Here is a 57,671-nt window from a genome sequence, read left to right on the forward strand (position 1 = left end):
TCGATTTTGTCTACAGGTGTGAAAGTTAATTCAGCACCCACAACCAACTCAATGTTTTCAATTTCTTTCGATATTTTAGTGAGTTTTTCAACAACATCTAGGTTTGAGAAATCGATGTGATCTGTGATAGCTATACGGTCAAAACCATTGACGCGATACCTCTCAGCAATCTCAGAAGGTAAGAGGTCTCCATCGCTATAGACCGAGTGAATATGAAAATCTGAAATCATACTAAGTATTTAATAACTGGGATATTCATAAAACCATATCCCTCCCCCTAAAAAATTGTGGAGACAATATTTCAAAACCTTTTATAATTTACATTTTTTAGTTTTGTTTGTTTTTATGTTATCTGGTGTTTTGGTTTTGTTTGTTTTAGGTTGTATCCATTTGTTTTTTCTATTTTTATCTCCATTCTTAATTAAGGAGCTTGTAATGGATATTGGTGAGGGTTTTGTTTTTGATTTGTCTGGGGAACATCCAGAATTACCTTTTGCTGAAGTGATTAGTGTATTTGAGGCTTTGGATCTTGATTTTGAGGTTTTTGGGTGTTTTAATAGGGTTTTGGTTGTTGGTGTTGAGGGTTTGGATGTTGAGTATTTGTCTGGTAGGCTTTCTATGTCTCATAGGGTTTGTAGTTTAGTTGGTTTTGAGAGGGATTATAGTGGTTTGATTGAGGTTTCTAGTAGTTTAAGGCCTGAGGGATCTTTTTGTGTTAGGGCTGTGAATCGTGGTGGTTCATGTGGTGGCCGGGATGTTGAGAGAGAGGTTGGTGGTGTTATAGATGGTGTTGTTGACCTTGATGACCCGGATGTTGTTTACAGGGTTTTTATTGTGGATGGGGGTTATGTTCTTGGTAGAGAGTTAAGCGATATTGATCGTGGTAAGTTTGATCGCTGGAAGCCTACTGTACGTCCTCACTTTAGTCCTGTTGGTATAAATCCCCGTTTTGCACGTTTAATTGTTAATCTGAGTCGTGTTGGCAGGGATGAAGTTTTGTTGGATCCTTTTGCGGGAACTGGTAGTTTTTTGATTGAAGGTGGTTTTGTACGGGCTTTTCCGGTTGGAGTAGATATTGATAGAGATATGTTGTTGGGATGTCGACGTAATTTGGATTTTGTTGGTTTAGATTCTGACTTAATTCAGGCGGATGCATTGAATCTTCCTTTCAGGGAGAGATCGGTTGATGCTGTCGTTGCAGACCCTCCATATGGACGTTCTTCACGTGTTGATGCAGGATCACTTGATGAATTGATAAATAAATCTGTAGAAGAGATGTTTAGGGTATTGAAGAAAAAGGGTTATTTAGTTTTGGTTTTGCCTGAAGGGACTGATTTAATAGGATGGGCAGATGAAATTGAGAGTTATAGAGTTAGAGTTCATAGATCGCTTACAAGAGTCATAAGGATATTTAGGAGGAGTTAATTATGAATGAAGAAGACGTAGTTGTAATAACTGTTGAAGGTTCAGATCATCCAGGGATTGTTGCCAATATCACTCAAGCACTAGCTGATGTTAATGCAAACATTCTTGATATTTCTCAAACCGTTGTACGAGAAGTATTCACAATGCTGCTTTTCGCTGACCTAAAGAACTCAGATATTGATTTTAATGAACTTAAAGATAAATTAAACAAGGTTGGAGAAGAACAAGGGGTTCGTATCACTGTTCAGTCTGAAGAGATTTTCCGACAGATGCATAGGGTGTGATTTAGGTTGATCAGTTCTGAAGAGATATTTGAAACCATCGACATGGTTGCAATCGAGAACCTTGATATAAGAACTGTGACCCTAGGGATAAACATAGGTAACTGCAGTTCTAGCAACCCAAAAAAACTAGCTGAAAATGTAAAACAAAAAATAATTGAAGAAGGCAGAGAACTTTCCAACTCAGCCGACAGAATTGAAAGTCGTTATGGCATACCAATCGTAAACCGACGTATATCTGTTTCACCGGTAGGAGAGATGATAGGGCCCGCAATAAACAGTGACCCAGAGGTGGGTGTTAAAGTTGCTTTAGCCATGGATGATGCCGCCAGAGAGATAGGCGTTGATTTCATAGGTGGATATTCAGCCCTCGTAGATAAAGGTATGACCAACGCCTCCAAATGTTTGTTGGATACCATTCCACAAGCACTAGCTCAAACTGAGAGAGTTTGTTCATCTGTAGAGGTAGCGAGCACAAGATCCGGAATAAACATGGATGCGGTTAAAAAATCCGGAATGATCGTTAAAGAAACCAGTCAAAAAACAAGTAGTGAGGGAGGTATAGGTTCTGCAAAACTCGGTTTTTTTGCAAACGCACCCCCAGACAACCCATTTATGCCTGGAGCGATGCATGGAGCTGGAAACCAAGAATCATCAATAAGCGTTGCTATATCCGGTCCAGGAGTAGTCCGCTCTGTTGTAGAAACAACAGATGGAGATTTCAGTGAACTCTCTGAAGCAATTAAAAAAACATCATTCAAAATGACAAGAGCTGGAGAACTAATTGGGAAAAAAGTCGCGGAAAAACTAGATGTAGATTTCAACATAGTTGACCTATCACTAGCTCCAACACCAGCGGAAGGAGACTCAGTAGCAGAAATATTGGAGCGAATGGGTATAGAAGGATGTGGAGCCCCAGGGAGCACAGCAGCACTAGCATTACTAACAGATGCAGTGAAAAAAGGCGGTATGATGGCAACCGCCAACGTAGGTGGATTAAGCGGAAGCTTCATACCGGTAACCGAAGACGCCGGCATGGCAAGAGCCGTAAAACAAGGCTCAATGAACATCGAGAAACTGGAGGCTATGTCAAGCGTATGCAGCGTAGGCCTAGACATGGTTCCAATACCCGGAGACACATCAATAGAAACAATCAGCGCGATAATCGCTGATGAATGTGCAATAGGAATGATGAACAACAAAACCACTGGAATCAGATTAATTCCAGTTCCAGGAAAGAAAGCAGGTGAAACAGTTAGTTTCGGGGGTCTTTTAGGAGAGTCAACGATAATGTCTGTATCAAACTACAAATCGATGGGGTTTGTAGAGCGTGGCGGCCGTATACCAGCACCTATCCATAGCCTCAAAAACTAATTAAAACCAATAAAATAGATAAATATGCCTTTAGACGTAATTTTTTTAGGAACAGCCGGGGCAACACCCACAGTTGAACGAAACCCCCCCGCAATAATGATCAAAAGAGAAGACGAAATGATGTTGTTCGACTGTGGAGAAGGAACCCAGAGACAGATGATGAAAGCACGTACAGGAATGTTTCTAGACAGAATATACATAACACATTTCCATGCAGACCACTTCCTCGGAATACCAGGAATTATACAGACACTCGCATTCCAAGGAAGAGAAAAACCAGTTGAGATAATAGGGCCAGAAGGAACACAGAGATTAATAAAAGCAATGTCAGCCTTAGGAGCAAACACACCAAACTTCGAAATCAAAGTAAAGGAAGTTGCTCCAGGCGAAACAATAGAACACAAAGAATACAAAATCAATGTAGTTAAAGCCGACCATGGCCGGAAAATACAAGCACTTGCATACATACTACAAGAAAAAGAAAGACCCGGAAAATTCAATAGAGAAAAGGCAATCGAACTCGGTGTAGAGCCAGGCCCCGATTTCGGCAAACTACAGAAAGGCCAGTCAATACAGATCGGAGACAAAAAAATAACACCCGAAATGATTTTAGGCCCCCCAAGAAAAGGAAGAAAAATCGTATACACCGGAGACACCAGACCAAACCAACAAATCAAAGAAGCAAGCAAAGAAGCAGATTTATTAATACATGACGGAACATTCACATCAAAAGATCAAGAAAGAGCAATTGAAACAAAACACACCACAGCAAAAGAAGCAGCAGAAACAGCAAGCAAAACAAACGCAAAAATGCTAGCACTCACACACCTAAGCTCAAGATACTCAAAAAACTACCTACCACTACTAAAAGAAGCCAAAAAAAGATTTAAAAACACAATAGTTCCAAGAGACCTGACTCAAATAAGAATACCATTCCCAGAGAAAGACAGAGAAATAAAAATAAAAGGCCTATAAACAGGGTAATCCGAATAAAGCCAATGCACAAAAAACCTTCTTCAATGATTATAACGTCTATTTACTAAACCAGATGCTGGTTTTTAATAAAAAAATTGAAAGAACCAACATATCTATGAAACAATTATTTGTTGAACAAACTCTAAACGAATTTACAGTTATACTACCGTAATATAATTTTTTGATTTAACGTAGGTAATTGGTGATGTGATAGTTATGAATAATTATTATGTGACGCTTGAGGCTGCTTGGTCTGTGAAAGATGTAGAATCTGTTGAGGATGCGATGAGTGTTGCCATTAGTGAAGCGGGAAATAAGTTGAATAAATCCGGTTTAGGATATGTAGAGATCGATATAGGCTCAACTCTATGTCCTGCATGTGGACAGCCATTTGAAAGCGTATACATAGCGGCTGACACAGCTCTAGTTGGACTCATTTTTGGTATGAAGGTTTTCAATGCTGAAAACCAAGAACACGCTATTAGAATAGCTAAAAGTAGTATTGGAAATGTCTTGACAGAAACACCGTTAGACGAGATAGAGATTGAAGAGCTTGATGAAGAGGAGGTTGAAGACGAAGGACGGGAGGCTTGAAACTCCTTGATTTTATCTGTTGGCCACACAGCAATAGACCATATATTCAGGGTCCCACGTTTCCCGAAACCAGACTCTTCAATATACATAGAAGACTACAAACGACTATACGGAGGAGGAGCCGCAAACGTAGCCGCAAACATAGCTAGTCTCGGAATGGAGTCATCACTACTAAGCCTCGTAGGACAAGACTTCCAGGAATATGGATACGAAAAACATCTAGAAAAAATCGGAGTCAACACAGAACACATGAAGATATTGGAAGGGAAAACAAGCAACGCATTTGTATATACAGACGAAAAAGACAGTCAGATAACATATTTCTATTGGGGTGCATCAAAAAAATTCCCAGAACAAAACGTCCCAGAAAACATAGATAAATATGACATAATTCATCTAGCCCCATCTGACCCAACATACAATAAAAAAATCGCAGAAAAAGCAAAATACCTTTCATTCGACCCAGGACAAGACCTACCAGTATACACAAAAAAAGACCTAAAAACAATACTAAAAAATACAGACATACTTTTCAGCAACATACACGAAATCAAGAAAATAAAAACAAAAACAGACTTAACATTCAATGAAATAAAAAAACAGGTCGAAACAGTTGTAGTTACAAACGAAGACGAAGGCAGCACAATCTACAATGAAAAAACAATCAAAATACCACCAGTACCAGTAAAGGCAGTAGACCCAACAGGAGCAGGAGACGCATACAGAGCAGGATTCCTAACAGCAATACAAAAAGGCTATGACCTTGAAACAACCGGTAAAATAGCTTCCACAGTTGCATCATTCACTGTAGAAAAAATAGGTTGCCAAACAAACCTACCAACATGGAAACAAACAATCAAGAGATACAATAAAACATTCAATAAAAAACCAAAGAAAAAATGAAAGCAATATCACTGTTCTCAGGCGGAAAAGACTCTGTAATCTCACTATACAAAGCACAACAAAAACACCATATACAATGCCTCGTTTCAGTACACCCCGAACACAACGAATCATATATGTACCACTACCAAAAACCAGAAATAACCGAACTACAAGCCAAAGCACTAGAAAAACCATTAAAATGGATCGAAACCAAAGCAATAAAAGAAAAAGAAATAGACGACCTAAAAAAAGGCCTAAAGAAACTAAAAAAAGAAATAAACTTCGAAGCAGTAATAACCGGCGCAATAGAAAGCAACTACCAAAAAACCCGAATAGAAAAAGTATGCAACCAACTAGACCTAAAACCAATAACACCACTCTGGCAAACAAACCAAAAACAACTACTAAAATACATAACCAAAAACGATTTTGAAGTAATAATAACAAAAGTCTCAGCCGGAGGCCTAACCAAAAAACACCTAAACAAAAAAATAAACCAACAACTAATCAAAGAACTCACAGAAATCCAAAAAAAATGGAGAATAAACCTAGCAGGAGAAGGAGGAGAATACGAAACACTAGTACTAGACGCACCAAACTACAAACAAAAAATCCAGTTATTAGAAACAGAAAAAAAATTCAACCAAAAACAACAAAAAGGCCAACTCGAAATAAAAAAAGCAAAACTAATACCAAAATAAACCAAAAACCCTAAACCTTTTTTTCATAAAACAAAACCATGGCACAAAACATAGTTAGCCCAAACCACCTCCAATTAATAAATTTATAGATAATTTAGCAACTGCAAAGAACCAAACTCGACCAAAAAACTAGTTTTGAAACTCACCGAACCAATTGAACAAAACCCACTCAGCATTCCAAAAAACCTCCTCCACTTTAAATGATGAAGTTAGGTCAAAATAGATAAATACAATAAATACGTTAATTGATATTGTAAAGAAGTTTTAGATAATGTCCAAAAACTCCAGGACTAGAAGGAAACAAAAACCGTTTCCTTTTAAACTTAAGGTATGGTTTTTGGACAAAAATAAAATAAATTAATTTAGGTGAAGTATTATGGAAGGAAGTCCCTTAGATGGCGTTAATAAACCAGAAACCCAGGAAGTAGATGATATGACGGTTCTTGAAAAAAAACACACAATAGTTATCGACGCACCTAACGAAATAGAGAAAGATGAAAAATTTAAAGTAACAGTCAAGGTTGGTGAGTACATGGACCATCCCAACGAGCCAGAACACTTCTTTGAATGGATAGAGCTATACTCCGGCGAAACATTTCTATCAAGAATCCACCTAACACCCGAAAAAACACACCACAAACTTATCACCGAAATAAAGCTCAAAGAAACAACAAAATTAATAGGAAGAGCCCGATGCAACATACATGGAGTTTGGGAAGGCGAAAAACAAATCAACATCAAATAAAACACAACAGATATCACGAAACCTAAAACCACTACCACCCTCTTATTAAAAGACAAATAACCAACCAAATCAATGGGAGAAAGAGTTTAAAAATAAAGTTAGTTTCCAACCTAACTTAACTCTTGTGAGAGTTCGATAGAGCAGTAAGTCCTCCCCTCTTTAGGAAGAGGAGGATGTCACTAAAATAAAATAAAATAAATTGGAATACAATTTGAATTGTTTTAAACCATTTTTTGGATAGAATGACGGTGCCAAGATGCGTTAGGTGTAAGGGGGCTAAAAACCTTTGTGGAGATAAATGTAAGTATCTCTCCAACATTGGTTTGATTCAGGATCGGGAGATAGGTCAGGAAGTTCATGGGATGAGCCCGCCGGCTGTTTTTGTAGGCAGGCACAACTATCCTAAAGTCAATTTAGGGCCAATGGTTCCGATTGAAAATAGGGAGGTCTATGCCGATACTGAATCAATGTTTGGTGAAAACCTTGAAGATTTAATTGCGATGCGTTCAAGTCTTGTTAGATCTGGTTTTTCTTCCAACGTAGAGATAGGTAGTTGGAGCACTCGATTAATCGATTTAACTCAAGAAATAGCTATGTCAAACTCACCAGTAGACACTGAAGTTGAGTTTAGGAAACCACCCAAATTTGAAGTTAAACTTGACGCATACACACAGCCTTCAGGGCCATATGGGGAGATAAGTAAGGCTGAGATAACAGAAAACCCATCAATACCCCGTGATGTAGATTATATCGTCAGTGATAGTGACGCAAAGACAACTACTGCCTTAAAAGAGCTTTATAACCGAGGGGTTTCAGTAAGCCAGACCATACGACTTTTATCATCTGGATTATTGGGGCAAGAAAAAGATAGAAAACTGGTTCCAACACGATGGAGCATAACCGCCACAGACTCAAACCTATCCGAAATACTTTTAAACCGAATCAAACATTATCAACAAATCAACCAAGTATTAGCTGGATATTCAGAATACCTAGGAAACCGATGCGTAATAATACTAATACCAGCAAACTGGCAATTCGAACTTGTCGAATGCTACATGAAAGGCAGTTTATGGTCCGGAGGACAAACCACTTACATAAGCGAAATGGAAAAATACCAAGGAAGAAAAAAATACGCAGAAAAAACAGCAGGAGCATACTACGCAACAAAACTAGCTATAGCAGAAAAACTCGAAAACCTAGGCAGACAAGCAAAAGTAATAGCCATTAGAGAAATCGGAGACGAATACTTCATCCCACTCGGAGTCTGGGTTGTTAGAGAAACAATGAGAAACGCAACACAAAACCTAAAAAAATTCGATACCCTAGACCAAGCAATAAAATACTCAAAACAAAAACTAAAATTCTCCAAAAACTGGATAGAAACAAGCAAACTACTAAAAAACCACAAACAACAAAAAAGACTAACAGACTACCTAAACAAAAAACCCCAACCAAAATAAAAAAACAAAAAACAGGGAAAAAACCCAAAAAACCTACTTATCTCTCTGTTTCTGTTTCTGTTTCTGTTTTTTTGATATAGTTGTATTGTTCTCCGATTTCGAGCCATGCCCACCCCCATATTACGCATTCGAATGCTCTAACGTAGTCGTTTTGTTTTATGAAGTGGTTTGAGTCTTTTAAGTACGCTGTTATGTTTTCTATAAATCTTTCTCCTTCTTTTTGGGCAGGCTCCACCTTCTTGAGTCTTTTTTTAAGTTTTGATTGCCATTTATCTGTTTCATTTATTAGTTGTTGTTCTGTCATTTTAGGTTCTCTGCGATTATTGGGGCTACACTTACTTTTGATACGCTTTTCTCAATTGTGTCTGTGCAGATAATGTCGGTACATCCGGCTGAATATAGTTTTTGTATTGCGTTGCCTGCTAGAACTGGGTGTGTTGCACCAACATAAACTTCTTTTGCACCCTGTTTTTTTAGCATGCTTATAGCTTGAGACATTGTTCCTCCAGTAGCGATTATGTCATCGACAATTAAGACGCTGCGGCCGTCAACATCGATTTGTTTTGGAGTTATCTCTACTTCTTCACCAGATTTTCTTGTTTTAACCAGATGGTCATGTTCCCAACCTCGTATTTCTGCTACACTACGGGCCCTATCTTGCGCTCCTTCATCTGGAGCTATGACTATTGGGTTTTCAAGATCTAGTTCACGCGCCATATGATCGAAAGCCATTAGGTTTGTGAAATCACAATCGAAATATTCCTTGACCTTCATGTTATGGATGTCTATTGTTATAACTTCATTAGAATATTTACTGATGGGTTTAGCGATTGCTCGGGCACTGATAGGTTCTCCAACTTCGAAACGACGATCCTGCCTTGAATAACCCATGTATGGAATAACTGTTGTTATCTTTGACGAATCAACTGCGTCAAGTAACAATAGTAAGTTAACAAACTCAGAATCAGAAGTAATGCTCTGAACAACAACTACCTCATCATCCAGACTATCCAATATCTTTAGGTATTGTTCTCCATCGGGAAATGTTTTATAACTAACTTTAACTAAATCAACTTCCATCTCATCTGCTATTTTTGAACCTAGGTGTTGACTAGCTCTACCACAAACAACATTCATTTTTATCGGGCCAACCCAATTATCTGGATGACCCTGTCACCTCACCCTTAAAATAAAACAAATAATAAGTTATATTATTCGGAGGTTTCATCCCCACTCTAAAGAACTGGGTTTTCACCTCGAATTTTCCGTAGAAAACCAAACAATATATGTTTTAGGTTTTCTTCAATTTGTCTTCTATTTTTTTTGGGTATGGGTTAAATCTTTTATTCCTATGTCTTGAGGCGAAGAAGGTTAATAGAAGAATAGATATAAGTTTGTTTAAAAAGGGGTTAGGTTTTCTGTGAGGTATGTTTTTTGGAATCAAGTTTTAAAGTTGATGTAGATTGTCCAACCTGTGCAAGGGAGATTGAAGAGAAGTTATCTGGTTTAAAGGGGGTTATTGAGGTTGAGGTATATGCTGTATCGGGGAGGGTGTTGGTTGAGCATACTTCAGAAGTTACTGAAAATGAATTAAAGAGTTATATCCATGAATTGGGGTATGAAACCAGTTTTGAGGGCTCTTATCTTGAATATACTTCTATATGGGTTGGTAGTAGAGCAATTAAGACCTGGATAGGTGGTTTGTTTTTTATTACGGCGTTTTTAGTTAATTTTGTTTTCACTGGGCTTGAGTTTTATTTGATAAGTTTTTATGGACATGAATTGTTTATTTCAAGCATTTTGTATCTTGCTTCAGTTGTTTCTGCAGGAACTCCGATTGTTAAAAATGGATTTAGGTCTATCCGTAACTATGACTTAAATATAGACCTATTGATGACGATAGCTATTTTCGGAGCTATAGGGATTGGTTATTACGTTGAAGCTGCTGCCCTTGCTGTGTTGTATAGTGTAGCAGAACTGCTTGAAAACTATTCAATAAATAGGGCTAGATCTTCTATTAGAGATTTAATAGATCTTTCTCCAGAAGTAGCTATGTTGAAGACTAGTGATGGCTTGAAGGAAATTTCTGTAGATAAATTGAATGAAGAGGATGTTTTTGTTGTACAGCCTGGTGAAAGAATACCGATGGATGGTGTTGTGGTTGAGGGTAGTAGTCTCGTTAATCAAGCTCCAATAACAGGTGAGAGCCAACCCATCTCTAAGGAAAAGGGAGATGAAGTGTTTGCTGGAAGTATTAATGATACAGGTTATATTGAGGCCCGTGTGATTAGGAAGCATTCTGAATCAACTATACAAAGGATTATTCAGTTGGTTGAAGCTGCTGAGTCCGGTCAGACAAAGCGTGAAAAATTTGTAAATCGATTCGCAAGTTATTATACACCGATAGTGGTTTTAATAGCTTTTTTCACCATTTTGATACCTGTTTTATTAGGTTATTCTTTCGAAACCTGGTTTATTAGGGGTTTAACGTTTCTTGTCCTAGCTTGTCCATGTGCTTTCGTGATAAGTACACCTGTAAGTATAGTTTCTGGAATAACCAGTGCGGCAAGAAATGGTGTTTTGATTAAAGGTGGGAACATTCTTGAAACGATGGGTGAGGTTGATGTAGTTGCCTTTGATAAAACAGGGACCTTGACATCTGGTGAGTTCCAGATTGATGAGATAGTGCCGTTAAATGGATACAGTGAGAAAGATGTTGTAAGATATCTATACAGTTTAGAGCAAAACAGTGAACACCCTATAGCTAATGCTGTATCTCGATATGCAGATAAACATGAGATTAAGGGTGAGAGGGCTAGTGATTTTGAAAGTGATACTGGTTTAGGCATTAGTGGTGAGATTGATGGCCGTAGGTATTATGCAGGAAACTCTGACCTGTTTGAGAAAAAAGGGATCAATATTGAAAAAGAGGTTGGTGAGATAACCTCTCGTTTGCAAAGACTGGGTTATACGGTTATTTTAATTGGAGGTTTAGAGAAGTTTATTGGTGTTGTTGGAGTGAGGGATTCACCTCGTCCAGAGGCAGGTCAAGTAATAGATAGGTTGCGTAGTTTAGGTGTTGAGAAAGTGGTTATGATTACTGGTGATAATGAAAAAACTGCCAATAATGTTGGTAAGGAGGTTGGTGTTGACTCCGTATACGCTGGCTTGCTTCCTGAAGAAAAACTCCGGGTTATCCAGGATTTAAAAAAAGAACATGTGGTGGCGATGGTTGGTGATGGAATAAATGATGCCCCTGCCCTTGCAGAAGCCGACGTAGGTATAGCGATGGGAGCGGCTGGAACAGATGTGGCTATAGAAACAGCCGACATAGCTTTAATGGGTGACCAAATATCAAGAATTCCATATCTCTTGAAGTTATCTATAAAATCTAATAAAGTGATTAGGCAGAATATTTGGTCGAGCTTAACGGTTAAATTTTTATTGGCTTTAGGAGTTCCATTTGGATATGTAACTGTTATAATAGCAGTATTGGTAGGTGATATGGGAATGAGTTTAGGTGTAACAGGAAATGCATTAAGACTTTCTAGAACCAAGCCGTAAACAAAATCCAATCCTAAAAAAATATATTACGTAAAAAAATCTTTTGTATTTAAGCCTCCCTATCTCTGTTTGGGTTTTTCGATATCTAAATCATTTTTTTGGGCTCTAGATTTTTTTAAGTCTTTTTTTGTTGGTTGTAGGTAAATTATTTAGTTTGTAGGGCTTATTTTTGTTTTAATATGTGTCTTTTTGGTTGGGTGTTTTGTTTTGCATGATTATGAGAAGATTGATGTTGGCTCTGATTTGATTGAAGAGAATGATAAGGAGGCCTTGAAGGTTAATCAGGTTCTTAAGGATCATGATATAAGGTCCTTTGATTTGGTTGGTGCGATAGGTTCAGGTAAGACATCTATTGTTGAGGAATATGCTTGTAAATTAAATGGTGTTGGAGCGGTTGTTGGTGATGTTTCTGGGGAGGATGATTATCAAAGGTTAAGAGAGATCGGTATTCCTGTTGTTAATTTGAATACTGGTAGGGAATGTCATTTGGATGCACATTTAGTTAGGCACGCCCTTTCTGATTTGCCTTTAGATGAGATAGAGTATTTGTTTTTTGAAAATGTTGGTAATCTTGTTTGTCCAACTGACTTCAAGTTGGGAGCGGACCACCGGATTGTTGTTGTAAGTGTTACTGAGGGAGATGATGTTGTAAACAAACATCCAATGATTTTGAAAACCTCAGAACTATTAATAATTAATAAAGTTGATATAGCTGATGCCGTAGATGCTGATGTAGATAGGATGGTTCGTGATGCTGAAAGAATTAACAGTGACCTCGATGTCATTAGAGTGAGTATGAAACAAAAAACGGGTCTAGATAAGCTGGATAAAGTCATAATACAATGAATATCCAATAATCCATCTTGATGTGGTTTTGAGGAGGTTTTGAGTGGTTTATTTTGTTTGTTGAGGTTTTTATATGATTTCTAAAGCCATCGATGTTTATAGGGATTTTAAGAAGACATTTATTTCATGTGATAGGAAAGAGACAGGTTTTACTTTATTCAAGTTCTTTTTTCCCTTTTTTATTGGTGGTTTATATCTAACCATTATTTATCTTTTTTTTGATTATGAAACTCTTTATCCATTGGTTGCGGCACATTTATTTCCTCCCTTTGGAAAAGAATCGATTATACCGGCTGGAATAGCTTTTGGTGTCTCTCCATTAGCTATGGCTGGATTAATGGCTGCTTTAGAGGTTATTGTAGGTACTTTTATGATTTGGAACTATGACCTTTTAAAGGGCGTGCCATTTCTTGGTAGGTATGTAGGTAAGGTGGAGGGAAAGGGCCGTGAAAAACTTAGTCGTATTGGATGGGCAAATAGATTTGCTTTTGCAGCTATTGCCTTATTGGTGATGGTTCCATTTCAGGGGTCAGGAACGATTACAGCATCTATAACTGGCCGTATAATAGGTATGAAGGTTTTGGATGTATGGATGGCTATTGTGGTTGGTGCGATTTCAAGCAATCTTTTGATTGCTTTTTTTGCAGATACATTCATAGGTATATTAAGAGATAACCTGGTTCTTGGGGTTATAATACTATTGTTCTTGGGAATTGTTCTCTGGATAGTTAGAGACAAAAATAGAAATAAAAATAATGGATGAAATATTGTGTTGTGACATCATCCTCTCCCTGAAGAGGAGAGGTCTTAGCCCTGAGTTAAGATAAATATTTTTTTTGGTTTTGTTTTGGTTTATAGAGTTTTTAGATGTATTTGGTGGCGTTGATTATTGGCTCGATTTTTAGTTTGCGTATTAGGTTTGATTCTACGTATCCGAAGAAGGGGCATCCTTGGCATTCTTCTGTTATCTGTTTTCTCTTGTTGATTGTTTCTTTCCATTGGTTTTTTAATCCTTTTTTGTATTCGCCGATTACTTGGTTTTGGGCTCTACATTTTTTTATTTCGCCGTTTGCGGTTATATGGAGTATCATGTCGTTTTGACTGCATTCTTTGATTTCGTATGGGTTTTTTATCATTTTTAGGTATGTTTTTGAGTTTATTATTGGATATCCCTGTTCTTTCATTTCTATTAATTTGTTTATAGCGTTTTTATGTTTTTTGTTGTTTTTTATGCCTGTTTTGCTCCAGGTTTCGTTGTCGATTTCTTTATTTTTGTAGACAGGTTCGAATGAAATTATTATGTCTAGTTCGTCTGCTAGTTTTACTAGGTCGGTGAGTTCATCTAGGTTTTTTTGGGTTATAACGCAGTTTATTGAGGTCATTATGTTTTTTTTCTTGGCTTCTTTTATTCCCTTGATTATTTTCTGTGGTTTTACACCTCTGGTTTCTATGTTTGATTGGATACCGTCTAATGAAACGGATAGGTAGTCGAGGTGTTTTAGTTGGCTGGTTTTTTGTTTTAGTAATGTGCCGTTTGTAACCATTGAGGTCATTAATTGTTTTTTGTGTGCGTGCTCCAATATCTCGTCTATATCTTTTCTTAATAATGGTTCGGCAGCCCACATGTTGTATAGTGTTATTCCGAAATCACTGGCTTCATCCAGTAGGTTTTTTATTTGACTTGTATTCATTGTCTCTTCAGTATTGTCTTTTCTCCAGTAATCACAGTAATCACATTTAAGATTACATTTTTGGTTTACCTCATGTGAGAGTACTACCGGTCTTTGTTTGACCTTATATTGCCATATTGATTTTAAAAACAATTTTATTGGATTCATTTTATCTTAAATCATGCCTTAAGGCTCTATTCTTTTTAGGGAAGAGGGTTTTACCTTTATTTTTAGAAATGGTCGTGTGGGTATGGAGGTGTTTTTTTTCCAACTATTTTTTTTAATGAATCTTTATATTCCTGTTTTTCATAAACACATTTTTCTTTGTTGTTTTTGTATAATGGATGGTTTCTTATTTTTTTCCAAATTTTTTTTAGACTTTCTTCATTTATATCTCCAAATGATATTGGTGTGTGCATACAGGGCATGATTTTTCCTTCGGGAGACATGTAAAGCCATCTTTTACCAGCAAAACAACCGAAACAACTGGGTTCACGTAGTTTATAAAACCTAGTTATAAACCTCTCACCCCGATTTACGAGGTCTCGCTGCAAATTATCTATCCTTTTTTTATCAACATCTTTTAAGGTATCTCCATCGCTCCAATTACCTGTGTCTACTACTTCTTCTATCATCAATTCAAATACATCATTTGTTCTGCATAGTTCAATTAGTTCTTCTAGAGTTTTTTGGTCGGTGTTATCTGGAGTTGCGACATAAAGTAATGCAGAAAGAATATCTGTGTTTTTAGTGGCCTTTAAACCATCTAAGACTCCTTGGAAAGCGTTTTTATGTTGTCTAAATTCATTATGAACTTCTGGATATGGTGAATCTAAACTGAAATTGAGGTAGTCTAGTCCTGCCTGATCCAACTTATACACTAATTCTTGATCCATTTCTAAACCATTTGTGACAACCATAGTACTTGCTCTATCTCCAACATAATTTATTAGGTTGGTTAGGTCTTTCCGGAGAGTTGGTTCTCCTCCTTCAAAAAGAATTTGAGATACACCTAAGTTGATAGCTTGATCGATTGTTTGTTTGATTTTTTCGGTAGGCAGTTCTTCTGTTTGTTTGTTAACCATTTCACTGACCAAGCAGTGTTTACAGTTACATTGGCATTGGCCTGTAACCATGATTGTTAAGTTTTGAGGGCGGTGTATACCTAAATATCTTTTTATTTCAGTTTTAACCATTTTTTCAAACGCTTTGCTTGGTATGGGAGGAAATCCCGTGGATAAAAATAACCTATCGTCTATTATACGGGAGTTCATTCCCCATAGATATCTCTCTAGTTTTCTTTCTAATGGACCTAAAAAAGGAGACAATATACCTGATGTCACCAAGTTAAGTGAGCCATCTTTTTTTCTAACAATCTTTAGGTTAACGGCTTTAGTTTTATATGCCGTGAACTCCTTACTCATTTACCCAAATCTCCTTTCTACTATAATTCGTTGTAATTTAATGGGAGGTCGGAAACACTGTAGGGATCTATGTATTTTGACCTAAACTTCTCACTCTGCATTACACAGCTATTTTTTCCTTTAAATCCATCGAAACTTGTCATCCTTTTCCATATTTCTTTAAGGCTGTCATTTTTTATGTTTCCAAACTTAATCGGGACGTAGGTACAGGGGGTTACATCACCGTTATGGATTAGATTTAGCCATCTTTTACCAGCCATACAGCCAAAGAAATCGGTTGATTCAAAATAACCGTTGTAAAAAACCCTAGGTCCAATTGGTTTGTTGTTAGCTTCTTCTCTTAAACTTAGCAATATATCTCGGTGTCTTGGACCAACCAATATCTCTGTATTGTCTTTATATCCCCAGGTTGGGTGACTGTCCCATAAAGTTAATTCATCCACTCCTATATCGCTAGCGAGGTCATAGATTTCCATAACTTTACCTGATTCAACTAATTTTGGTTTAACATGAACATGCATCGAAACATACAGACCTGCCTCTAAAGCGTTTTTCATCCCATTAACCGCGGCTTCGAAAGCCCCATCCATCCCTCTGGCTTCATCATGTTCTTCAGGCACAGGACTCTTAATCCCCGTCATAACCGCGTGTACATCAGCTTCATATAGTTTCTCTGCTTTCTCCCGATCTAAAAGAGGGCCTGGAGTGAAAACGCTTACGATGCTTTTTTCTTTATCCACATAATCTATTAATTCAAATAGATCCGGCCTTAACAATGGGTCGCCTTCTGCAAAACCAAGTGAAACTGCACCTAAATCCTGAGAATCCTGTATGAATTTTTTAACGTACTCTGTATCAAGCTGGCTTCCATCTCCAAGTATATTACATTCTTCACATTTGAGAGAACATTCAGATATATTCATACTCACAGCTTGGGGAACATATTTATTCAACAATAAGGCGTTTACTTCATTTTTAACCGCTCTCTTAAACGGCTCACTTGGTATTGGAGGCAACCAACTACTAACAACAACTGAATCCTCATTTACATCAATCGGTTTTTCATCAGTTAAAAGTCGATTAACCCTCTTAACAACAGGATTGACAAAACTTGATAGGGGGCCCTGACTTACCAACTCAACTTTGTCTTTTGATGTATCAAGAAACAACTCTAATCCTTTACGATCTAAAATCGAGATTTCAGACATTACAGATATGTGGTCCGTCTACAAAATTAACTTGATGGATATATACAGGGGTTTTTTGTTTTGTTATGTAAATACAAATAGATATAAGTTGGAGAAGCAATTAACCTATGTTAGCTTTTTTGGGTATTAGCCCCGATTGTCGGTTTTAATCGATAGAAATTTATTGAATTAAGGTCATGCCTTAATGATTTAAAACTTGGTGATTATATGTCAAAAGATAAATCTAAACGTGTGAGATGTGTTTCCTGTGGTATAACGATTACAAGTCCAGCGTACACCTCTTTCCCATGTCCAGAGTGTGGGGACGAGGAGATTGCTAGATGTAAGATGTGTAGAAAGCAAAGTAATAACTATGAATGCCCTGACTGTGGTTTCTTGGGACCGTGATAAAGATGGGTGATGTTGCTGCTAAGATAAAAGTAATGCCTAAAAGCCCTGAAATCGATTTAAATGAATTGGAAGAATCGATTAAAAAAGTGATTACGATGGGTGAAGTAAAGAAGGTTGAGCGAGAAAACGTAGCTTTTGGATTAAAAGCACTTATGGTTACAGTTGTAGTTCCAGACGAAGAAGGTGGAACGGAAGTTATTGAGGAGAAATTAAGTGAAATCGGTGACATCGAAAGTGTCAGAGTAGAAGGCGTAAACCGCCTTATGTAAAAAAAATAAAACTCCTTTCACTTCCCTATTTTTTAACATCTTCGATATTTTATAATTATTTACAGGGTGTATATGATTGAAATCGCTTGAAAAGCGTATTAAGTATGTCTGGATAACGTATTGGTTTATAGGAGCCCTGATATTAGGTTCGATTGGTAGGGCTGTTGACAGTTATTTTATAGAATCAGATTTTTTTGCTGGAATAATTGTCTTTTTAACTATCTTTGTTTTCGGATTAATATATAGTATCTATAGATATGATGTATGGGTCTATGAAGTTCGTGGGGACTCTCTTTATCTAAAGAGAGGGGTTTTCACTCGTGTGCAAACAATTGTTCCTTATGCCAGAATACAGCATGTTGATACTCAGAGGAGTGTTTTAGAACGATTACTAAACCTATCAACTCTAGTAGTTTATACAGCTGGGAGCCGAGGCTCAGATGTTAACATACCTGGTTTAGACCCAATCCACGCTGAAGACCTTCAGAAACAACTTAAAGAAAAAACAACTGAGTTCGAGTTAGGTGAGGAAGACGCAGTATAAACTTTTTTCTAAAAAAAATCACTTACATCTAAAAAAGGGGTTGGTATGAATAAAACTTGATCGTTACTCAATAATCTATAGGTCTCTTGAAAGCCTATGGGGAATTGCGGCCTTTTTATTCATCGCCTTAATAATTGAAGGATTACCAGTACTTGAAGAAGTACCTATATTCCTCGGTCTTATTGTCATAGCTTTCCTTGGTTTGGTCGCATGGAACTATGCCTACTGGAAAAGGTTTGATTTTGATATAGAAGACGATATGCTTGAGATACGTTCAGGCGTATTCAGTAGAAGGAAGAGAGAAGTTCCGTTAAAAAGAGTTCAGAACGTCGATGTAAGAGAAAATGTAATACAGCAAGCATTAGGAATAGCTGAACTAAGATTTGAAACGGCCGGTGGTGGAACTACAGAAGCAGTCCTAAGATATGTCTCAACAGATGATGTTAATAAACTTAGACAGAACTACCAATCGTTTAAAGAAGGCCGTGAAGTAACAGTTGAATCGGAAAAAGAAGACAAACTTTTATATGAGATTGATGCATTAGAGATGGGGATTCTTTGTTTAACCGCCTACAGCCTTGCAACATCTATAGCGATCTTTGCATTCATTACTTTCATCGTATTTACATTCGATGTGGGATTGGATTTAGGTATGGGGATAGTGGGAGACAGTTTGGTTTTAGCAATCAGTTTATTAATCTTAATTTCGATCTTAGGTGGTTGGTTGTTTAATGCAGGCCGGAAATTTATCGGGTACTTCAATTTCAAGTTGTATCGTTCAGGAGACACATTGAAATATAGAAGAGGAATGCTCCGGCAATACAGTGGGACAATACCACTGGATAAACTACAAAACATAACGATTAGAGAGAATGTTCTTCAAAGGATGATTGGATATGGAGCTTTAGACATAGATACTGCAGGATATGCAGTTCAACAAAGAAGTGAGTCAGGTGCTGAAGTAGCTATACCCATAACAAAAATCCATAATATACCAGAAATAATAAAACAGGTCGAAGGTGTAGAGCTCCAAGAACTAAACAACATTGCTGAACGTGCGATGCAGAGATATGGAATCCGATACTCAATCATAGCGATATTAATATCAATACCGATCTACCTATTTACAGAACTACAGCCAATAACACTTTTATTAATTATAGTTGTTTTATTTTTATCTGCATTGGCTGGAGCATACCTAAAATGGATTCACAAAGGATATCAAACTCTTGACAACTACTTAATGACACGGAACGGTTTCTGGAGAAGACAAACAAAAATAGTGCCATACTACAGAATACAAAACGTAATCATTCAAAGCGGTTTCTTACAAAGAAGATGGAAACTAGCTTCAGTTATAATCGATACCGCAGGCACATATATCTCAATAGGCGGTGAGATAATCGCCACAGACCTTGACAAAAACGACGCCAAAAACCTCGGAGAAAAAGTATTCCAAAAACTACAGAAATCACTAAAACAATATAGAAAACAGAAAATAGAGGAGAAAAAACAACGTAAATCTAGAAACCAAAAACCAGAAACAAAAAAGAAAGAAACAAATGAAGAATAAAAAACACCAGAGAAAATAAAATAAAAAACATACTGCTTTAACTATACTGCTTGATATACAAAGGATTTAGTTTTTATGTCTAAATTAGATGTTGTTATAGATCGGTTAGAACATAGATATGGAGTTCCAGAATCTAAAAAAAGAAATGATCCATTATTCTCCTTAATACAGGTTATTTTATCACAAAACACAAACGATAAAAACCGAGACAGAGCGTTCAAAAAACTAAAAAAACGATTCAAATCCCCAGAAGCAATAATGAAATCAGATAGAGAAACGATAGCAGAAACAATTTCTGTTGCCGGATTACACAACACAAAAGCAGAAAGAATACAGAAGGCACTAAAAAAAATATATGAAGAAAAAGGAGAACTGAATCTAGATTTCCTAAATCAATTATCGTTAGAAGAATCTAAAAACTGGTTGATGAATCTACCAGGAATAGGTCCAAAATCTGCCGCAGTAATCCTTAATTTTGATTTCAATAAAAACACCTTTCCAGTCGATACCCACGTACATAGAGTAACCAAAAGACTCGGATTAATACCAGAAAATACAAACAGAACAAAAGCCCACCACATCCTTGAAAAAAAAGTACCACCAGAAAAGATGTACGAGTTCCATATAAACCTAATCAAACACGGTAGGAAAGTATGTAAAGCAAGAAAACCAAGATGTGAAAAATGCAGTTTAACCGATATATGTCGATATAAAAAAAGACAAAATAACCAATAAACATAGTTCAGGTGTTTGGTGAGGGAAAATATTAATTACCTATCAAGAAAATTAGGGTACTGTCCCGCCTTAGCTCAGTTTGGTAGAGCGGTCGGCTGTAGAAACCTGCAGACACCGACTGGTCCTCCGTTCAAATCGGAGAGGCGGGACTTAAAAAACTTACAGTTGTTTGAGGCGAACGCCCACGACTTTAGTGTGGGATGAAGCCTACAACTGTGAACTTCCCTCACTTATCATTTACTTATTTCTTCTTCTATGGGTGTTTCTATATGTCCTGAGAGCTCTCTTTGTGGGAATGGTATTGTTATATCTTCTTCATCAAATCTTTCTTTTACAGCTTTGACGTAATCTGATTTAATTTTAGCAAAGGTTCTACGGCTTGGTTCAGATACCCAAACATTACATTGTAGCTCTACATAAGAATCGGCGAGATCTGTCAACCGTACTATTGGTTCAGGGTCATCCATGATTCCATTGTTCTTCTCAGCTTCATCTAGAATTATTTTTGTAGCTTTGTTTATATCGTCATCATAAGCTATTCCAAAAGGACATTTTATTCTTAATTTATCTTTTGCTACAGGGTTAGTTAGTTCTGTATCTGTTAAAAATGAGTTAGGAACTGTAACCAGTTCATTATCAAAAGTACGTAATCGAGTGACCCTCATACTTATATCCTCGACTATCCCTGAATTATCCCCCCAAATTATCCAGTCACCTATTTTGAATGGTTTCTCAATAAAAATGAATATACCAGCTACAAAGTTCTTAATAACGTCTTGAAGCGCAAACCCTATAGCCAATGTAGCGGCTGCAGCTATTGTTGCAAGGGCTAGAAGTATATTTCCAAGTCCGGCAAATCCAAAAGCAAGCGCCAGAGCTATAAACAAAACCCCTAAACTAAGAATCTTATTTATAGGCTTTCTTGCATGCTCTTCAAGACCCCTCGACTTCATAACCCTCGAAACCATAGGTATAACCGCTATTTTACCTATCAAATAAACCACTAAAAACGATACAACAAAATAAATCACTTGAGTCACTAAACCTGCATAACCTCCAAAAAAAGGTTCAAGTATTGGCAAAGGATCGACCATAAGTAAAAACCCAATAAAGGTATTCTAATTGGTTTTATTTATAATTTAACTAGAATTTTTAATAGCGAAAAGGTTTTTAACCCTCGTTTAGATATAGTTCAATGGAAGAAAATTTCTTTAATAGAATGTAGGTTTAGTGTTCCTTTAAGTTTCTAAGGGAGGGAAGATAGGTTTGAGTAAATATAGTAATAAAGAAGGAGATTTTTTTAGTGAAAAAGAGAAGCCATATTTCTATCCATTGATTCTAGCGGTTCCAGCGATTTTTTTATTAATAACATACCTTGTTATACCTATTTCAGCCCATACAATGGTTTTCTTATTTGTACCAGCAATGGCGTTAGCATTTTTTGCATTAATTGGGTTGTTGGTTGTCTATATGAAAGGACGGAGGTCCAGCATGGAGGTGGAAACCTAAATGTCTAGCGATAAAAAATCTGATTCGTTTTTAGATCAATTTGGCTTCAAACACCTAAGCATAGTTTTGGTGGTTGCTGCAGTTATAGGGGGGCTTGCTGCGGCACCTGGAGCCTGGGATTTCACAAGTCAGAATCAATTCTGTGATGATTGTCATAAAGAAATGGATTTTCCAAACGAACTTGCTTTGTCAACACCTAATTATGGAGATGCCGTTAGAGGTCCACCGGTAAACGCAACCGCTGAACAACACGTTGAGATATTTGAAAGAATAAACATAGAGGAGGGAACGGATTGTGTACAATGCCATGTTGGAGATGATTTCCAATCTGTAATTGATGAAAAGGTTATTGGTGGGATGTACGAGGCATTCCAGTTCTATTTAATGGGAGTTGATGAGTTCCCAGAAGATGTAGAGATTCCAGATGAATACTGTACACAATGCCATACCTCAATTGGTGAAGATCCTGAAAATCACCCACCTTTCGATATAACTGGGTACAACTGTGGAGACTGTCACCAATCCCATGATGATACACATTACGTCAATGTAGATGAAGATACTGAATGCTCGTCATGCCATCTCAATTGGTAAATAGATTTCAAAAAACCTATAGAATTCAAGGCTCTAATCGATATTCCCCCCAAGATTTGGGGGATGTCTATTTTTATTTTTTTTCTGGCTCTAGATGTATGTAGGCATCTTTCACTCCTTTGATTTGTTGAAGTTCTTTTTCTATTTTTTCTTCTATTTCATGTGCTTCTATGAGTGATAGGGAGGATGGTACTTCTAGTTCACAGTATACGTGTATTTCAGGGCCTACATAATGTGCTTCGCAATATAGTTGTTTTGTTATTTCTTTTTGGTTTAATGCTTTCTCTATTTGTTTCATTGTGTTTTGGGAGGGGGCGCCACCTACTATGTAATTTATGTTTTCGCTAGCCATCTCATATCCTGTTTTAAAGATCCATATTGATACTATTAAACCGAAGATTATGTCGAGGTATGGATATCCAGATGCGGCTCCAATAACTCCTATTAATGCTGAGGTTGATGCGAATACGTCGGCCATGCTGTCTTTGCTTATATCTATAAGGATATTGCTGTCTATTTCGTTTCCTTTTTTCTTTAAGTAGTGGTATAGACCATATTTTGTTAAGATGGATATTGTTAGTGCTATAATGAAATATGGTGTGTATTGGTATGTCGGTCCTGTAATTAGGCCTTGGATTCCTTGATATACTATGATTATGCCGACGAATATGATTGAAAATGCTATTAATAGGGATAGGAAGGGTTTTATTCTTTCATGTCCGTGGGGATGTTTTTTGTCTGCTGGTTTTAATGCGTAGTACATCCCGATTAACAATATAAAGGAGTATCCCATGTCTCCTAGGGAGTTGAATGAATCTGACCTTACTGAGAGGCTTTCGAAAATTATGCTTGGAACAAATTTTATTATGAATAGAAATAGGTTAGCGAAAATGAGTAAAAAAATCAATCCTAATATCTTTTTTTCTCTACTGGTTCTTTTAAATCGGTTATTGATCGATTTCCCAAGCCATTTCATCTGGTTTATCTCCTATAGGATATAAAAAAAGCCATGTTATTTAGTTTGTCAGTTTTTTGTTTATCTAAGCTTAGATTTTTTCTTCTATAGAGGTTTTTATAAAATATGGTGTTTAGGGTTATTCTGTTTTTATTTGTTTTTGCGTTGGGTATGTTTTGATGCGTTTTTAGTTTTTATGGAGGTTTGAGGCAGATTGCCAATTTCTTTAGGTGCGGGATACAACATAAAAATAATGTTGTTTGAGGTATGAATCATTTTGTATGGTTGGTAACGATAAGGATAGGATGGTTTTGTGGCCTTCTAACATTGATGTTGATAAGAGTAGGGGTAGTGGGAGGATTATTGCTAGAGAGGATGCTGTTTCTAATCCTAAGTTGTCTAGGATGGAGAAGGCGGCTAGTGAACTGGATTTAGATCCTGTTGTTGAGGAAGATAAGGCTTATCCTGGTTTTTGGTGGGAGAGTGAGGGTCGGTTGGTTGTGGATAAGGTTAAGGGGAAGACTGAGGTTGCTAGGGAGATTGCTGGGAAGATGAGGTAAAGTATTATTTTATCCTTTTTTTAGGTCTTAAGACCTTTTTAGGGAGAGGGGGATGTTATCCGCCGGATACTGGTGGTAGTAATGCGATTGTGTCTGTGTTTTTGATTTCTTTGTCTAGTATTTCTTGGTTTTCGATTGTTTTTTCGTTTATTAGTATGTTTACGTTTTTCTTTAGTTTTTGGTTGTTGTAGATTTCTTGTTTGATTTCTGGGTGTTGTTTTTCTATTTGGTTCATTATTTGTCGTAGTTTTGTTTTTTTGTTTATCTGGATTTCTATTTTGTCTTTTCCGGCGGTTTCTCTATAGTTTGCGAATAGTTTTATTTCTACCATATATTGGTTTAGTTTTGTTTGATTTCTATTAAACTTGCTTTTTTCATTTCTTGTATGTATTTTTTGATTTCGGTTTTTTTGTTTTGTTCTATTTTTTCTACTATTGCGCTTCCGCATATTACTCCGTCTGCCCCTGCTTTTACTGCGCTTTTTACGTGGCTTGGTTTTGATATTCCGAAGCCTATTGCTATTGGGTGGTTTGTTTGTTTTTTTAGGTTTTTTATGAAGTTTATGGCTGTTTCTGGTAGTTCTTTTCTTGCTCCTGTTACTCCTAGTCTGGATACTGCGTATAGGAATCCGTTTGTTTTGTTTGAGATGTGGTTTATTCTTTCTTGGTTTGTGTTTTCTGCGACTAGGTATATTTGGTTTATTTTGTTTGTTTTTGCTTGTTTTAAGGCTGTTTTTGATTCTTCTGGAGGCATGTCGGGTATTATTATTCCGTTTACTCCTGTTTGTTTTAGTTTTTTATAGAATTCTGGAATGCCGTATTGGTATATTAGGTTGTAGTAACTCATTAGGACTATTGGTATGTCGGATTTTTTGCGTATCTCTTTTATTATTTTGAATGTGTCTTTGACTTTGAATCCGTTTTTTAGGGCTCTTTTGTATCCTTTTTGTATTGTTGGGCCATCTGCTGCGGGATCGCTGTATGGTATTCCGATTTCCAGTATGTCTGCTCCTCCTTCTATTATGTCCATTGCTATTTCTATTGAGGTGTCTATGTCTGGGTCGCCTGCCACTATGAATGGCATGAATGCGGTTTGTTTTTTTCGGTTTATTTTTTCTTTTAGTGGTGTTTTTTGTTTCATTTATTCGTCCTCCGATATTTTTTGTACGTCTTTATCTCCTCTTCCTGAGAGGTTTATTATGACGATGTCGTCTTCTTCGAGTTTGTGTTTGATTTTGTTTAGGTGTGCTATGGCGTGTGAGGATTCTAGTGCTGGTATTATTCCTTCTTTTTGGGAGAGTTGTTTGAAGGCTTTTAATGCTTCTTGGTTGTTTGCTGTTGTGTATTTTGCCCTACCTTCTTCTTTTAGCATGCTGTGTTCTGGACCTATTCCTGGGTAGTCTAGTCCGGCTGCTATGCTGTCTGTACTGCCTACTTGGCCGTCGCTGTCTTGTAGTAGGTAGGACATTGAGCCTTGTAGTACTCCTTTGCTTCCTTTTTGTAGGGATGAAGCGCCTTCTGCTTCAACACCTATTAATTCGACTTGGTTTTCTCTGAATTCATGGAAGATTCCTATTGCGTTGCTTCCACCGCCTACACAAGCGATTATTTTGTCTGGTAATCTGTTTTCTGCTTCAAGTATCTGTTGTTTTGTTTCTCGACCTATAACGCTCTGGAAGTCTCTTACTATTTCGGGGAATGGTGATGGTCCTACGACTGAGCCGATTAGGTAGTGGGTTGTGTCTAGACTTGATACCCAATCTCTTAATGCTTCGTTTACGGCGTCTTTTAGTTTTTTTTGGCCTGATGTGACGGGGTTGACTTCTGCGCCTAATAAACGCATTCGGAAGACATTTAGTTGTTGTCTTTCGACGTCTTTTTGCCCCATAAATACCTCGGTTTTTAAGCCGATTTTGGCTCCAGCGATTGATGTTGCTACTCCGTGTTGGCCTGCACCTGTTTCAGCTATGATTCTTTCTTTACCCATGTATTTAGCCATCAATGCCTGTCCAAGTGTGTTGTTTATTTTGTGTGCTCCGCCGTGAAGTAGGTCCTCTCGTTTTAGGTATACTTTGCATCCGATTTCGTTGGATAGTCCTTCTGAGTATGTTAGGGGTGTTGGCCGTCCAGCGAACTCCTTTAAGTGTTGGTTTAATGCTTGGTTGAATTCATCGTCGTTTTTGAGTTGTTGGTATTCTTTTTCTAGTTCTTGTAGAGCTGGGATTATTGGTTCTGGAACGAACTTTCCTCCAAACTCCTTAAAATCTCTTTTATTCAATTTGACACCTCAATTTTTTGTGGAAATCTTTCATTTTAATGTGGTTTTTAATTCCAGGTGTTTCTTCAACTCCTGATGAAACATCTACTCCATATATGTCTAGGGCCTGTATTTTCTCTATGTTTGTTGGGTTTAGGCCGCCTGAAACTATTGTTGGGTATTTAAGGTTTTTTATTTTGTTTTTTATTGCTTTGATATCTATCTGTATTCCTTGGCCTCTACTACTATCTATTAATAAGGCATCTGTTTGTTGGGATGGTTCTAATTTATTTATTTCATTTTCTTCGATGGCTTGAATTATTGCTGTGTTTTTTGGTATTCTGAGTTTGTTGGGGTCGGTATATAGTTGTAGAGCGTCTGGGTTTAGTTGAAGTATTTCTTGTATTTTTTTCTGTGATTTTGTTGTTGTTACGCAGACTTTTGTTATGTATGGGCCTAGTTGGTTGAAGATCTTTCTTGCTTTCTTTAATGGGATGTTTCTGGGTGAATCTGTTTTAACTATAACTCCTATTGCGTTGAAACCAATTTTTTCTGCTTTTAATGCGTCTTTGGTTTGTGTTATTCCACATATTTTTATGCGCATAGTAGGCCCTCCAGACGTTTTGCTGGATTTTTTGATTTCATTAACTCGGTTCCTATTAGAAATCCATCGCAGTATGGCTTTAGTTTTTTTATGTCGTCTTTGTTTTTTATACCGCTTTCTGAGATTATTGTTTTGTCTTCTGGTATTTTTTTGGAGAGCTCGATAGTGGTGTTTAAATCTATTTCAAGGGTTTTTAGGTTCCTGTTATTTATTCCTATTATCTCTGCTCCTGAATTTATAGCTATATCTAGTTCTCTTTGTGTTCTAGTTTCTACTAATGCTTCTAAACCGTTTTTCTTGCATTCCATTAGGTATTTTGGAAGTTCTTCTCCTAGTAATGAGGTTATTAGTAATACTGCGTCCCCACCTAACTGACGGGTTTCTTTTATTTGGATAGGGTCTATTATGAAGTCTTTTCGGAGTATTGGGCCGTTATAGTTTTTTCGAGCGATTTCAAGGTATTCTTTCTTTCCTTTGAAGTAGTTTGGCTCTGTCAATATTGATAATGCTTGTGCGTTTCTTAGTTTTTTTATAGTTTGCTTGGTTTTCTGGGGCGTTGGTTCTTGGATCATTCCTTTGGATGGAGATGAGTATTTTAGTTCGGCTATTATAGCTGTTGAGTTATATGGTTTGTTTTTTATTGCTTTTTGAAGGCTTTTTGTGGGATGTGTATTTATTTCACTTGGGTTTTTGAGTTCTACGGGGTTTTCATTTAGCTCTTTCTGAACGGTTTTCTTTATTTCTTTAAGTACGTTTGGCATGTTTGCTTGCCTCCCTTAACTCTTTTAGTTTTTCCATGCTTGCACCACTGTCTATACTGTTTTTAGCTATTTCAACTCCTTCTTTGATTGAGCTGGCTTTTCCGGATAGGTAGATTGCAGCACCTGCGTTAGCTAGAACTATGTCTCTTTTAGCGTTTTTCTCTCCTTTTAGTATTTTATTGATGATTTGGGCGTTTGTTTTAGTGTCTCCACCTTTTATTGTTTTTAGAGGTTGTTTTTGAAGGCCTATGTCTTCTGGCTCTATATGATAGGATTTTATTTTGTTGTCTTTGAGTTCGGATATTAATGTGGTTCCTGTTATAGTTATTTCATCAAGTCCATCGCCGTGAACTACTAAACCTCGTTCTAATTCGAGGTTTTTTAATACTGAAGCGATTTTATTTGTTAGGTTGGGTGAGAAAACACCTAATAGTTGTCTGTCTGCGTTTGCTGGGTTTGTTAGAGGTCCGATTATGTTGAAGAATGTTTTGAATCCGACTTCTTTTCTTGCGGTCATTGCATGTTTCATTGCGGTATGAAACTCTGGAGCGTAGAGAAAAACCATTCCTACTTTATTTAAAACTGTTTCCGATTGTTCTATTGTTAGTGATAAAGGGATTCCTAGTTCTTCTAGGACATCTGCGGAGCCGCAGCGACTGCTGACACTTCTGTTTCCATGTTTCACCACGTTTATATCTGATGCGGCTGTGACTATTGCTGTAGCAGTGCTTATGTTAAATGTGTTCGAGCCATCTCCACCGGTTCCACATGTATCTATCAATGGGGGTTGAGGGGTGTTTTCAAGGGTCTTTGCAAAACCCTTTATCTTTCTTGCAAAGGCAGCTATTTCTTCTGTTGTCTCTCCCTTCATGTGCATTGCTGTTAAGAATGAAGCTATTTGGGGGTCGCTGGCTTTACCGGTCATTATTTCGTTTATAGCGGACTCTGCTTCTTTTTTATTAAGATGGTGTCCTGAAACAGCTTTCTTTAATGCGGTATTCATCAAAAAAATCACTCTCCATATATAAAATTAGTTAAGATCTGTTTTCCATAACTGGATGCTATGCTCTCCGGATGGAACTGGATACCGTATAAAGGCTTTTTTTTATGAGAGATTGCCATAACTTTTTGGTCTTCACTGGATCTAGCGATAACTTCAAATTCTTTTGGCAACGGCTCATTAACTATCAATGAATGGTATCTTGTAGCTTTGAATCTTTTAGGTATGTCTCCAAAGAGTCTATTTCCATTATGATTGATTTCACTGGTTTTTCCATGAATAGGTGTTGTTTTTTCGATGCAGCCTCCGTAGGTGTGTGCTATCACTTGATGGCCTAGGCATACGCCTAGAACTGGTTTTTCTAAATAGTTTATTATTTCACTGCAGTTTCCAGCGTTTTCTGGTTTTCCGGGGCCTGGTGACAGTATTACTCGATCTATGTCTGTTGGTATTTTTTTAAGGTCGTCATCGTTTTTTATGACTGTTGGGTTGGCTTTCAGTTCTCCAACCATCTGGTAGAGGTTGTAGGTGAAGCTGTCATAGCAATCTACTATTAGAACGTTCATTGTGCACCCTCTGCCATCTTGATTGCTTCAATACCGGCTTGGCCTTTTTCTTTTGTTTCTTCCCACTCTCTTTCAGGTTTTGAATCGTTTACAATTCCAGCTCCTAACTGTAGGCTTGCTGTGTTGTTTTTTGAGAGAATTGTTCGAATTGCTATTGCGAAATCCATGTTTCCGTTGAATCCCATGTATCCAACTGCTCCCGCGTATATCCCTCTGTTTTCCGGCTCTAGTTCATTTATTATCTCCATAGCTCTTAGTTTAGGAGCTCCTGATACAGTGCCAGCTGGAAAACAAGATTTTAAGGCGTCTGATGCGTTTAGGTTTTTGTTGATTTTTCCTTCAACTTTTGATGTGATGTGTTGGACGTGAGAGAATTTTTCTATATCTGCGAACTCGTTTACTTTTACCGTTCCGAATTTTGATATCTGTCCGACGTCGTTTCTTGCTAAATCAACGAGCATTATGTGTTCGGCCATCTCTTTTTCATCATTGAGCAGTTCTTTGGCTAGTTTTTGGTCTTCTTTTTCTGTCTTGCCTCTCCGTCTTGTCCCTGCTATTGGTACGGTCATTACGGTGTTGTCTTGTACTCTAACAAGCATTTCAGGACTGCTTCCTATTACTCTGTGTTCTCCAAAGTCTACGTAATACATGTATGGGCTTGGGTTTATTTTATCGAGAGCGGCATAGATATTGAATGGGTTTCCTGAGAATTCTACATCAAGTCTCCTGGAGATAACGGCTTGAAAGATATCGCCCTCTTTTATGTATGTTTTGGTTTTTTCAACCGCATCCATGTATTTTCTGCGTGTTATGTTTGATTTATAGTTTGTTTGTTTTTTATTGAAGGCTCTATCTATGGGTTGGTAGTTTTTAATCTTTTTTTCAAGTTTTTTCAGTTCTTTTTTTGTTTCTTCTTGTTTTTCTGTATCGAGAATTAGTTTAGTTAGGTAGAGTAGGTCTTTTTTATGGTCAAAAACAAGGTATTTTTCACATACCATAAACTCTGCAAGGGTTTTTTCTCCTGGTTTTTTCAGCCTGGGATGTATTTCTTCGATTATGTCGTAAGCGAAATATCCTACTGCCCCTCCATCGAAACGGGGTATCTCTGATTTTAGGTAGTTGAATGATTCAGTTATTTTTTTTATTTTATCGATTGCGGTTTTTTGGTCGTCAATCTTGATTTCTGAGATGTATTCTTTTTTTCCTTCGATTTTGGTTTCTTGGTTCGTTATTTTTGTTTTAATGATTGGGTTTAGGCCGATGAAGGAGAATCTTGATAGTTTTTCTTTTCCTTCTCTTGATTCCAGTAGGAATCCTGGGCCTTTTGATATTCTTTGGTATATGTCCATCGGTTTTATTGCTGGGATTTCTGTTTTATGGACTACTGGTGTTATTGTGGGGTTTTTGGTGTTTTTCTTTTTTTTCTGGGTTTTAGATTCTGGATCAACAAACATAATTACACACTTCTGTACTATATAGTACTAAATTAAACTTTAACACACAGTATTGTGTATATTATATAGATAAACCTTTCCCCCAAAAAAACAAAAACCAAACAAAAAACCCAAAAAACACTTCAACACCTAACAAAAAACCCAAAACCAACTACATTATGTTAACTCAGGCATTAAGACCCCTCCTCTTCAGTAAGAGAAGGATATCACAGACACATACTCAAAACTCTCAATAAAATCAAAAATAAGCAGGTTAATTAAATCAGATAAAAAAAATAATTAATGTCCTCTGAAATCCTGAATGGATGTTTCAATCCCTCTCAAGTTCATGTACTTCCTCAGCAACCTTTTTTCCCAAATCAGTTAAACTGTATTCGTTCTTGGTTTTTTCAACCAAACCCTTTTCTTTAAGTTCATCTAAAGCTTGAAGCGCTGCTGTTTCAATCAACCTTCTTTTCTTGATAATGAACTCAGGCTCAGAAGCACCATTCTTCTTAAGCACACTGATAATCTGCCTTGCATTGGCATTACCAATAACATAACCCTTAGCTTCATCAACGCTCATACATACCAATATAGATTCAACATATAAGTAAGTGTCCAACCTTAAAACAATGGTAGTTTGAATATAACTATAACTTATACAAATTCCTAGCATTTTTTCTTAATTGTAGATAACAGACGGGGCATCGGAAGGTATAACCAGACCTCTTTTGATGCCAGGGGCGTCGTGAAAACGCCCGAAACCACTACTGTAAACCCGATATCTGCAACGCAAGTCGATGAGGTAGGTGGTAACCTATGCTAAAACGGTCAGAAGCCCCTCTGCTTCAGGGAGAGAAGGATGTCACTAGCTTCTTTGATATCTTGAGCAACTATTAATCCGTTTTCTTTTAACTTATTGTATATTTCTGTTCCTTTACCATTGGTGTAATCTCTTTTTTCTACGGGAATGGATTCGATTGCAATAACAGTTTTACCTTTATTAAGAGCTTTTTCAGCGGCAACCAGGTTTTTGAGGTTACCATTGCCAATTGGTATCTCGGAGATAACAACAATGTCAGACCTATCGATAAACTCCATGTTTTGATCAAATGCTTCTTTAGTTATCTCGGAAAAAGGTGCTTCACTGACTATAGGTATATCTATCGACTCTGCAACCTCTTTATCAGAGTCTAGGTTGTTTAAAACACCTGTAGAAAGGAGGTATCCTTCTTTCTTTAGTTCGTAAAGCAGTTGGTTTCCACTTCCACCACCACAGATAACATGTATCCTTGTATCTCCGTTTTCAAGCCCTTCGATATTTTTAGATTCTGAGAAAGGAGTAACATAGATAGAGCCGGTTAAAGGATGTTTTTTAACAACTACATCGATTCCATAGGTATCCTTTATGTTACGGGGTGTCAAAACTTCTTGAGGCTCTCCAATACACTTTACCTCGCCCTTATTTAATAATAGAAGCCTATCACAAAACTGTGAAGCCAGATTAAGGTCGTGGAAAATCCCAACAATACATTTTTCTTTACTAAGCTCTTTAGCTAAAGAAACTATCTCTATTTGATGGTTTATATCTAGATGGGAGGTTGGTTCGTCAAGTAAAATAGTATCGGTATTTTGAGCTATTGCTCTGGAAATAATAACCCTCTGAAGTTCACCACCACTCAGACTGGAAGCATTTCTATCTTTAAGGTCAGTAGCACCAGTCATCTCTAAAGATTCCTGAACAACATCTGAATCATCATTATAGTCAGCGCTAAAGAATGATTGATGCGCAATCCTACCCATCTGAACAACCTCTTTAACAGAAAAATCAAAACCTATCCGAACCTGTTGAGGAACAACCGCAACTTCCCTAGCGACCTCACTTCTAGATAGATCGGAAACATCATTCCCATTAATCAAAACCCTACCCTTATATGGCTCTAAAACACCAGAAATACATTTAAGGAGAGTGGTTTTACCAGAACCATTCGGCCCGATGATACCAAAAAACTCCTTACTATCTACATTAAACTCAATCTCTTTAAGAGTATCTATCCCTTCACCATAACTGAAGAACAAGTTTTCAACCGATATCATCAATAACCCTCCTTACGTTTCCAAAGTAAGTAAATAAAGAAGGGTGCTCCGAATAAAGCAGTTATTATACCAACCGGTATTTCGGTTGGAGCTAAAATTACTCTAGCCAATGAATCGGAAACAACAAGGAAGATAGCTCCCAATAAAGCTGATGCAGGTATCAAAATCACGTGACGAGGGCCAAGTAAGATCCTGATTATGTGAGGTGGAATCAGGCCAACAAAACCGATTATACCTGCAAAAGCAACAGAAGCAGCAGTGACTAGGGACGCTAAAACAAGAATTATCTTCTTAACAAATTCTACACGAACACCCATATACATTGCCTCTTCTTCCCCAAGCATTATAGCATCAATATACTTTGCCAAAGGAAGTGAAGCAAAAATACCCAAACCAACTAGAGGTAAAGTAACAAATACATAACTCCAATCAGCTCCAGCCAATCCACCAAGAGTGAAATACATTATTCTAAAAACCTTGTCATCACTGAAGTACATTATAAAAGAAGTTAAAGCAGACAAGAAAAACGCGAACGCAACACCAGCCAACAATAATGTGTCAACAGGAACCTTGTGCCCTTGCTTTGCAACGAAATACACAGCAAATATAGTTATAACTCCTGAGATAAAAGCGAGTATAGGTATCGAGAATTCACCAAATATAGTTATGCCAAACATAATCGCTATAGCAGCACCAAGGCCCGCACCACTAGACAAACCAACTATATAAGGATCTGCAAGCGGGTTTTTAAAAAGCCCTTGCATCAAAGCTCCAGCAGTACCAAGAGCCGCTCCAACAAGCCCTCCCAAAAGAACCCTAGGCAACCTAATCTGTTTGATAATTGTTTCTTGCCCAGCAGTATATTCAACATCAAACAAGCTATTTAAATAAGGGATTTCTTCAAAAAGAATGCTAAGTATAACATCAACCGAAATAGTAACAGGGCCAATTCCAAAAGAAATTACCATAACAACTATAGTCAAGATTAGTAATAACAATAAACCAATTTTACCACTTCTTTTACTAACCAACTTTGTCTTGTACATACTTCAGATTACACTCCTAACAGAAATACCTTCACTAAACTCGGTAACTAACCTAATTGAATAACACGTAATTTAGATATAAACCAGAACGTCGAATCGAAACCCTAAAATCGCTTCTTCTATAAATCAATTGTACAACTTAATCTTAAAAATATAAAAAATATTTTGCCCCCAAATCAGGAGCTGAATCTAACAACATTTTCTACCTAAGGAGTCTCATTCCAGACTTAAATTGTGATGTTGGTTACGCGAGCAGTTCGTCCTTTTTGAGATTTAGGTGGAGTATGCCCTACCGTGTGTTCTATCTCTATTGGAGTGTCAGATTCACCATTCCTGATTTTTAATTTAAGAGGGGTAATTTACTTACTCGAGTTCAATATCATATAATGCATCTACAATTGAGTTAACACCATCTACAATTCTTGGACTGGCTCTTGTTGTTTCATCTTCAAGTATTACATAAACTTCGTCATTATCAATGGCATCTATTCCCTCAAGCTTGCTTTCATCTAATAGCTCTGTAACAGTCATTCCTGCGTGTTCAGTTAACAACATTACTTCTGGATTTATATCAACTAATGTTTCATAATTAATAGCAATATGGCCTTCTTGGTCTATGACGTTGTTAGCTCCTGTCAACTCAAGTAAATCGTTTTGATATGTCCCCTGTCCAGCAACCCACATTGGTTCATCGGCCCAAGTTATGTATAGTGTATCTCTTTCATCGTATTCAGCTACTTTATCTTTTACATCATTTATTTGTTCTTCAATTTCACTAATTAAAGCTTCTCCATTTTCTTCAACACCAGATACATTGGCGATGAGTTCTATGGCTTCAAGCAAGTTCTCATAACTTCCTGGATGTATTACAATTACTGATATTCCTTTTTTCTCTAGTTGATTAACAATGCTATCTTCTTGTTCTGAGGATGCGAATACTACATCTGGGTTTTTATCAATTATTGTTTCTATGCTAGGATTATCATAACTTCCTACTGAGTCGGTTTCAACAGCCTCAGATGGATAGTCACACCAATCGGTTACTCCAATTACTTTATCACCCAGGCCTAGTTCATATATTACCTCTGTGTTGGATGGAGATATCGAAATTATGGATTCAACGTTCTCTACCACTTCAACTTCTCGATCTGTTTGGTCTGTGTATGTTATATATTCGCCATCTCTCTCTATGACGTCCATACATCCAGCTGCGGACACGGCAATCAATAATACTGCTAAAACTGTGATTATATGTTTTTTATTAACCATTGAAAAACACCCTGACTAAAAACATGTTGTAAATAATCAATTAAATTTTAAACATTAAGTATTTTACCTTCTACATAAAAACCAAAAAAACAATTTATTAAGAAGGATTAACCAAACTTTCAAAACCGTTTAAAGTAAATAAAACACAAATAAATCCTATAAAATCTATTTCAAATTAATCATATATTTTCCTTATTTGTCTGAAAAAATAGGTTCAAAGGATAGAGAAATGACCATTATTCAAAGAAACTCATTAAAATATTAAATATTTAGGTGTATGTGGAATTATCTGACTTCATGGCTAAGGCCTCTTACGTAAAAAAGTGGTTTTTGCCTTGAAACAAATTGTCTTGGAATTGAATTTGGGTTTTTGGGGGTAGGTTTTTTTCTTTATCTAACGTATTTTATAGGGATTATGGGATCTGATATTGGAGATATTGTTGGTAGGGATGTTGTTAGTTTTAGTGAGATGCAGAATCGGTGTATTGCGATTGATGGTAACAACACTTTGTATCAATTTCTTAGTATAATTAGGCAGCCTGATGGAACGCCGTTGAAGGACAGTAGTGGTAGGGTTACCTCGCATGTTTCCGGTGTTTTTTATAGGATGATTAATTTATTGGAGGAGGGGGTTGATCCTGTTTATGTTTTTGATGGTAAGCCCCCTGAATTGAAGTCTGATACTCTTGATGAACGTCGTGAGGTCAGGGAGAAATCTAGGGAGGAGTGGAAAAAAGCTAAGAAGGAAGGTAGGACTGAAGAGGCGTATAGTAAGGCAATTAGGTCTTCTAGATTAAGTGGGGAGATGGTTGATGAGTCTAAGAAGTTGCTTGGATTAATGGGGATCCCTTGGGTTCAGGCGCCATCTGAGGCTGAGGCCCAAGCCGCATATATTGTTCAGGAAGGGGGTTGTTGGGCTTCTTCGTCTCAGGACTATGATTCATTGTTGTTTGGAACCCCTGTTTTAATAAGGAATTTGACTATTACGGGCCGTAGAAAGCTTCCTGGTAAAGATGAGTATAAGGAGGTTGAGCCTGAGAAAATTGTTTTACAGAATCTATTCGATGAACTTAGTTTAAATAGGGAACAGCTTGTCGATATAGCTATCTTGGTTGGAACAGATTTTAACGAGGGAATAAAGGGTATTGGCCCTAAAACGGCTTTAAAGTTGATTAAAGAACATGGTTCTGGTCAAGAGGTTTTTAAGCAAGAAGGTTTTGAGATTGATGGTTACAGTGAGGTTAGAGAGATTTTTCTTAATCCTGATGTTACCGATGATTATGACTTGACTCCAAGTGAGATTGATAGGGAGGGTGTGGTTGAGTTTCTTTGTGAGGAAAGAGATTTTTCTAGTGACAGAGTAGTTAAGGGTTTAGATAGGCTTGAAAAAGCTGTTAGTGAATTGAGGCATCAGACAACTTTTGATAGTTTTTAATTTTTAATGAGAGTTAATGAGAGTTTGTGAGAGCATTAAGTTTTCTCTTTCTTTCGAGATGTGGTTGTCGTTAAGGTATAGTTGTCCTGTACTTTATTCGGTTTAGAAATAGTTTTTGTGCCCCATGTTGTGGGGCATATTTTTTAGTTTCTTGTTTCTTTTAGGATTTTTTCTGCGTTGTCTGATGTGATTTCTCCGGATTTGGCTAGTTTTTCTCCTACTTTGTCTATTTCTTCTCCTCTTGCTCCAGCCATCATTGCGATGTTTTTGGCGTGTAGTGACATGTGGCCTCTTTGTATTCCTTCTGTTGATAGTGCTTTTAGTGCGGAGAAGTTTTGTATTAGTCCTACGGCTGCTAGTATTTCTCCGAGTTCGTTTGCGGATTCTGCTCCTATTATTTTTGTGCATAATCGGGCTGTTGGGTGTACTGATGTTGATCCGCCTACTGTTCCTACTGCTGTTGGTAGTTCTATTGTTCCGACTAGGTCTCCATTTTTGTTTTTTTCGTATGTTGTTAGTGGAGAGTATCCTCCGATTGCTGCGTATGTGTGGGCTCCGGCTTCTATTGCTCTTGTGTCGTTTCCTGTTGCGAGTGTTACTGCGGTCACGCCGTTCATTATTCCTTTGTTGTGTGTAGAGGCTCGGTAAGGGTCGTTTGCTGCTAGTGTGTATGCATCGATTATGCCTTCTACTGCTTCTTCTCCGATTTCTTCTTTTGGGAAAACAGCTTTTGCTCGGCTTAATCTTTTGTCAGCTAGGTTTGTGATTATTCTTAGGCAGCTTTCTCCACCTGTTAGTTCTTCTAGGTATTCTGCAACTGCTTCTGCCATACTGTTGACGGCGTTTGCTCCCATTGCGTCTCTACAATCAACTATGAGGTGTACGATGAGGTTTTGGCCTCTGGGGGTGTCTATTACTCGTATTTCTATGTCTTTTGCGCCGCCTCCGAACTTTACTAGGGTTCGGTCTTGTTTGTTTGCGAGTTTGAATATTTCTTCTTTTTTTCTAAGTATATCGATTTTCTTGCTGTATGGGTCGTTTATATCTAGTAGTTGTATTTGACCTATCATGAGGGGTTCTGTGCTTTCTGTCTTGATTCCCCCTCCTTTTCTAGCTATCTTAGCTCCATTGCTTGCAGCTGCTATTACTGATGTTTCTTCGGTTGCCATTGGAATTAAGTAGTCTTTATCGTTGATTTTGAAGTTTGTTGCAATGCCTAAAGGTGTTTCTAGGGTTCCTATTACGTTTTCTACAAGTCTGTCTGCTATCTCTTCTTCAAGGGCGCCTGTGTTTCCGAGTGTTTTTTTCTTTTCTTCATCTAGGTCGCATAGTTCTGATACTTTCTCGAGTCTTTCATTTAATGGTAGTTTATAAAATCCGGGTAGTCTTGAATCCATAAATAAATCCCTCTTTTTTGTTTTTTGATATAGCTTTAATTATATCTATTTTTTAAAACCGATGTGTTTTTAGGTTTCTTCTTTTGGTTGGTATTTTATTCCATAGTATATGAGTCCTTCTTCGCTTTCTTCACTGATTTTTCGAAACACTGGCTCTAAGTTCATTCCTATCTTGATGTCTTCGATTTCACAGTTGACTATTTGGGATGTAAAGCTTGTTCCTTCTTCGAGTTCTACGATCCCTATTATGTATGGTGTTTCTTTTTGGTGTGAGTCTCCGGCTGTCCGGATTACTGTGTATGTGATTAGTTTTCCATCTCCATCGAATTTATAGTCGGTTATGTCGCTTTCTCTTCTACAGGTTGGGCATAGGTTTCTTGGTGGGAAATAGGTGTTTTCACATCTCTGGCATTTTGTTCCTTCAAGGTTGTATCGGTTTCTTATTTTTCTCCAGAATCTTGGTACGGTCATTTTCAGGCCTCCCTTGAAAGTATGTGTACTGTTGCTGTTCCTCCGGAACCACCTACGTTATGGCATAACCCTATGTCGCAGTCGACTTGTCTGCCACCTGCTTCTCCGAGTAGTTGTGTTGTTATCTCTACTGCTTGTTTGATTCCGGTTGCTCCGACTGGATGTCCACATGCTTTTAATCCACCGCTTGGGTTTATTGGTATCTCTCCGTCTAGCTGGGTGGCTCCTTCTTCAATTAGTTTTCCACCTTCTCCTTTTTCACAGAATCCAAGGTCTTCTGTTGCAAGGATCTCGGCTATTGTAAAGCAGTCGTGTACTTCAGCTACATCGATGTCTTTTGGCTGGGTTCCAGACATTTCGTAGGCTGTTTTAGCGGCTTCAACGGTTGCATCGATTGTGCATATGTCTCTTCTGTCGTGTAATGAGATTGTGTCGCTGGCTTGTCCGCTTCCTTTTATGTATATTGGGGTGTCGGTGTATTTATGGGCTTTTTCTGCGGGCACTAATACGAGGGCGGCTGCTCCATCTGTGATTGGTGAGCTGTCGAATAGTGTTAGGGGGTCGGCTACTTTTGTTGCGTTCATAACTTTATCCAGTGAGATTTCACGTTGGAACTGGGCTTTTGGGTTCATTGTTGCGTTGTAATGGTTTTTTACTGCTACTTGGGCGATTTGTTCGCGTTTTGTATCGTATTCATGCATATGTCTGTTTGCGATCATTGCGTATAGCCCTGGGAATGTTGCTCCATAAAATGCTTCCCATTCTCTATCTGAGGCGGCTGCTAATATCTCGATAGATTGGTTGCTGACTACATCTGTCATTTTCTCAACTCCACCGACAACTACTGTATCGCTTATTCCGGAGGCAACTGCCATATATCCTTGTCTTAGCGCTAGACCGCCTGAGGCACAGGCTGCTTCAACCCTTGTTGCAGGTACATGTAGTTCAGACATACCTGAGTAATCAGATATTAGTGCTGCCACGTGTTCTTGCGCTATAAAACGGCCTGCACTCATGTTACCGATGTATATTTCGTCTATGTTTTTTCCCTTTATATCCGCATCGGTTAACGCTTCAACTCCAGCCTCTATAAATAGGCTCCTGAATGATGTATCCCACATCTCACCGAACTTTGTGCATCCGACTCCTACTATCGCTACGTCTCTCATTTATTTCACCTTTCCTTTGTGTTTTGCATACTCTCCATATGATAGGTATGTTCCTTCATCTAGGAATTCACTTACTTTAGGCCCTCTATCTTGGACCTCTTTGATGTTTTCTGTTACTGTGATGTCGAAAGAGTCTGCACCGGCTCCAGACCCATATGATGTTGTTAATATCCGGTCACCGGGTTTTGCTTGGTCTAACACTTTTGCTAGACCGATTAATGTTGAACCTGAATATGTATTGCCGATATCTTCAACTACCAGTGCTGGAGAGTATTGTTTTTCTTCAAAACCAAGTCTTTCTGCAGCTCTTACTGGGAATTTACCGTTTGGTTGATGGAAAACGGCGTAATCGTAATCGCTTGGAGTTTTATCGGTTTTTTCAAGTAGTTTTTCTGTAGCTCCTGTTACGTGTTTGAAATATCCTGGTTCACCGGTAAACCTGCCTCCATGGCTAGGATATCTCTGTCCTTCTCTTCTCCAGAAATCTGGTGTATCTGTTGTATATGAAACAGTTTTATTGATTTTAGCAATTATGTTTTCGGTTCCAATTAAGTAGGCGCCTCCACCGGCTCCGGCAGTATACTCTAGTTGGTCGCTGGGTGCGCCCTGAGATACGTCTGACCCGATAGATAAACCATATCTAGCCATTCCAGACCTTACTAGCCCTAGACAGGTCTGTATTCCGGCTGTTCCGGCTTTACATGCAAACTCGTAGTCGGCAGCGGTTAGGTAAGGTGTGGCATCTATTGCTTCAGCAACTATTGTTGCAGTTGGTTTAACTGCGTAGGGATGGCTTTCAGAGCCAACATAAATCGCACCAACCTGTTCTCCATCTACATCAACACGTTTTAAAGCATTTCTTGCTGCTTCTACAGATATGGTTGCTGTGTCTTCATCTATGTCTGGAACCGATTTTTGTTTAACACGCAACCCTCCTTTAATAGAGTCTGGGTTTTCGTTCCAGACACCCGCTATCTCTTCTATTTTTATTCTATATCTTGGTACATAAACTCCGTAACTAACTATTCCTCCATCCAAAGAATTCAACCTCCAATACTTGATAACCTTTCAAGAACACTCTCAATATCTATATTCGATACTCCTAAGGGAATTCCCTCAGCTCTAGCGATCTGAAGTGCAATTGGACTAATTTCATTGGGTTCTATTCCATGTAAAACAACCATCTGGGGTTTAAGGCTTGTCACCCTAATCGCAACCAAAGGAGACTTACCCGAACTAACCCTTGTAAAAACCAAAGCCCTTTCCGTACTCCAACCATAAAGCTGTTGAAACTCACCGTGATTCAATTCAACAATCGCTTTAACGCTATCTATAACGGTGTGGCCATGTATATCTCTATCTTCCTCTTCTTTCTGAACAACTTCAACTCCAAGTTGACTACAAAACGAGTTGAAGCCTACTGGAGATTTATAGTCATTCATATCCAGTATGGCGTCAAAATCAAGGCCAGACCTTAATATCCGGCCATAACTCCGGACGTTTTTACCACCATGCTCAAGGTCGATAGATATCATTCCATTAATAAGTCTTTTAACAATGTTTATACCTGGAGAAGACCTTCTCCCACTTTCATAATCACTTATAACAGAAGGAGATATGGACAACTCTTCCGCCAACTCGGTTTGAGTTATTCCAAAGTTCTTTCTCCATTTCTTAAGTGTTTTAGATGGGTGGTCAGCAAGACAGATTTCACCTGCAATCTTTTCAGCAAGCCTGTCAATAACACGTTTCTTAACTATACCACCATTACCAATAGACCCACGCATCCTGCATTCATTATAATCTAACACCTTTAAAAACTTAACGAACCCAAACTACGTTAATAGTCGAAAAACTACAGAAAAACCACAGAAAGACCACAGAAAAACGAACTAACACTTCAATTGATATAAAATCAACTGCCAAAAACCTATCAAATCAACCAGAAAACAGCAATCAACTAGAAAACAGTGTTAATAAAACACCCTCCTCATTGATAACCACGAATAATATATAAGTCATTTTCTACAAATTGACATATGATGAAGCAATCAAAACCCAAGACGGGCAGTAGATTGCAACTCAATTTTTTAGATAGGTCGCCCCTTAAAGCTTTTATAGGCTTTTATAAGCCAATTGGAGCGACCAAATTAAAGAAAAACAAGGTAGAGAGGTAAAAAATGACAGGAAATGGATTTAAATCCAGTATGAACAAATTTATAGGATCTACCGTTGAGCTCTTCACAGAAGAAGAGTTGGACAAGATCCATAGAACAACGATGAAAGTCCTGAGAGACCCAGGAATACTACTTGAAAGCCCAAAAGCAGCAGATATATTTAGAGAAGCAGGCTGTAAAGTAGAGGGCGATCGAGTTAAAATACCAGAAAGACTCGTAAACGAAGCACTCGCAACTGCACCAAGCTCATTCCTACTAGCAGGAAGAGACCAAGAAAACGACGTCGAAATGGAAGCAGACGGAAACGTACACTTCACAACATTCGGAGCAGGAGTAAGAACCCTAGATATGACCGACAACGGAGAATACAACATAAGAAACTCAACAGAACAAGATGTAGCCGACCAAGCAAAACTAGCCGACTACCTAGACAACATAGACTACTACTCCCTAACAGTATCAGCACAAGACCTAACAGGAAAAGCAGAACAAGACGTACACGAACTATTCACAGCCCTCAAAAACACATCAAAACACTTCCACCACGTAGACCCAGTAGGAGAAAACGTAGACCACTACTTCGAAATAGCCAAAGCCTATTACGGCGGCGACGAAGAAATGGCAAGAGAAAGACCACTATTCTCAATACTACTATGCCCAACAAGCCCACTACAACTAGGAGAAAACGCAATAGACGTAATAATGAAAGGCGGTAAATACGGAATACCCGTAAACGTCCTAAGCATGGCGATGGCAGGCGCATCAAGCAACATAAACCTAGCCGGCACACTCGTAACACATAACGCAGAAGTCCTAGCCGGAATCGTCCTATCACAACTCGCAAACCCAGGAGCACCCGTATTCTACGGAAGCTCAACCACACAATTCGACGTTAAAAAAGGAACAGCTCCAGTCGGAGCACCAGAACTTGGAATGATAAGCGCAGGCGTAGCCAAACTAGCACAATACTACAAACTACCATCTTACGTAGCCGGCATATAGGCAGATGCCAAGATACCGGACGCACAAGCAGGACACGAAAAAACAATAACATCACTACTACCCGCACTCGCAGGCGCAAACACAATATATGGTGCCGGTATGCTTGAACTCGGAATGACCTTCAGCAACGAACAACTCGCAATCGACAACGACATAATCGAAATGGTAAAAAGAGTAGTACAAGACGGAATCGAAGTAAACGACGACACACTAGGCCTAGAAAGCATCCGTGAAGTAGAGTTCGACCAATTCATAACCCACCAAACAACAAGAGACAACATACACAGCTACTCCTCACCAACACTAATCAACAGACAGATGAGAGAAGACTGGGAAAACAGTGGATCAAAAGACCTAGCAATGCAAGCCCACGACCACATCAACGACGAACTAGCAGACTACGAAGTAACACCAATAGACGCAGACCTACTAAAAGACATGGAAGAAGTCGTAAAGAAAGCAGATAAAGGGGCCTAAAAACCCCCTCTATCCTATTCCCTAAAACGGAATAAACAAAGCAAAACAAAAATAAAAAAATAAAGTAATTGTATTAAGAGGTAGTTTATTTATGTCTGATGAGATTTTGGCGAAGTTGAAGGAAGCGATTGAGACTCAGGATATTGAGATGGCGAAGGAGTGGACGCAGAAAGGTATTGATGAGGGCATGCCTGTTAAAGATATTATTCAGAATGGGCTTGCTCAAGGTATGGAGAAAGTTGGAGATCAATTCGAGAAAGCAGAGATCTATCTGCCTGAAGTTATGATGGCAGCAGACGCTATGGAAGAATGTATGCAGTTACTACGGCCGGTTCTAGAAGAAACAGGAGAAGAAAGTGGACAGAAAGCAACCGTAGTAATAGCAACAGTTGAAGGCGACATACACGAAATAGGTAAAAAAGTCGTAGCAAGCATGCTACGAGGAAACGGATACGAAGTAGTCGACCTAGGAAGAGACATACCAGTAGACGACTTCGTACAAGCAGTAAAAGACAACGACGCAGACGTAGTCGGAGCCAGCGCACTAATGTCAACAACAATGCCAGAACAAAAACGAATACAACAAGCAGTAGAACCACACGGAGTCAAAACAATATACGGCGGAGCACCCGTCACCCAAGAATGGGTAGACGAAGACGTAGGCGGAGACGCATACGCACCAAACGCAGCCGCAGCAGTAAAAGCCGTAGACGAAATAATCTAAAAACTGGGTAATGATCGTTAGGGGGAAATCAAAAACCCCCCTAACCCCAAAAACCCAATAAAAACCAACACCCATAGTTTTTTTAATACTTTATCACTATTTTTTTCTCAAAACAATTTTATCAGGTCTGTAGGTTTTTTGCGTAAACTATATTTGGTTTTAGAATTGAAATAGAAGGAGTATCAATTTTTTAGTGATAAGATGGGCAGTAGCAGTATATACTTGGAAAAACTAGCTCCGATATTTGACCGTATTCCCGCGGTAAAGGGGCCAACGAAGCACGTTCACTTTAAACGTAAGCTCATGTGGACAATTGGGGTTTTAGTACTTTACTTTATATTGACAAATGTTCCACTTTTCGGGCTCGGTGAAAGCGCAGACCTATTTGAATATTATCGTGCCATAATGGCTGGACAACAAGGTACATTGATGCAGCTTGGTATAGCTCCAATCGTTGACGCAGGCATCGTTATGCAGTTGTTGGTTGGAGCTGGAATTATCGGTCTTGATATGTCTCAGCCCCGTGACCAACAACTCTACCAAGGATTACAGAAGTTCTTAGTAGTATTCTTCTGTGTTGTTCTAGCGGCGCCCCAAGTATTCGGTGGATTCCTAACTCCAAGCGAAGAACTTGCTGCCACTTTAGGAGTATCATTGTTCGCCCTTGAAATCCTCATAATTCTCCAAGTAGTGATCGGCGGACTAATAATAATGTACCTCGATGAAGTTGTGAGTAAATGGGGTATAGGTAGTGGTGTTGGACTTTTCATTGTAGCAGAAGTTTCCAGACAAATAATTCAAGGAATATTCTACTGGCAAACTCCAGCAATGGGAATACAACTACCTATCGGGATAATTCCAAAACTATATGAGGTCTTCACAACCTGGTCCCTAGCTGAGTTATTAACTTTAGATGGAATACAATTCCTTTTATACCACGCTGAAGTTCTTGCAATATTCTCAACAATAATCATCTTTGTAGTCGTTGTTTATGCTGAGAACACAAGAGTTGAGATACCACTGTCACATGGCAGCGTTAAAGGAGCAAGAGGAAGATACCCAATAAAACTTATATACGCAAGCGTTCTACCAATCATATTTGTACACGTACTTCAAGCAAACATCACGATGGCAACAAGGTTCCTCTGGAACACCGACATACCAATATTAGGAGGAAACCCCTACATAGGACAGTATATAGGTGATCAACCAGTAAGTGGACTAGCCTACTACTTCCAGCCAATACACAGCCCACATGACTGGGTGCCATCCTTGGTTCAAGAACAGTTTGCACAGATGGGTGTAGCAATTTCAACATGGCAGATAGGGCTACACGTATTAACATTCCTAGCATTCTTCATTATTGGAAGCATAGTTTTCGCCATATTCTGGGTAAGGACAACGGGTATGGGTGCAGAATCCGTAGCCCAACAGATCAATAGAACCGGAATGCAGATCCCTGGATTCAGACGAAATGCCTCAGTAATGGAAAAAATATTGAAGAAATACATACCACAGGTGACAATACTTGGTGGCTTAATACTTGGATTGATTGCTGCATTCGCCAACCTCCTTGGAACAATAGGAATGGCAACAGGTACAGGAATATTATTGACAGTCGGTATCCTCTACAGACTGTACGAAGAAATGGCCGAAGAACAGTTGATGGAGATGTACCCAGCATTAAGAAAAATGTTCTAAACACCAGGTAAATAAAAAAAATAAAGCACCAACCGCCCAACCATTTAAGTTGGGTTAGGTTGGCTAATTAAATTGTTTTTTAGTTGTTCCAGTAATCTTTTCTTTGTATAACGCATACCTAAACCAAACCATTCAAATTCAGTATTTGGGTTTGCTAATCAAAAAATAAAAATTAATGTAGGTAATTTAAAATGACGCTTCCAGATGTCCAAGCTGATAAACCAAGTGTTTCTGTTGACTTAACAAGGGTTGGAGTATCCAATATCCGTAAACATGTGGAGATAATGAAAGAAGATTCAGATAGGCCGATGATACTTCTATCTGAATTCAATATCTCCGTGGATCTACCTTCAGATAGGAAGGGAGCTAATCTTTCAAGAAACTTTGAAGCTATAGATGAAGTTTTAGAGCGTGCTCTTGAGAAACCTGTATGTGAGATTGAGAGTCTATGTGTCGAGGTTGCTAAAGAGATTCTTGATAGACATGAGTATGCAAGTCGTGCTGAAGTCAATATGGAAAGCGAGTTCTCTATGAAGAAGAAAGCTCCTGTTTCAGAGATACGTTCTCAAGACATAATCAAGATTTTTGCTAGAGCTGTTGCCACACCTGAAGGAGTTAGAAATCGGGTTGGAACCGAGGTTAAGGGAACAACAGCCTGTCCATGTGCACAGGGTATAATGGCTGAAAGAATCCGTGAGATATTAGGAGATATAGAAGTGGATAGAGACAAAATCGATTTGATTCTAGAGGAAATACCAATCGCTACACATAATCAGAGAGGTCGTGGAACCATCTCTATTGAAGCTCCTGTCGGATATGATGTTCCTATCGAGAAATTAATAGAGATAATTGAGAGATCGATGAGTTCAAGGATATACGAGTTGTTGAAAAGAGAGGATGAAGCAGAAGTAGTTGAGAAAGCGCATAAAAACCCTGTGTTTGTAGAAGATGCGGTTAGAAACATGATTGCATACATAGTAGATGAATTCGATAACCTACCTGACAACGCCTTAGTAACAGCAAAGCAAGTAAATGAGGAAAGCATCCACAGCCATAACGCTTTTGCTGAAAGAGTAGCAGAACTAGGTGAATTGAGAAAAGAAATCAAATAAAAAAGATATAACCACTCTAAATATAGGGGTGGTTCATTTATCTCTTCGTTGTGGATGGTTTTCAGCAAGTTTTAAGTATTTTTGAAGTCATCTCTTCTTAAGAGCGATTTGTGAACTGATTTTTTTAACGCAAATTCTAGGTGCTTTATTATGGAAAGCGGTGACAAATTTAAAGGTACAACTACCGTAGGTTTAGTGTGCAGAGATGGAGTAGTGCTTGGATCAGAGAGACGCGCCAGTATGGGTAACTTGATTGCCAGCAAGAGGGCGGAGAAAGTTTTTAAAATCGATGACACAATCGGCCTTACGATGGCTGGTTCTGTCGGAGACGCTCAGAAACTGGTTCGTTCAATAAAGGCAGAAACCAAGTTATATAAACTCAAGCGAGAGAAACCCATTAGTGTTAAGGCCACATCGACCCTGATGTCAAACATACTTGGTGGGGGAGTGCTCCCATATTACGTACAGTTGGTTATTGGTGGGGTCGATAAAGATGGGCCAAGCATCTATGTACTTGACCCTGGAGGAGGGTGTCTTGAGGAAAAACTTTCGTCAACAGGCTCTGGTTCACCAATAGCATATGGTGTGCTAGAAGACAGATACAACGAAGATATAACTGTTGATGAAGGAGTGGATATCGCTGTTAGATCTCTTAAATCCGCGATGGAGAGAGATTCCTCTTCTGGAAACGGCATAGATATAGCCAAAATAACAAGAGATAGTTTTGAGATTATAGATGAGAACGAGATATAAAACAAACCTTAGATCTAATTATAATTTTTTTTAGAAACGGAAATAGAATGTCAGTCCAACAGACTTTGAACGAGATTAGGGATCGCATAATAGAAGAGGTCCCGAACGGAATAACAATATCGAATGTCGAGTTTGAAGGGCCTGAAGTAGTTATATATACGGAGGACCCCAGGAAGTTCGCTAAAGACGGAGATATCGTGCGGGAGTTAGCCAAAAAACTCCGTAAAAGAGTTACAGTAAGGCCAAACGTAAAGGTACTTTCAGACCCCGAGAAAGCAGAAAAACAGATACGAGATATAGTTCCAGATGACGCTGGAATCACCAATATCTATTTTGACTCCGAGTTTGGAGAAGCAACTGTAGAAGCAGAGAAACCAGGCCTCGTAATCGGGAAATATGGTTCAACATTGAGAGAGATAACAGAAAACATCGGGTGGACACTTAAAGTAATCCGGAAACCACCAATCGAAACACCGATTGTACAGAGTGTTAGACAGTATATACGTGCTCAAAGCGAAGAACGCAAAGAAATACTGAAAAAAGTGGGTAAAAAGATACATAGAGAACCAACATCCGAGGAAGAATGGGTCCGAACAACCCATCTAGGAGGTTCACGAGAGGTCGGCCGTTCATCGATACTACTATCAACACCTGAATCCCGTGTACTAATCGATTGTGGAATAAAACCGGGTTCAGATTCAAACCAAACACCATACCTACATATACCAGAAGCATACCCAATAAGCGATATAGACGCAGTTGTCGTCACACACGCCCACCTAGACCACAGCGGCCTAATACCATTACTATATAAATATGGATATGAAGGACCGATATACTGTACAGCCCCAACAAGAGACCTAATGGCTCTACTACAACTAGATTACATAGATATCGCCGCACGAGAATCGGAAAGAATACCATACAACTCAAAGATGGTTCGAGAAGCAACAAAACACGCCATACTACTAGAGTACGGAGAAGTAACAGATATAGCTCCAGACATAAGACTAACACTACACAACGCAGGCCACATATTAGGATCAAGCATGGCACACTTCCACATAGGTGAAGGCCTATACAACGTAACAGTTACAGGTGACTTCAACTCAGGAAAATCCAGGCTTTTCGACTCAGCCTCAAACGACTTCCCAAGAGTCGAATCATTAATAATGGAGTCCACCTACGGGGGAGCCCAAGACAACCAGCCATCAAGGAGAAAAGGCGAAGACAAACTAGTAGATATAGTAAATGAAACCACAAGACGTGGAGGAAAAGTTCTAATACCAGCTTTCGCCGTCGGTAGGTCACAAGAAACAATGTTAGTGATCGAAGAACACATGAGAAACGGCAGAATGGATAAAGTCCCAGTCTACCTAGACGGAATGATATGGGAAGCAACAGCAATCCACACAACATACCCCGAATACCTAAACGAAAAAATCAAAAACAGGATATTCCACAAAGAAAAAAACCCATTCCTATCAGACATATTCCACAGAGTAGACAGCAACAACATGCGGCAAGAAGTAATCAAAGGAGAACCCTGCGTCATACTATCAACATCAGGAATGCTTAACGGCGGACCAATAATACAATACTTCAAAAAACTAGCACCAGACCCCAAAAACAACCTAACATTCGTAGGATACCAAGCCGAAGGAACATTAGGACGAAGAATCCAGAAAGGATGGGACGAAATACCATTATCAGGCCTAAACGAAAGAACCGAAAGCGTAAAAGTAAGACTAGATGTAGACAGCATAGAAGGATTCTCAGGCCACAGCGACCGACAACAACTAATAGAATTCATACGCAGCATGAAATCCAAACCAGAAAAAGTATTAACAGTACACGGAGACGAAGAAAAATGCATAGACCTCGCATCAACACTCTACAAAAAATTCCACATGGACACACTAGCCCCACAAAACCTAGAAACAACAAGATATATCTAAAAAAACCTAGAAACACAGAGATATCTACAGCAAACAAACCCCAAAAAAACTCTTTTCTTTTCCCCTCAACCAACAAATAAGTTGAGGGTTTTATGAAACATAAATAGGTGTTACATCAATTTTTTGTTAGTATGTTTTTTAGTTTTCTTTGACTATGTGGATGCATTTTTCTCCTGATTCTGCGTTGCATGCGATTTCTTTTGATTTGAAGTCGCCGCTGCGTGCATGGGAGAATATTCCTGCGAACATTCCGGAGTTGTAGTGGCATATTTCGTTGTCTAGGTCTAGTTCGGTGCTGTAGGCACATTCCTCTATCTCTATTCTGAATGTGTTGTATCCTTCTCGATATATGTTTAGTAGTCCTATTCCTAGTTTTCTCCACATTTCGGGTAGAACTCTCTCAAGTTGGTATACGTTGTTTATTCCTATTGCTGTTAGTATTCGGGCTAATCGATATCCTTGTTGGTATCCTGCGTCATAGAGTTTTTGAGAGCCTGATTTAAAGTCTTGTATGTAGAATGTTAGGTAGTATTTTTGGAGTGCTCGAACTGTTATTTCTGATCCTAGTTCGGGTCTGGGTTTGCTTTTTAGGTCTCGTCCTACAATGTTGAGTGTTTTGTTTGTGATTTCTTCTAGTAGTGGTGAGTAGTCTTCTTTTTTGCCTGAATCTGCCATCATTGATGATAATCGGCCTTTGAATCCGAATGAGAATCTGGGGGATAGGTCGAGGTATTTCCGCATTTTTTCTATTGTTTGTTCTTCGGGTCCGACTATGAATTCACATGAGTTATGGCCTGTTGCTGTGCATTTGTCTTCGTATGCTAGCCAGTTTCCGAATCTGCTTCCAATTAATCCGGAGAGTAGTCCGGATAGCATGAAGCAGTATGGTCTTCTGATGTTGGATGAGTTGAATGATTCAAGGCTTTCTTTTACTTCGATTCGTATTTCATTGTTTTCTATGTCGATGTTTTTGAGTTTTGTCACTCCGTAACCCATTTTTTTAAGTATTTTATTTACGTGTTCGTTGACGATTGATTTGATGTGGTTGGTTTTTTGTTCTTCACTTAGTTGTTGGAAGTCGTTTTGGTAGAAATCGTTTAAACCGGTTTTTTCACACCAATCATTAACTTCTTGTTTGAGTAAGTTTCTTGTTTGGCTGTATGTTTCGGTTAGCATTGTGGGGTTGAATAGGAATATACTTGATTGTAGTTGTTTAAATGTGTATATGTCTATTTGGTCTCCGAGTTCATCTCTTATTTTAACTTCATTATCACTCCAGATTTTAGGTTCGTGTCTATGTAGGTTTTGTAGTGCTTGTTCAACGTTCAACTAAAATCACCTTTAGAGACCTAGTTTTTTTCTAAACCACGTTAGGAGGATTAGGCCCAGTAATACAAACAGATATCCGGCGATGGTTAGGTATAACGTGATTTCCGTTCCATTAACCCCTAATATATCTATAAATATGGCTGTTAATACAAATGCAAAACCAAGGCCTATCAGGGTTAGGCCTCTTCTATAGTATTTTACTTCGGAGACTTGAACCCCGTATACTGAGAACAACACTATTATTATTGTTATCAATAGTAGGGATAACTCAAGATATTTTATAAACATTCTCTCTAATACCATTAATGTCGTAAAACTTAAAAGATTCCTGTTTTGAAGTGGTTATTTGTTTTTTTATGGTTGTTTATTTGTTTTTGTTTTTTTGGTTTTTCATACCTAAGACTTAAAGAGTTGTAGATGTTCTAATTATCTGGTGAGTTTTTTTTGAAGACTGGTGTTCTTCTCTGCACCTGTAGTGGCAGGGTCGATGTTAGGTATAAAGATGTTAAGGAGATTGAGGGAGCTGAGGTTGTAGAGTTACTTGACGATGCGTGTAGTGAATCTGGTTTGGAGGCATTGAAGCGGGATATTGAGCGGAACGAGCTTGACTCTCTTGTTGTTGGATGTAGTTATGCACGTGATTCTTTTATCGAAGCTGCTTCTGAGATGGGTGTTCCACCCAGTGATATTAGGTTTATTGATTTGAGGGATGTTTGTTTTTCAAATAATGAGCGACAGGGTGTTGAGGCGGGTAAAAGATGTGTTGCCGGTGAGGTTGAGAAGATCTGTTCTTCTGAACAGCCCAGGGATATGGCTGTTAATATTGGTGATAGAGTTTTAGTTGTTGGTGGTGGAGATATAGCCGATAAGGTTGCTGGCTATATGTCCGGTATGGTTGATGTGGTTCAGATAGTTCCTGAAGGGATAGATGTTTCAATGGATCGGTTGGTTGGTGATGACTCTGTTTATCAAGGTGAGGTATATAAGGTTGAGGGGCGTGTTGGTGATTTAGAGGTTGGTGTGTTGAAAGAGACAATGGTTGACATCGATCGATGTATTGGTTGTGATAGGTGTCGTCTTGAGTGTCATGCAGATGCGTTTACATCTGGATATAGGGTTTTAGATAGTTGTGATGAGTGTGGGGATTGTGTTGATGTATGTCCAGTTGATGCGATTGAGATTGGTCGTAAGGAAAAAAGGTTGTTTGAAACGGATCAGGTGTTGTTGTTTGATGATTCAATAGGTCTTGATTATAACGAACTTCCATCAGGAGTTAATTTAATTGGTTCAGACGTTTTTGAAAGTGTTTCAGGTGTTTTGGGTAATGCTGGCGGTTTCCGTAAAGATGTTTGGCTTGATGTGAGAAAGGAGTTGTGTAACAGTAGGGGGCCTGGTGGTAGTGAGGGTTGTTCTTATTGTGTAGAACTATGTCCTATGGACGCTGTCTGGGTTGATGGTGATGGTATCCATTTTGATAGGGTTGAATGTAGTGGGTGTGGGCTTTGCTCGGCAATATGTCCATTGTCGGTTCCGGTGCACAAAAGTTCTAATGAATCATTCTTTAATGTTTTAGATACTGTCTTATACGAAGAAGGGGGTTTTTTAAGGAAAGATCCTTTAGAAAAGCATGTTTTATTGTTTGGTTCTGAAGGTGTTTTAGATGAGTTAGGTGGTGAGGTCCGTAGTGGTTGGGAACTGTCTCCATTTATACCGGTTGAGGTTGAGGTTGGAGCTTTATCTACTGCAATGGTTGTTTATGCTGCCTGTAAGGCGGATGGTGTTGTAGTAGTTGGTGATGTGTCTCCGGCTGTTGATATGGCTCAGACTATAGTTGATGAACTTGGTGTTGGTGATGTTGGTGTAATGGCTGGGGGCATCGATGTTTCTTGGTTGAACTCTTTTTATCGCTCGGTTGATACTGGAAACAGAGTAGATTTAAGGCATCCTGATAGTTATGAGAACAGGGAATGTCTTGTTTCATTGTTGATGGAGTTGGGTGGTGAGGGTGTTGTTGAGGGTCGGTATTCTTTTGGATTTATCGATGTTTCAAGTGAATGTACTTTATGTAATGCCTGTGCTAATGCCTGTCAGACTGGTGGTTTAGAGCGTAAGGAGGGTATGTTGGTTTTCAGGCATGATAGGTGTACTGGATGTGGGCTTTGTATGGAGGTATGTCCTGAGGATGCTTTGGATATTGAGTATTTATTGGATTTTGGTAAGCTTGGTGATGAGGTCGGTGTTTTTGAGTCGGAGATGGTTTGTTGTGAGAAATGTGGCAGGGAATTTATAAGTATGGAGGCATACAGGAAGGTTGTGGATTCACTGGAGAGTGTTGATAGCTCTAGATCTGGTGATCGAGTAGGTTTAGTTAAGTATTGTGAGGATTGTAGGCCGTTGATGGCTCTTCGTGATTTAGATGATTTAGGTGATTGATTTATGGAACTTGAGGAACTTTTTGAATTAAGGAAGTATTATTATAGTTTTCTTCAGAGAATGTATTTAGAGGAACCTCCACGTGTTATGGCAGAGGATCTAGCTTCTAATGATTTCGTGATACCTAGTGAGAGCGATAATCCTTGGCTTGATGAAAAGATGGTTAAGGGGTTTGATTTGATTAAGGAGTTTATGGATAGTCATGATGACGCTGATTTGATTAAGGATGAGTTGGATCGTGAGTTTACCAGTCTTTTCCTTGGGCCTGTTAAAAAGGAGGTTATTCCATATGAATCTTTTTATGTTGATGGTGAGTTAAGAGATGATTCTTTGCTTGAGGTTAAGAAGTTTTTACGAAAGATTCAGTATGGTAAGGCTGATGGTTTCAGTAAGACTGAGGACCATATAGCTTTTGAGTTTGATGTGATGCGTCATCTTTGTGATAGGGTTCTTGATGGTGATGAAGACGCTGTTATGTATCAACGTGAGTTTCTTGAGGACCATATATTAGTTTGGGTTCCTGAGATGTGTAGTGATTTGGTGGAGTCTGATGAGTCAAGTTTCTATGAGGCTGTTGCACTCATAACAGAGGGCTTTCTCAATTTTGAGAGGGAGAATTTTGTTGGCATAACTGGGGATTAACCCCAACTTTTTTTTGTTTTATCGACGACCAGTTTGGTTTGTTTGAAATGGGTTGGTTAACCCTGTTATTACTGTTACTTATTTTAAACACCCCAAAATTATAATCAATAATCATGAAAAACTATTTAAGTTTCATAGATTTACTTTTCAAAGGATAAAGAACACGGGGGTTATACATACAATGGATAAATCAAATGATGAAAGTTTATTAAACAAAGCAAAACTTAAAAGGCGGACCTTCCTAAAGGCAACCGCCCTCACAACCGCCGCCGGACTCGCGGGCTACTCACAATCCCGCGACTACTTCGACGGCATGATAGGATCAGTCGACGCAGCTCCAGAAGGAGATGAAGAACTCGTTAAAACAATATGCACAAACTGCTCACTAGGCTGCGGCCTAAAAGCAAGAGTCGTAGATGGAGAATTCGTAGGACAGGAAGCATGGAAAGGACATCCTGTCAACCAAGGAGGAATGTGCTCCAAAGGAAACGCAGAACACCAACTCGTCAAAACACCAAACCGAGTAGAAGCACCAATGGTTAAAGAAGGAGGAGACTGGCAAAGACTAGATTGGGACAACGCATTAGACGACATCGCAGACAAACTACTCGACATAAGAGAAGAATACGGACCAGACTCAGTAATGTGGATGGGATCCGCAAAAATCAGCAACGAAGAAGCCTATATGTTCAGAAAACTCGCAGCATTCTGGGGAACAAACAACGTAGACCACCAAGCCAGAATCTGCCACTCAACCACAGTCTTCGGACTAGCAAACACATGGGGATACGGAGCCCAAACAAACAACGTAAACGACCTCTCAAACACAAAATGCGCATTCTTCATAGGATCAAACGCAGCAGAAGCACATCCAGCAGCAATGCGACACGTAATACAAGCAAGAGAACAAAACGACGCAAAAATAGTAGTAGCAGACCCAAGATACACAAAAACAGCAGCACAAGCAGACCTATACGTACCATTCAGATCCGGAACAGACATACCACTAATAATGTACGCAGTTAAAAAAGCCATAGACGAAGGCGAATACGACGAAGAAATGATAGAAAACCGAACATACGGCTTCCCAGTACTAGAAGAAAGCGTACAAAACTATGACCGAGAAACAGTTTCAAACATATGTGGCACACCAGAAGAAAAACTAGACGAATTTGCTGAACTACTAATTGAAAACAGTGGCGAAGACGGCCCAATGACCATACTCTATTCAATGGGAACAACCCAACACAGCAAAGGAGCCCAAAACGTAAGGTCATACGCAATACTACAACTCGTACTCGGAAACGCTGGAAAACCAGGTGGAGGAGTAAACGCATTAAGAGGCCACGACAACGTACAGGGCGCAACAGACATGTGCATACTATCACACTCACTCCCAGCCTACTATGGATTAGACCAAGGCGGATGGGAACACTGGTGCAATGTCTGGGATGTAGACTACGACTGGATGGCCGACAGGTTCGAAAACAAAGAATTAATGGAAAGAGACGGATTCACAGTATCAAGATGGTATGAAGGCGTCATAAAAGACGAAGACGAAATAGACCAACCAAACAACGTAAAGGCAGTAGTAGTTTGGGGACACAGCCTAAACTCCATAACCGAGATGGAGAGAGAAAAACAAGCCCTAGATGAAGCCGACCTCGTTGTAATCGTAAACCCATACCCATCAGCAGCATCCGCATTAACAGACCGAGAAGACGACCTATACCTACTACCAGCCTGCACACAACTAGAAGAAGAAGGAAGCGTAAGCAGCACCTCAAGACAACAACAATGGAGATTCAAAGTAACAGACCCAATAGAAGACAGCAGGCCAGACTACGAAATAATGCTCGAACTCGCCGACAGATTCGGGTTCAAAGACGAATACGCTAAAAACAGAAATGGCGAATGGGACGAAATGCCCGAAGACGTCACAAGAGAAATCAACATGGGCTGCAAAACAATCCAATACACAGGAGGAACACCAGAAACACTCAAAGGACATGCCGAATACAGCCACCACTTCAACCCAGACACACTACAAGCAGAAGGAGGAGAATACGACGGAGACTACTTCGGAAAACCATGGCCATGCTGGAACGAAGACCACCCAGGAACACCAATACTATACAGAAACGACATACCGATATCTGAAGGAGGACATGACTTCCGAGTCCGATTCGGAACCGAATCACCAAGCCGAGAAGAACTACTCGAAGGCCTAAACGACATGATGGAAGAAATACTCGAGCCAGTAGTCGACGAAATATCAAACGTAAGCATGTTGTCAGGTGAAAACGGACACGACCAACTAGTAGATGAATACGGAATAGAAGGAAGTTGGTCAAGAGACCTAGAAACAGACTATAAACAAGCGATAGAAAACAACTTGGTGCCAAGCGGTCGTGGTAAAGCAAGGATCTGGCTATGGGAATGGGCAAACCAAGGTGGAGATGGATTACCCGTACACCGAGAACCAATAAACAGTCCAAGACCAGACCTAATAGAAGAATACCCAACATACGCAGACCGAGAAAACCACTACCGACTCACAACCGAGTTCGAAACCAAACAACAAGAAAGAAAAGACGACGCAGAAGAATACCCACTCGTACTAACAAGCGGTCGACAAGTAGAACACATGGGTGGAGGAGCCGGAACAAGACAGTGTTGGTGGCTCGTAGAACTACAGCCCGAGATGTACGTAGAAATCAACCCAAGAAACGCAAACGACCTCAACATAAGAGATGAAGACATAGTATGGGTAGAAACACGGGAAGGCAAGATACTTGTCAAAGCAAAAGTCACAGAAAGACCCATGGAAGACCACGTATTCCTACCATACCACTGGTTCGGATTGTTCGGAGGAGAAGACCGTACAGACCACTACCCAGAAGGAAAGATTCCATACGGAATCGGAGAGCCAGCAAACAAAGTATGCAACTACGGATACGCATGGACCAGCCAGATGCAGGAAACAAAAGCAGGTATCTGTAAAATAGAGAAAGCAAGCAGCAACGAAGCAAGTAAATACCATGAAATCTACGAAAAGAGAAGCTAAAAACAAAAAGGAGGTAAAAAAAGATGGTTGAAAACACATATGGATTCCTCGTTGACACATCCCGCTGCATAGAGTGCGGAGGATGCGAGGTAGCCTGCAAAAGAGAACAAGGAGTAGAAAGAGGCGTAAACTGGCGTAAAGTAGTTACAGTAGATGAAGGAGTTGAAGGTGAAGAAGAACACTGGCCAATGTCATGTCTACATTGCTCAGACGCACCATGCGCAACAATCTGCCCAGTAAACGCAATAGAAAAAAGAGATGACGGAATAGTCACAGTAGATGATGATGAATGCATCGGCTGTGGATACTGCCTATACGCATGTCCATTCGGAGCACCACAGTTCGGAAGAGACGGCGCAACAGGCAGCAAAGGAACAATGAACAAATGCACATTCTGTGTAGACAGAATAGAAGAAGGAAAAGAACCAGCATGCGCTGCAAACTGCGTAACCAACGCAATACTAGCAGGAGACATGACTGAAATCACCGAAGAATACCAAGAAAG

56 protein-coding genes, 1 tRNA gene and 2 pseudogenes (2 of these 59 running past the window's edge) are annotated in these 57,671 nt (G+C 38.8%); 32 read left to right on the forward strand and 27 right to left on the reverse strand.

Annotated elements, in window-relative coordinates:
• Positions 1-230: the beginning of a histidinol phosphate phosphatase domain-containing protein gene (locus QEN48_RS04560; protein ID WP_280107718.1), read on the reverse strand. 427 nt of this gene lie to the left of the window's left edge; 230 of the gene's 657 nt are visible here — the first part of the coding sequence; the start codon lies at positions 228-230; its stop codon lies beyond the left edge, outside the window.
• 160 nt (positions 231-390) lie between these two features.
• Here QEN48_RS04560 and QEN48_RS04565 point away from each other — a divergent pair, with 160 nt between their 5' ends.
• From QEN48_RS04565 to QEN48_RS04605, 9 genes are all read left to right on the forward strand, one after another.
• A complete protein-coding gene (locus QEN48_RS04565) occupies positions 391-1,425 on the forward strand; it encodes a methyltransferase domain-containing protein (protein ID WP_280107719.1) in 1,035 nt (344 codons plus the stop codon).
• Between the two features lie 2 nt (positions 1,426-1,427).
• Positions 1,428-1,709, forward strand: a complete 282-nt coding sequence (locus tag QEN48_RS04570) for an ACT domain-containing protein (protein WP_280107720.1) — start codon at positions 1,428-1,430, stop codon at positions 1,707-1,709.
• Positions 1,710-1,715: 6 nt separating this feature from the next.
• Positions 1,716-3,080: a PFL family protein gene (locus tag QEN48_RS04575; protein WP_280107721.1), complete on the forward strand. Its 1,365-nt coding sequence runs from the start codon at positions 1,716-1,718 to the stop codon at positions 3,078-3,080.
• Positions 3,081-3,104: 24 nt separating this feature from the next.
• Entirely contained in the window at positions 3,105-4,055 is a 951-nt protein-coding gene (rnz, locus tag QEN48_RS04580) for a ribonuclease Z (protein ID WP_280107722.1), read from the forward strand.
• A 216-nt stretch (positions 4,056-4,271) separates the two neighbouring features.
• Positions 4,272-4,649: a DUF555 domain-containing protein gene (locus tag QEN48_RS04585; protein WP_280107723.1), complete on the forward strand. Its 378-nt coding sequence runs from the start codon at positions 4,272-4,274 to the stop codon at positions 4,647-4,649.
• Positions 4,650-4,655: 6 nt separating this feature from the next.
• The gene (locus tag QEN48_RS04590) at positions 4,656-5,552 is read left to right on the forward strand and encodes a carbohydrate kinase family protein (RefSeq protein ID WP_280107724.1); all 897 of its coding nucleotides are present in this window, start codon (positions 4,656-4,658) and stop codon (positions 5,550-5,552) included.
• Positions 5,549-6,235 (forward strand): diphthine--ammonia ligase, encoded by a 687-nt coding sequence (locus QEN48_RS04595; protein ID WP_280107725.1) that lies wholly within the window; start codon positions 5,549-5,551, stop codon positions 6,233-6,235. The genes QEN48_RS04590 and QEN48_RS04595 overlap by 4 nt, the downstream gene beginning before the upstream one ends.
• 376 nt (positions 6,236-6,611) lie before the next feature.
• A complete protein-coding gene (locus QEN48_RS04600) occupies positions 6,612-6,980 on the forward strand; it encodes a class II SORL domain-containing protein (protein WP_280107726.1) in 369 nt (122 codons plus the stop codon).
• Between the two features lie 242 nt (positions 6,981-7,222).
• Positions 7,223-8,443 carry an Nre family DNA repair protein gene (locus QEN48_RS04605; protein ID WP_280107727.1) on the forward strand — a complete coding sequence of 407 codons (1,221 nt, stop codon included), beginning with the start codon at positions 7,223-7,225 and terminating at the stop codon, positions 8,441-8,443.
• A 37-nt stretch (positions 8,444-8,480) separates the two neighbouring features.
• On the opposite strand, the gene QEN48_RS04610 is transcribed toward QEN48_RS04605, so the two are convergent.
• Positions 8,481-8,747 carry a DUF357 domain-containing protein gene (locus QEN48_RS04610; protein ID WP_280107728.1) on the reverse strand — a complete coding sequence of 89 codons (267 nt, stop codon included), beginning with the start codon at positions 8,745-8,747 and terminating at the stop codon, positions 8,481-8,483.
• Positions 8,744-9,580, reverse strand: coding sequence for a ribose-phosphate diphosphokinase (locus QEN48_RS04615; protein WP_280107729.1), 837 nt, complete (start codon positions 9,578-9,580; stop codon positions 8,744-8,746). The genes QEN48_RS04610 and QEN48_RS04615 overlap by 4 nt, the downstream gene beginning before the upstream one ends.
• A gap of 297 nt (positions 9,581-9,877) precedes the next feature.
• Between QEN48_RS04615 and QEN48_RS04620 the strand changes: the two genes are divergently transcribed.
• The 3 genes from QEN48_RS04620 to QEN48_RS04630 all read left to right on the forward strand — a co-directional run bounded on the left by QEN48_RS04620 (position 9,878) and on the right by QEN48_RS04630 (position 13,616).
• On the forward strand, positions 9,878-12,007 hold the full coding sequence (locus QEN48_RS04620; protein WP_280107730.1) for a cation-translocating P-type ATPase: 2,130 nt from the start codon (positions 9,878-9,880) through the stop codon (positions 12,005-12,007).
• 207 nt (positions 12,008-12,214) lie between these two features.
• Positions 12,215-12,853, forward strand: coding sequence for a hydrogenase nickel incorporation protein HypB (gene hypB / locus QEN48_RS04625; RefSeq protein ID WP_280107731.1), 639 nt, complete (start codon positions 12,215-12,217; stop codon positions 12,851-12,853).
• Between the two features lie 73 nt (positions 12,854-12,926).
• Entirely contained in the window at positions 12,927-13,616 is a 690-nt protein-coding gene (locus QEN48_RS04630) for a small multi-drug export protein (protein ID WP_280107732.1), read from the forward strand.
• A 100-nt stretch (positions 13,617-13,716) separates the two neighbouring features.
• Here QEN48_RS04630 and QEN48_RS04635 read toward each other — a convergent pair whose 3' ends face one another.
• The 3 genes from QEN48_RS04635 to QEN48_RS04645 form a co-directional block, all read right to left on the reverse strand.
• Complete coding sequence (locus QEN48_RS04635; RefSeq protein ID WP_280107733.1) at positions 13,717-14,691, reverse strand: radical SAM protein; 975 nt, start codon at positions 14,689-14,691, stop codon at positions 13,717-13,719.
• Between the two features lie 62 nt (positions 14,692-14,753).
• Positions 14,754-15,947: a radical SAM protein gene (locus QEN48_RS04640; RefSeq protein ID WP_280107734.1), complete on the reverse strand. Its 1,194-nt coding sequence runs from the start codon at positions 15,945-15,947 to the stop codon at positions 14,754-14,756.
• Between the two features lie 20 nt (positions 15,948-15,967).
• Positions 15,968-17,155, reverse strand: a complete 1,188-nt coding sequence (locus tag QEN48_RS04645; RefSeq protein ID WP_280107735.1) for a radical SAM protein — start codon at positions 17,153-17,155, stop codon at positions 15,968-15,970.
• 207 nt (positions 17,156-17,362) lie between these two features.
• On the opposite strand from QEN48_RS04645, the gene QEN48_RS07970 reads away from it, so the two are divergent.
• From QEN48_RS07970 to QEN48_RS04670, 6 genes are all read left to right on the forward strand, one after another.
• On the forward strand, positions 17,363-17,542 hold the full coding sequence (locus tag QEN48_RS07970; RefSeq protein ID WP_347985104.1) for an HVO_2753 family zinc finger protein: 180 nt from the start codon (positions 17,363-17,365) through the stop codon (positions 17,540-17,542).
• 5 nt (positions 17,543-17,547) lie between these two features.
• A complete protein-coding gene (locus QEN48_RS04650; protein ID WP_280107736.1) occupies positions 17,548-17,814 on the forward strand; it encodes an elongation factor 1-beta in 267 nt (88 codons plus the stop codon).
• A 76-nt stretch (positions 17,815-17,890) separates the two neighbouring features.
• On the forward strand, positions 17,891-18,358 hold the full coding sequence (locus QEN48_RS04655) for a PH domain-containing protein (protein WP_280107737.1): 468 nt from the start codon (positions 17,891-17,893) through the stop codon (positions 18,356-18,358).
• Between the two features lie 202 nt (positions 18,359-18,560).
• Positions 18,561-19,931 (forward strand): PH domain-containing protein, encoded by a 1,371-nt coding sequence (locus QEN48_RS04660; RefSeq protein ID WP_280107738.1) that lies wholly within the window; start codon positions 18,561-18,563, stop codon positions 19,929-19,931.
• A gap of 75 nt (positions 19,932-20,006) precedes the next feature.
• A complete protein-coding gene (gene nth, locus QEN48_RS04665; RefSeq protein WP_280107739.1) occupies positions 20,007-20,666 on the forward strand; it encodes an endonuclease III in 660 nt (219 codons plus the stop codon).
• 63 nt (positions 20,667-20,729) lie between these two features.
• Positions 20,730-20,815: transfer RNA gene (locus QEN48_RS04670), tRNA-Tyr, on the forward strand.
• Between the two features lie 84 nt (positions 20,816-20,899).
• Here the strand turns inward: QEN48_RS04670 and QEN48_RS04675 are convergent.
• Positions 20,900-21,760, reverse strand: coding sequence for a mechanosensitive ion channel family protein (locus tag QEN48_RS04675; RefSeq protein ID WP_280107740.1), 861 nt, complete (start codon positions 21,758-21,760; stop codon positions 20,900-20,902).
• 172 nt (positions 21,761-21,932) lie between these two features.
• Here QEN48_RS04675 and QEN48_RS04680 point away from each other — a divergent pair, with 172 nt between their 5' ends.
• Together QEN48_RS04680 and QEN48_RS04685 are read left to right on the forward strand one after the other, a co-directional pair.
• On the forward strand, positions 21,933-22,175 hold the full coding sequence (locus QEN48_RS04680) for a hypothetical protein (RefSeq protein ID WP_280107741.1): 243 nt from the start codon (positions 21,933-21,935) through the stop codon (positions 22,173-22,175).
• Positions 22,176-22,769, forward strand: a complete 594-nt coding sequence (locus QEN48_RS04685) for a hypothetical protein (protein WP_280107742.1) — start codon at positions 22,176-22,178, stop codon at positions 22,767-22,769. It abuts the gene before it with no gap.
• 73 nt (positions 22,770-22,842) lie between these two features.
• Here the strand turns inward: QEN48_RS04685 and QEN48_RS04690 are convergent, their stop codons facing one another.
• The gene (locus tag QEN48_RS04690) at positions 22,843-23,745 is read right to left on the reverse strand and encodes a cation diffusion facilitator family transporter (protein ID WP_280107743.1); all 903 of its coding nucleotides are present in this window, start codon (positions 23,743-23,745) and stop codon (positions 22,843-22,845) included.
• A 260-nt stretch (positions 23,746-24,005) separates the two neighbouring features.
• On the opposite strand from QEN48_RS04690, the gene QEN48_RS04695 reads away from it, so the two are divergent.
• Positions 24,006-24,284, forward strand: coding sequence for a signal recognition particle protein Srp19 (locus QEN48_RS04695; RefSeq protein WP_280107744.1), 279 nt, complete (start codon positions 24,006-24,008; stop codon positions 24,282-24,284).
• A gap of 55 nt (positions 24,285-24,339) precedes the next feature.
• Here QEN48_RS04695 and QEN48_RS04700 read toward each other — a convergent pair whose 3' ends face one another.
• The 12 genes from QEN48_RS04700 to QEN48_RS04755 form a co-directional block, all read right to left on the reverse strand.
• Positions 24,340-24,615: a ubiquitin-like small modifier protein 1 gene (locus QEN48_RS04700; RefSeq protein ID WP_280107745.1), complete on the reverse strand. Its 276-nt coding sequence runs from the start codon at positions 24,613-24,615 to the stop codon at positions 24,340-24,342.
• 8 nt (positions 24,616-24,623) lie between these two features.
• Complete coding sequence (gene trpA, locus QEN48_RS04705) at positions 24,624-25,424, reverse strand: tryptophan synthase subunit alpha (RefSeq protein WP_280107746.1); 801 nt, start codon at positions 25,422-25,424, stop codon at positions 24,624-24,626.
• Positions 25,425-26,561 (reverse strand): tryptophan synthase subunit beta, encoded by a 1,137-nt coding sequence (trpB, locus tag QEN48_RS04710; RefSeq protein WP_280107747.1) that lies wholly within the window; start codon positions 26,559-26,561, stop codon positions 25,425-25,427.
• On the reverse strand, positions 26,554-27,144 hold the full coding sequence (locus QEN48_RS04715) for a phosphoribosylanthranilate isomerase (RefSeq protein WP_280107748.1): 591 nt from the start codon (positions 27,142-27,144) through the stop codon (positions 26,554-26,556). Before QEN48_RS04715 ends, trpB begins: the two co-directional genes overlap by 8 nt.
• Positions 27,135-27,905, reverse strand: coding sequence for an indole-3-glycerol-phosphate synthase (locus QEN48_RS04720; RefSeq protein ID WP_280107749.1), 771 nt, complete (start codon positions 27,903-27,905; stop codon positions 27,135-27,137). Before QEN48_RS04720 ends, QEN48_RS04715 begins: the two co-directional genes overlap by 10 nt.
• Complete coding sequence (gene trpD / locus QEN48_RS04725; protein ID WP_280107750.1) at positions 27,889-28,908, reverse strand: anthranilate phosphoribosyltransferase; 1,020 nt, start codon at positions 28,906-28,908, stop codon at positions 27,889-27,891. The genes QEN48_RS04720 and trpD overlap by 17 nt, the downstream gene beginning before the upstream one ends.
• An 8-nt stretch (positions 28,909-28,916) precedes the next feature.
• Positions 28,917-29,471, reverse strand: a complete 555-nt coding sequence (locus QEN48_RS04730; RefSeq protein WP_280107751.1) for an aminodeoxychorismate/anthranilate synthase component II — start codon at positions 29,469-29,471, stop codon at positions 28,917-28,919.
• Positions 29,468-30,925 carry an anthranilate synthase component I gene (gene trpE, locus QEN48_RS04735; protein WP_280107752.1) on the reverse strand — a complete coding sequence of 486 codons (1,458 nt, stop codon included), beginning with the start codon at positions 30,923-30,925 and terminating at the stop codon, positions 29,468-29,470. Before trpE ends, QEN48_RS04730 begins: the two co-directional genes overlap by 4 nt.
• A gap of 310 nt (positions 30,926-31,235) precedes the next feature.
• Positions 31,236-31,490 (reverse strand): winged helix-turn-helix domain-containing protein, encoded by a 255-nt coding sequence (locus tag QEN48_RS04740; RefSeq protein WP_280107753.1) that lies wholly within the window; start codon positions 31,488-31,490, stop codon positions 31,236-31,238.
• A 248-nt stretch (positions 31,491-31,738) separates the two neighbouring features.
• Entirely contained in the window at positions 31,739-33,004 is a 1,266-nt protein-coding gene (locus QEN48_RS04745; RefSeq protein WP_280107754.1) for an ABC transporter ATP-binding protein, read from the reverse strand.
• Positions 33,004-34,050, reverse strand: coding sequence for an iron chelate uptake ABC transporter family permease subunit (locus QEN48_RS04750; protein WP_280107755.1), 1,047 nt, complete (start codon positions 34,048-34,050; stop codon positions 33,004-33,006). Before QEN48_RS04750 ends, QEN48_RS04745 begins: the two co-directional genes overlap by 1 nt.
• 363 nt (positions 34,051-34,413) lie before the next feature.
• Positions 34,414-35,319, reverse strand: coding sequence for a helical backbone metal receptor (locus QEN48_RS04755; RefSeq protein ID WP_280107756.1), 906 nt, complete (start codon positions 35,317-35,319; stop codon positions 34,414-34,416).
• A gap of 415 nt (positions 35,320-35,734) precedes the next feature.
• Here QEN48_RS04755 and fen point away from each other — a divergent pair, with 415 nt between their 5' ends.
• Positions 35,735-36,754 (forward strand): flap endonuclease-1, encoded by a 1,020-nt coding sequence (gene fen, locus QEN48_RS04760; RefSeq protein ID WP_280107757.1) that lies wholly within the window; start codon positions 35,735-35,737, stop codon positions 36,752-36,754.
• 143 nt (positions 36,755-36,897) lie between these two features.
• Here fen and QEN48_RS04765 read toward each other — a convergent pair.
• The 5 genes and pseudogenes from QEN48_RS04765 to QEN48_RS04785 form a co-directional block, all read right to left on the reverse strand.
• Positions 36,898-38,163 (reverse strand): annotated as a pseudogene (locus QEN48_RS04765) (hydroxymethylglutaryl-CoA reductase, degradative); the annotation flags it as partial.
• Positions 38,164-38,220: 57 nt separating this feature from the next.
• Positions 38,221-38,622: a Zn-ribbon domain-containing OB-fold protein gene (locus QEN48_RS04770; RefSeq protein WP_280107758.1), complete on the reverse strand. Its 402-nt coding sequence runs from the start codon at positions 38,620-38,622 to the stop codon at positions 38,221-38,223.
• Positions 38,623-38,624: 2 nt separating this feature from the next.
• On the reverse strand, positions 38,625-39,791 hold the full coding sequence (locus QEN48_RS04775; RefSeq protein WP_280107759.1) for a thiolase domain-containing protein: 1,167 nt from the start codon (positions 39,789-39,791) through the stop codon (positions 38,625-38,627).
• Positions 39,792-40,829 (reverse strand): hydroxymethylglutaryl-CoA synthase, encoded by a 1,038-nt coding sequence (locus tag QEN48_RS04780; protein WP_280107760.1) that lies wholly within the window; start codon positions 40,827-40,829, stop codon positions 39,792-39,794. It lies immediately after the preceding gene.
• A gap of 5 nt (positions 40,830-40,834) precedes the next feature.
• A complete protein-coding gene (locus QEN48_RS04785) occupies positions 40,835-41,602 on the reverse strand; it encodes a helix-turn-helix domain-containing protein (protein ID WP_280107761.1) in 768 nt (255 codons plus the stop codon).
• Between the two features lie 396 nt (positions 41,603-41,998).
• Here QEN48_RS04785 and mttB point away from each other — a divergent pair.
• The 6 genes and pseudogenes from mttB to QEN48_RS04815 all read left to right on the forward strand — a co-directional run bounded on the left by mttB (position 41,999) and on the right by QEN48_RS04815 (position 49,695).
• Positions 41,999-43,447: pseudogene (gene mttB / locus QEN48_RS04790) on the forward strand ([trimethylamine--corrinoid protein] Co-methyltransferase).
• Between the two features lie 91 nt (positions 43,448-43,538).
• Entirely contained in the window at positions 43,539-44,171 is a 633-nt protein-coding gene (locus tag QEN48_RS04795) for a cobalamin-dependent protein (protein ID WP_280107762.1), read from the forward strand.
• A gap of 201 nt (positions 44,172-44,372) precedes the next feature.
• Positions 44,373-45,872: a preprotein translocase subunit SecY gene (gene secY, locus QEN48_RS04800; RefSeq protein ID WP_280107763.1), complete on the forward strand. Its 1,500-nt coding sequence runs from the start codon at positions 44,373-44,375 to the stop codon at positions 45,870-45,872.
• A gap of 191 nt (positions 45,873-46,063) precedes the next feature.
• Complete coding sequence (mptA, locus tag QEN48_RS04805; protein ID WP_280107764.1) at positions 46,064-46,984, forward strand: GTP cyclohydrolase MptA; 921 nt, start codon at positions 46,064-46,066, stop codon at positions 46,982-46,984.
• Positions 46,985-47,134: 150 nt separating this feature from the next.
• Positions 47,135-47,737, forward strand: coding sequence for an archaeal proteasome endopeptidase complex subunit beta (gene psmB / locus QEN48_RS04810; protein ID WP_280107765.1), 603 nt, complete (start codon positions 47,135-47,137; stop codon positions 47,735-47,737).
• Positions 47,738-47,784: 47 nt separating this feature from the next.
• Complete coding sequence (locus QEN48_RS04815; RefSeq protein ID WP_280107766.1) at positions 47,785-49,695, forward strand: beta-CASP ribonuclease aCPSF1; 1,911 nt, start codon at positions 47,785-47,787, stop codon at positions 49,693-49,695.
• A 138-nt stretch (positions 49,696-49,833) separates the two neighbouring features.
• On the opposite strand, the gene QEN48_RS04820 is transcribed toward QEN48_RS04815, so the two are convergent.
• Both QEN48_RS04820 and QEN48_RS04825 read right to left on the reverse strand, forming a co-directional pair.
• Entirely contained in the window at positions 49,834-51,024 is a 1,191-nt protein-coding gene (locus QEN48_RS04820) for a V4R domain-containing protein (RefSeq protein WP_280107767.1), read from the reverse strand.
• Between the two features lie 12 nt (positions 51,025-51,036).
• Positions 51,037-51,312, reverse strand: coding sequence for a hypothetical protein (locus QEN48_RS04825; RefSeq protein ID WP_280107768.1), 276 nt, complete (start codon positions 51,310-51,312; stop codon positions 51,037-51,039).
• A 156-nt stretch (positions 51,313-51,468) separates the two neighbouring features.
• Here QEN48_RS04825 and QEN48_RS04830 point away from each other — a divergent pair, with 156 nt between their 5' ends.
• From QEN48_RS04830 to QEN48_RS04845, 4 genes are all read left to right on the forward strand, one after another.
• Positions 51,469-53,457, forward strand: a complete 1,989-nt coding sequence (locus tag QEN48_RS04830; RefSeq protein WP_280107769.1) for a 4Fe-4S binding protein — start codon at positions 51,469-51,471, stop codon at positions 53,455-53,457.
• 3 nt (positions 53,458-53,460) lie between these two features.
• Positions 53,461-54,099, forward strand: coding sequence for a molecular chaperone TorD family protein (locus QEN48_RS04835; protein ID WP_280107770.1), 639 nt, complete (start codon positions 53,461-53,463; stop codon positions 54,097-54,099).
• A gap of 181 nt (positions 54,100-54,280) precedes the next feature.
• Positions 54,281-57,166: a molybdopterin-dependent oxidoreductase gene (locus QEN48_RS04840; protein WP_280107771.1), complete on the forward strand. Its 2,886-nt coding sequence runs from the start codon at positions 54,281-54,283 to the stop codon at positions 57,164-57,166.
• 23 nt (positions 57,167-57,189) lie between these two features.
• On the forward strand, positions 57,190-57,671 hold the 5' portion of the coding sequence (locus tag QEN48_RS04845; RefSeq protein ID WP_280107772.1) for a 4Fe-4S dicluster domain-containing protein. 37 nt of this gene lie beyond the right edge of the window; 482 of the gene's 519 nt are visible here — the first part of the coding sequence; it begins with the start codon at positions 57,190-57,192; its stop codon lies beyond the right edge, outside the window.

It is taken from the genome of Methanonatronarchaeum sp. AMET-Sl, from assembly GCF_029854155.1.
GTDB lineage: Archaea > Halobacteriota > Methanonatronarchaeia > Methanonatronarchaeales > Methanonatronarchaeaceae > Methanonatronarchaeum.

Bases quoted from the DNA above. Each gene is read 5' to 3' on its own strand.
- QEN48_RS04570 (WP_280107720.1), top strand. From the start codon at position 1,428: ATGAATGAAGAAGACGTAGTTGTAATAACTGTTGAAGGTTCAGATCAT.
- rnz (WP_280107722.1), top strand. From the start codon at position 3,105: ATGCCTTTAGACGTAATTTTTTTAGGAACAGCCGGGGCAACACCCACA.
- QEN48_RS04585 (WP_280107723.1), top strand. From the start codon at position 4,272: ATGAATAATTATTATGTGACGCTTGAGGCTGCTTGGTCTGTGAAAGAT.
- QEN48_RS04595 (WP_280107725.1), top strand. From the start codon at position 5,549: ATGAAAGCAATATCACTGTTCTCAGGCGGAAAAGACTCTGTAATCTCA.
- QEN48_RS04600 (WP_280107726.1), top strand. From the start codon at position 6,612: ATGGAAGGAAGTCCCTTAGATGGCGTTAATAAACCAGAAACCCAGGAA.
- QEN48_RS04605 (WP_280107727.1), top strand. From the start codon at position 7,223: ATGACGGTGCCAAGATGCGTTAGGTGTAAGGGGGCTAAAAACCTTTGT.
- QEN48_RS04610 (WP_280107728.1), bottom strand. From the start codon at position 8,747: ATGACAGAACAACAACTAATAAATGAAACAGATAAATGGCAATCAAAA.
- QEN48_RS04615 (WP_280107729.1), bottom strand. From the start codon at position 9,580: ATGAATGTTGTTTGTGGTAGAGCTAGTCAACACCTAGGTTCAAAAATA.
- QEN48_RS04630 (WP_280107732.1), top strand. From the start codon at position 12,927: ATGATTTCTAAAGCCATCGATGTTTATAGGGATTTTAAGAAGACATTT.
- QEN48_RS04635 (WP_280107733.1), bottom strand. From the start codon at position 14,691: ATGAATCCAATAAAATTGTTTTTAAAATCAATATGGCAATATAAGGTC.
- QEN48_RS04640 (WP_280107734.1), bottom strand. From the start codon at position 15,947: ATGAGTAAGGAGTTCACGGCATATAAAACTAAAGCCGTTAACCTAAAG.
- QEN48_RS04645 (WP_280107735.1), bottom strand. From the start codon at position 17,155: ATGTCTGAAATCTCGATTTTAGATCGTAAAGGATTAGAGTTGTTTCTT.
- QEN48_RS07970 (WP_347985104.1), top strand. From the start codon at position 17,363: ATGTCAAAAGATAAATCTAAACGTGTGAGATGTGTTTCCTGTGGTATA.
- QEN48_RS04650 (WP_280107736.1), top strand. From the start codon at position 17,548: ATGGGTGATGTTGCTGCTAAGATAAAAGTAATGCCTAAAAGCCCTGAA.
- nth (WP_280107739.1), top strand. From the start codon at position 20,007: ATGTCTAAATTAGATGTTGTTATAGATCGGTTAGAACATAGATATGGA.
- QEN48_RS04675 (WP_280107740.1), bottom strand. From the start codon at position 21,760: ATGGTCGATCCTTTGCCAATACTTGAACCTTTTTTTGGAGGTTATGCA.
- QEN48_RS04685 (WP_280107742.1), top strand. From the start codon at position 22,176: ATGTCTAGCGATAAAAAATCTGATTCGTTTTTAGATCAATTTGGCTTC.
- QEN48_RS04690 (WP_280107743.1), bottom strand. From the start codon at position 23,745: ATGAAATGGCTTGGGAAATCGATCAATAACCGATTTAAAAGAACCAGT.
- QEN48_RS04695 (WP_280107744.1), top strand. From the start codon at position 24,006: ATGGTTGGTAACGATAAGGATAGGATGGTTTTGTGGCCTTCTAACATT.
- QEN48_RS04700 (WP_280107745.1), bottom strand. From the start codon at position 24,615: ATGGTAGAAATAAAACTATTCGCAAACTATAGAGAAACCGCCGGAAAA.
- trpA (WP_280107746.1), bottom strand. From the start codon at position 25,424: ATGAAACAAAAAACACCACTAAAAGAAAAAATAAACCGAAAAAAACAA.
- QEN48_RS04715 (WP_280107748.1), bottom strand. From the start codon at position 27,144: ATGCGCATAAAAATATGTGGAATAACACAAACCAAAGACGCATTAAAA.
- QEN48_RS04720 (WP_280107749.1), bottom strand. From the start codon at position 27,905: ATGCCAAACGTACTTAAAGAAATAAAGAAAACCGTTCAGAAAGAGCTA.
- trpD (WP_280107750.1), bottom strand. From the start codon at position 28,908: ATGAATACCGCATTAAAGAAAGCTGTTTCAGGACACCATCTTAATAAA.
- QEN48_RS04730 (WP_280107751.1), bottom strand. From the start codon at position 29,471: ATGAACGTTCTAATAGTAGATTGCTATGACAGCTTCACCTACAACCTC.
- trpE (WP_280107752.1), bottom strand. From the start codon at position 30,925: ATGTTTGTTGATCCAGAATCTAAAACCCAGAAAAAAAAGAAAAACACC.
- QEN48_RS04740 (WP_280107753.1), bottom strand. From the start codon at position 31,490: ATGAGCGTTGATGAAGCTAAGGGTTATGTTATTGGTAATGCCAATGCA.
- QEN48_RS04745 (WP_280107754.1), bottom strand. From the start codon at position 33,004: ATGATATCGGTTGAAAACTTGTTCTTCAGTTATGGTGAAGGGATAGAT.
- QEN48_RS04750 (WP_280107755.1), bottom strand. From the start codon at position 34,050: ATGTACAAGACAAAGTTGGTTAGTAAAAGAAGTGGTAAAATTGGTTTA.
- QEN48_RS04755 (WP_280107756.1), bottom strand. From the start codon at position 35,319: ATGGTTAATAAAAAACATATAATCACAGTTTTAGCAGTATTATTGATT.
- fen (WP_280107757.1), top strand. From the start codon at position 35,735: ATGGGATCTGATATTGGAGATATTGTTGGTAGGGATGTTGTTAGTTTT.
- QEN48_RS04770 (WP_280107758.1), bottom strand. From the start codon at position 38,622: ATGACCGTACCAAGATTCTGGAGAAAAATAAGAAACCGATACAACCTT.
- QEN48_RS04775 (WP_280107759.1), bottom strand. From the start codon at position 39,791: ATGAGAGACGTAGCGATAGTAGGAGTCGGATGCACAAAGTTCGGTGAG.
- QEN48_RS04795 (WP_280107762.1), top strand. From the start codon at position 43,539: ATGTCTGATGAGATTTTGGCGAAGTTGAAGGAAGCGATTGAGACTCAG.
- secY (WP_280107763.1), top strand. From the start codon at position 44,373: ATGGGCAGTAGCAGTATATACTTGGAAAAACTAGCTCCGATATTTGAC.
- mptA (WP_280107764.1), top strand. From the start codon at position 46,064: ATGACGCTTCCAGATGTCCAAGCTGATAAACCAAGTGTTTCTGTTGAC.
- psmB (WP_280107765.1), top strand. From the start codon at position 47,135: ATGGAAAGCGGTGACAAATTTAAAGGTACAACTACCGTAGGTTTAGTG.
- QEN48_RS04815 (WP_280107766.1), top strand. From the start codon at position 47,785: ATGTCAGTCCAACAGACTTTGAACGAGATTAGGGATCGCATAATAGAA.
- QEN48_RS04825 (WP_280107768.1), bottom strand. From the start codon at position 51,312: ATGTTTATAAAATATCTTGAGTTATCCCTACTATTGATAACAATAATA.
- QEN48_RS04835 (WP_280107770.1), top strand. From the start codon at position 53,461: ATGGAACTTGAGGAACTTTTTGAATTAAGGAAGTATTATTATAGTTTT.
- QEN48_RS04840 (WP_280107771.1), top strand. From the start codon at position 54,281: ATGGATAAATCAAATGATGAAAGTTTATTAAACAAAGCAAAACTTAAA.